This is a genomic window from Mycobacterium stomatepiae (assembly GCF_010731715.1).
Lineage (GTDB): Bacteria > Actinomycetota > Actinomycetes > Mycobacteriales > Mycobacteriaceae > Mycobacterium > Mycobacterium stomatepiae.
The window spans coordinates 1264055-1321595 of record NZ_AP022587.1; the positions used below are offsets into that span (position 1 = coordinate 1264055).

At 67.9% G+C, this 57541-nt stretch carries 55 protein-coding genes and 2 pseudogenes (2 of these 57 cut by a window edge); 20 read left to right on the forward strand and 37 right to left on the reverse strand.

The window, feature by feature from the left end; all coding sequences use genetic code 11:
- The 5 genes in view from G6N54_RS05935 to G6N54_RS05955 are tightly spaced (at most 45 nt apart) and all read right to left on the reverse strand, a layout consistent with a single transcriptional unit that may run on beyond the window.
- A protein-coding gene (locus tag G6N54_RS05935; RefSeq protein WP_163788971.1) for a cysteine desulfurase crosses the window boundary here: on the reverse strand, positions 1-1172 show its 5' portion. 82 nt of this gene lie to the left of the window's left edge; only the first 1172 of its 1254 coding nucleotides appear in the window; its start codon is at positions 1170-1172; its stop codon lies off the left edge, out of view.
- Between the two features lie 2 nt (positions 1173-1174).
- Positions 1175-1975 carry a Fe-S cluster assembly ATPase SufC gene (sufC, locus tag G6N54_RS05940; RefSeq protein ID WP_163788972.1) on the reverse strand — a complete coding sequence of 267 codons (801 nt, stop codon included), beginning with the start codon at positions 1973-1975 and terminating at the stop codon, positions 1175-1177.
- Positions 1975-3159, reverse strand: coding sequence for a Fe-S cluster assembly protein SufD (sufD, locus tag G6N54_RS05945; RefSeq protein WP_163788973.1), 1185 nt, complete (start codon positions 3157-3159; stop codon positions 1975-1977). The genes sufC and sufD overlap by 1 nt, the downstream gene beginning before the upstream one ends.
- Positions 3159-4604: a Fe-S cluster assembly protein SufB gene (gene sufB, locus G6N54_RS05950; RefSeq protein WP_163788974.1), complete on the reverse strand. Its 1446-nt coding sequence runs from the start codon at positions 4602-4604 to the stop codon at positions 3159-3161. The genes sufD and sufB overlap by 1 nt, the downstream gene beginning before the upstream one ends.
- 45 nt (positions 4605-4649) lie before the next feature.
- Entirely contained in the window at positions 4650-5399 is a 750-nt protein-coding gene (locus G6N54_RS05955) for a helix-turn-helix transcriptional regulator (protein WP_232073409.1), read from the reverse strand.
- 120 nt (positions 5400-5519) lie between these two features.
- Here G6N54_RS05955 and mptB point away from each other — a divergent pair, with 120 nt between their 5' ends.
- The 4 genes from mptB (at position 5520) to G6N54_RS05975 (ending at position 10012) form a co-directional block, all read left to right on the forward strand.
- The gene (gene mptB / locus G6N54_RS05960) at positions 5520-7208 is read left to right on the forward strand and encodes a polyprenol phosphomannose-dependent alpha 1,6 mannosyltransferase MptB (protein WP_163788975.1); all 1689 of its coding nucleotides are present in this window, start codon (positions 5520-5522) and stop codon (positions 7206-7208) included.
- A complete protein-coding gene (locus tag G6N54_RS05965) occupies positions 7205-8167 on the forward strand; it encodes an ABC transporter ATP-binding protein (protein WP_179969175.1) in 963 nt (320 codons plus the stop codon). The genes mptB and G6N54_RS05965 overlap by 4 nt, the downstream gene beginning before the upstream one ends.
- Entirely contained in the window at positions 8164-8943 is a 780-nt protein-coding gene (locus tag G6N54_RS05970; protein WP_163788976.1) for an ABC transporter permease, read from the forward strand. Before G6N54_RS05965 ends, G6N54_RS05970 begins: the two co-directional genes overlap by 4 nt.
- 109 nt (positions 8944-9052) lie before the next feature.
- Positions 9053-10012 (forward strand): COX15/CtaA family protein, encoded by a 960-nt coding sequence (locus tag G6N54_RS05975; RefSeq protein ID WP_372513245.1) that lies wholly within the window; start codon positions 9053-9055, stop codon positions 10010-10012.
- Here G6N54_RS05975 and G6N54_RS05980 read toward each other — a convergent pair.
- On the reverse strand, positions 9977-10651 hold the full coding sequence (locus tag G6N54_RS05980; RefSeq protein ID WP_163788978.1) for an ATP-grasp domain-containing protein: 675 nt from the start codon (positions 10649-10651) through the stop codon (positions 9977-9979). The genes G6N54_RS05975 and G6N54_RS05980 overlap by 36 nt on opposite strands.
- A 19-nt stretch (positions 10652-10670) precedes the next feature.
- Between G6N54_RS05980 and G6N54_RS05985 the strand changes: the two genes are divergently transcribed.
- Positions 10671-11645 (forward strand): quinone oxidoreductase family protein, encoded by a 975-nt coding sequence (locus G6N54_RS05985; protein ID WP_163788979.1) that lies wholly within the window; start codon positions 10671-10673, stop codon positions 11643-11645.
- 9 nt (positions 11646-11654) lie between these two features.
- Here the strand turns inward: G6N54_RS05985 and G6N54_RS05990 are convergent, their stop codons facing one another.
- Both G6N54_RS05990 and G6N54_RS05995 read right to left on the reverse strand, forming a co-directional pair.
- Positions 11655-12059, reverse strand: coding sequence for a hypothetical protein (locus G6N54_RS05990; RefSeq protein WP_163788980.1), 405 nt, complete (start codon positions 12057-12059; stop codon positions 11655-11657).
- Positions 12060-12214: 155 nt separating this feature from the next.
- Complete coding sequence (locus G6N54_RS05995) at positions 12215-13141, reverse strand: heme o synthase (RefSeq protein WP_163788981.1); 927 nt, start codon at positions 13139-13141, stop codon at positions 12215-12217.
- Positions 13142-13404: 263 nt separating this feature from the next.
- Here G6N54_RS05995 and tkt point away from each other — a divergent pair, with 263 nt between their 5' ends.
- The 5 genes from tkt to pgl are packed head-to-tail and all read left to right on the forward strand — an operon-like array spanning position 13405 to position 19855.
- Complete coding sequence (gene tkt / locus G6N54_RS06000; protein WP_163788982.1) at positions 13405-15495, forward strand: transketolase; 2091 nt, start codon at positions 13405-13407, stop codon at positions 15493-15495.
- Positions 15496-15510: 15 nt separating this feature from the next.
- Positions 15511-16629 (forward strand): transaldolase, encoded by a 1119-nt coding sequence (gene tal / locus G6N54_RS06005; RefSeq protein ID WP_163788983.1) that lies wholly within the window; start codon positions 15511-15513, stop codon positions 16627-16629.
- On the forward strand, positions 16626-18167 hold the full coding sequence (gene zwf, locus G6N54_RS06010; RefSeq protein WP_163788984.1) for a glucose-6-phosphate dehydrogenase: 1542 nt from the start codon (positions 16626-16628) through the stop codon (positions 18165-18167). The genes tal and zwf overlap by 4 nt, the downstream gene beginning before the upstream one ends.
- A 33-nt stretch (positions 18168-18200) precedes the next feature.
- Positions 18201-19112, forward strand: a complete 912-nt coding sequence (gene opcA / locus G6N54_RS06015) for a glucose-6-phosphate dehydrogenase assembly protein OpcA (RefSeq protein ID WP_163788985.1) — start codon at positions 18201-18203, stop codon at positions 19110-19112.
- Positions 19109-19855: a 6-phosphogluconolactonase gene (gene pgl / locus G6N54_RS06020; protein WP_163788986.1), complete on the forward strand. Its 747-nt coding sequence runs from the start codon at positions 19109-19111 to the stop codon at positions 19853-19855. Before opcA ends, pgl begins: the two co-directional genes overlap by 4 nt.
- Before the next feature lie 58 nt (positions 19856-19913).
- On the opposite strand, the gene G6N54_RS06025 is transcribed toward pgl, so the two are convergent.
- Entirely contained in the window at positions 19914-20237 is a 324-nt protein-coding gene (locus G6N54_RS06025) for a hypothetical protein (RefSeq protein ID WP_163788987.1), read from the reverse strand.
- Positions 20238-20481: 244 nt separating this feature from the next.
- A complete protein-coding gene (locus G6N54_RS06030) occupies positions 20482-20895 on the reverse strand; it encodes a hypothetical protein (protein ID WP_163788988.1) in 414 nt (137 codons plus the stop codon).
- Between the two features lie 46 nt (positions 20896-20941).
- Between G6N54_RS06030 and G6N54_RS06035 the strand changes: the two genes are divergently transcribed.
- Positions 20942-21340, forward strand: a complete 399-nt coding sequence (locus tag G6N54_RS06035) for an ATPase (RefSeq protein WP_163794544.1) — start codon at positions 20942-20944, stop codon at positions 21338-21340.
- 154 nt (positions 21341-21494) lie between these two features.
- Here the strand turns inward: G6N54_RS06035 and G6N54_RS06040 are convergent, their stop codons facing one another.
- The 8 genes from G6N54_RS06040 to G6N54_RS06075 all read right to left on the reverse strand — a co-directional run bounded on the left by G6N54_RS06040 (position 21495) and on the right by G6N54_RS06075 (position 29626).
- On the reverse strand, positions 21495-22328 hold the full coding sequence (locus tag G6N54_RS06040) for a DUF1206 domain-containing protein (RefSeq protein WP_163788989.1): 834 nt from the start codon (positions 22326-22328) through the stop codon (positions 21495-21497).
- Positions 22329-22345: 17 nt separating this feature from the next.
- On the reverse strand, positions 22346-25171 hold the full coding sequence (gene ppc / locus G6N54_RS06045; protein WP_163788990.1) for a phosphoenolpyruvate carboxylase: 2826 nt from the start codon (positions 25169-25171) through the stop codon (positions 22346-22348).
- A 73-nt stretch (positions 25172-25244) separates the two neighbouring features.
- Positions 25245-25478, reverse strand: a complete 234-nt coding sequence (gene secG / locus G6N54_RS06050; RefSeq protein WP_085221793.1) for a preprotein translocase subunit SecG — start codon at positions 25476-25478, stop codon at positions 25245-25247.
- 54 nt (positions 25479-25532) lie between these two features.
- Positions 25533-26318, reverse strand: a complete 786-nt coding sequence (tpiA, locus tag G6N54_RS06055; RefSeq protein ID WP_163788991.1) for a triose-phosphate isomerase — start codon at positions 26316-26318, stop codon at positions 25533-25535.
- Positions 26315-27565, reverse strand: coding sequence for a phosphoglycerate kinase (locus tag G6N54_RS06060; protein WP_163788992.1), 1251 nt, complete (start codon positions 27563-27565; stop codon positions 26315-26317). The genes tpiA and G6N54_RS06060 overlap by 4 nt, the downstream gene beginning before the upstream one ends.
- Before the next feature lie 2 nt (positions 27566-27567).
- Entirely contained in the window at positions 27568-28587 is a 1020-nt protein-coding gene (gene gap / locus G6N54_RS06065; protein ID WP_163788993.1) for a type I glyceraldehyde-3-phosphate dehydrogenase, read from the reverse strand.
- A 166-nt stretch (positions 28588-28753) separates the two neighbouring features.
- On the reverse strand, positions 28754-29131 hold the full coding sequence (locus G6N54_RS06070; protein WP_232073418.1) for a hypothetical protein: 378 nt from the start codon (positions 29129-29131) through the stop codon (positions 28754-28756).
- Between the two features lie 351 nt (positions 29132-29482).
- The gene (locus tag G6N54_RS06075) at positions 29483-29626 is read right to left on the reverse strand and encodes a hypothetical protein (RefSeq protein ID WP_163788995.1); all 144 of its coding nucleotides are present in this window, start codon (positions 29624-29626) and stop codon (positions 29483-29485) included.
- 237 nt (positions 29627-29863) lie between these two features.
- Here G6N54_RS06075 and G6N54_RS06080 point away from each other — a divergent pair, with 237 nt between their 5' ends.
- The 3 genes from G6N54_RS06080 to G6N54_RS06090 are packed head-to-tail and all read left to right on the forward strand — an operon-like array spanning position 29864 to position 33561.
- Positions 29864-30679, forward strand: coding sequence for a lysophospholipid acyltransferase family protein (locus tag G6N54_RS06080; RefSeq protein ID WP_372513173.1), 816 nt, complete (start codon positions 29864-29866; stop codon positions 30677-30679).
- Positions 30680-30694: 15 nt separating this feature from the next.
- The gene (gene fadD12, locus G6N54_RS06085; RefSeq protein WP_276056306.1) at positions 30695-32311 is read left to right on the forward strand and encodes an acyl-CoA ligase FadD12; all 1617 of its coding nucleotides are present in this window, start codon (positions 30695-30697) and stop codon (positions 32309-32311) included.
- Complete coding sequence (locus tag G6N54_RS06090) at positions 32311-33561, forward strand: alpha/beta hydrolase (RefSeq protein ID WP_163788997.1); 1251 nt, start codon at positions 32311-32313, stop codon at positions 33559-33561. Before fadD12 ends, G6N54_RS06090 begins: the two co-directional genes overlap by 1 nt.
- Positions 33562-33689: 128 nt before the next feature.
- Here the strand turns inward: G6N54_RS06090 and G6N54_RS06095 are convergent.
- From G6N54_RS06095 to uvrC, 5 genes and pseudogenes are all read right to left on the reverse strand, one after another.
- Positions 33690-35077, reverse strand: a pseudogene (locus G6N54_RS06095) (WS/DGAT/MGAT family O-acyltransferase).
- Between the two features lie 93 nt (positions 35078-35170).
- Positions 35171-36148, reverse strand: coding sequence for a DNA-binding protein WhiA (gene whiA, locus G6N54_RS06100; RefSeq protein ID WP_163788998.1), 978 nt, complete (start codon positions 36146-36148; stop codon positions 35171-35173).
- Positions 36145-37221, reverse strand: a complete 1077-nt coding sequence (locus G6N54_RS06105; RefSeq protein WP_163788999.1) for a YvcK family protein — start codon at positions 37219-37221, stop codon at positions 36145-36147. Before G6N54_RS06105 ends, whiA begins: the two co-directional genes overlap by 4 nt.
- Positions 37218-38147: an RNase adapter RapZ gene (rapZ, locus tag G6N54_RS06110; RefSeq protein ID WP_163789000.1), complete on the reverse strand. Its 930-nt coding sequence runs from the start codon at positions 38145-38147 to the stop codon at positions 37218-37220. The genes G6N54_RS06105 and rapZ overlap by 4 nt, the downstream gene beginning before the upstream one ends.
- Complete coding sequence (gene uvrC / locus G6N54_RS06115; RefSeq protein WP_163789001.1) at positions 38144-40096, reverse strand: excinuclease ABC subunit UvrC; 1953 nt, start codon at positions 40094-40096, stop codon at positions 38144-38146. Before uvrC ends, rapZ begins: the two co-directional genes overlap by 4 nt.
- 176 nt (positions 40097-40272) lie before the next feature.
- Here uvrC and G6N54_RS06120 point away from each other — a divergent pair, with 176 nt between their 5' ends.
- Positions 40273-40611, forward strand: coding sequence for a hemophore-related protein (locus G6N54_RS06120; RefSeq protein ID WP_163789002.1), 339 nt, complete (start codon positions 40273-40275; stop codon positions 40609-40611).
- Positions 40612-40618: 7 nt separating this feature from the next.
- On the opposite strand, the pseudogene G6N54_RS06125 reads toward G6N54_RS06120, so the two are convergent.
- From G6N54_RS06125 to G6N54_RS06155, 7 genes and pseudogenes are all read right to left on the reverse strand, one after another.
- Positions 40619-41299 (reverse strand): annotated as a pseudogene (locus tag G6N54_RS06125) (hypothetical protein).
- 36 nt (positions 41300-41335) lie between these two features.
- Positions 41336-41797: a PH domain-containing protein gene (locus G6N54_RS06130; protein ID WP_163794546.1), complete on the reverse strand. Its 462-nt coding sequence runs from the start codon at positions 41795-41797 to the stop codon at positions 41336-41338.
- A gap of 5 nt (positions 41798-41802) precedes the next feature.
- A complete protein-coding gene (ribH, locus tag G6N54_RS06135; protein ID WP_232073741.1) occupies positions 41803-42234 on the reverse strand; it encodes a 6,7-dimethyl-8-ribityllumazine synthase in 432 nt (143 codons plus the stop codon).
- Between the two features lie 44 nt (positions 42235-42278).
- Positions 42279-43556 (reverse strand): bifunctional 3,4-dihydroxy-2-butanone-4-phosphate synthase/GTP cyclohydrolase II, encoded by a 1278-nt coding sequence (locus G6N54_RS06140; RefSeq protein ID WP_163789004.1) that lies wholly within the window; start codon positions 43554-43556, stop codon positions 42279-42281.
- Between the two features lie 317 nt (positions 43557-43873).
- On the reverse strand, positions 43874-44236 hold the full coding sequence (locus G6N54_RS06145; protein ID WP_163789006.1) for a hypothetical protein: 363 nt from the start codon (positions 44234-44236) through the stop codon (positions 43874-43876).
- Between the two features lie 293 nt (positions 44237-44529).
- The gene (locus tag G6N54_RS06150; RefSeq protein WP_163789007.1) at positions 44530-44805 is read right to left on the reverse strand and encodes a hypothetical protein; all 276 of its coding nucleotides are present in this window, start codon (positions 44803-44805) and stop codon (positions 44530-44532) included.
- Positions 44802-45410, reverse strand: coding sequence for a riboflavin synthase (locus G6N54_RS06155; protein ID WP_163789009.1), 609 nt, complete (start codon positions 45408-45410; stop codon positions 44802-44804). The genes G6N54_RS06150 and G6N54_RS06155 overlap by 4 nt, the downstream gene beginning before the upstream one ends.
- 131 nt (positions 45411-45541) lie before the next feature.
- On the opposite strand from G6N54_RS06155, the gene G6N54_RS06160 reads away from it, so the two are divergent.
- Positions 45542-46246 (forward strand): LppX_LprAFG lipoprotein, encoded by a 705-nt coding sequence (locus tag G6N54_RS06160; protein ID WP_163789011.1) that lies wholly within the window; start codon positions 45542-45544, stop codon positions 46244-46246.
- Between the two features lie 5 nt (positions 46247-46251).
- Positions 46252-47799: an MFS transporter gene (locus G6N54_RS06165; RefSeq protein WP_163789012.1), complete on the forward strand. Its 1548-nt coding sequence runs from the start codon at positions 46252-46254 to the stop codon at positions 47797-47799.
- On the opposite strand, the gene ribD is transcribed toward G6N54_RS06165, so the two are convergent.
- The 4 genes from ribD to fmt are packed head-to-tail and all read right to left on the reverse strand — an operon-like array spanning position 47796 to position 51848.
- A complete protein-coding gene (ribD, locus tag G6N54_RS06170; RefSeq protein ID WP_163789014.1) occupies positions 47796-48821 on the reverse strand; it encodes a bifunctional diaminohydroxyphosphoribosylaminopyrimidine deaminase/5-amino-6-(5-phosphoribosylamino)uracil reductase RibD in 1026 nt (341 codons plus the stop codon). The two genes, G6N54_RS06165 and ribD, sit on opposite strands and share 4 nt — an antisense overlap.
- On the reverse strand, positions 48818-49516 hold the full coding sequence (rpe, locus tag G6N54_RS06175; RefSeq protein WP_163794547.1) for a ribulose-phosphate 3-epimerase: 699 nt from the start codon (positions 49514-49516) through the stop codon (positions 48818-48820). Before rpe ends, ribD begins: the two co-directional genes overlap by 4 nt.
- Positions 49517-49533: 17 nt before the next feature.
- Entirely contained in the window at positions 49534-50919 is a 1386-nt protein-coding gene (locus G6N54_RS06180; protein WP_163789016.1) for an RsmB/NOP family class I SAM-dependent RNA methyltransferase, read from the reverse strand.
- Complete coding sequence (fmt, locus tag G6N54_RS06185; RefSeq protein ID WP_163789018.1) at positions 50916-51848, reverse strand: methionyl-tRNA formyltransferase; 933 nt, start codon at positions 51846-51848, stop codon at positions 50916-50918. The genes G6N54_RS06180 and fmt overlap by 4 nt, the downstream gene beginning before the upstream one ends.
- 169 nt (positions 51849-52017) lie before the next feature.
- Here fmt and G6N54_RS06190 point away from each other — a divergent pair, with 169 nt between their 5' ends.
- On the forward strand, positions 52018-52836 hold the full coding sequence (locus G6N54_RS06190; RefSeq protein WP_163789020.1) for a class I SAM-dependent methyltransferase: 819 nt from the start codon (positions 52018-52020) through the stop codon (positions 52834-52836).
- A 7-nt stretch (positions 52837-52843) separates the two neighbouring features.
- Here the strand turns inward: G6N54_RS06190 and G6N54_RS06195 are convergent, their stop codons facing one another.
- The 3 genes from G6N54_RS06195 to G6N54_RS06205 all read right to left on the reverse strand — a co-directional run bounded on the left by G6N54_RS06195 (position 52844) and on the right by G6N54_RS06205 (position 56266).
- A complete protein-coding gene (locus G6N54_RS06195; RefSeq protein WP_232073420.1) occupies positions 52844-53326 on the reverse strand; it encodes a MarR family transcriptional regulator in 483 nt (160 codons plus the stop codon).
- Between the two features lie 182 nt (positions 53327-53508).
- The gene (locus G6N54_RS06200; RefSeq protein WP_179969222.1) at positions 53509-55545 is read right to left on the reverse strand and encodes a primosomal protein N'; all 2037 of its coding nucleotides are present in this window, start codon (positions 55543-55545) and stop codon (positions 53509-53511) included.
- A complete protein-coding gene (locus G6N54_RS06205; RefSeq protein ID WP_163789024.1) occupies positions 55520-56266 on the reverse strand; it encodes a lysoplasmalogenase in 747 nt (248 codons plus the stop codon). The genes G6N54_RS06200 and G6N54_RS06205 overlap by 26 nt, the downstream gene beginning before the upstream one ends.
- Here G6N54_RS06205 and G6N54_RS06210 point away from each other — a divergent pair.
- Entirely contained in the window at positions 56265-57224 is a 960-nt protein-coding gene (locus G6N54_RS06210) for an alpha/beta hydrolase (RefSeq protein ID WP_163789026.1), read from the forward strand. The genes G6N54_RS06205 and G6N54_RS06210 overlap by 2 nt on opposite strands.
- A gap of 22 nt (positions 57225-57246) precedes the next feature.
- Positions 57247-57541, forward strand: partial view of an alpha/beta hydrolase gene (locus tag G6N54_RS06215; RefSeq protein WP_163789028.1) — the beginning only. The gene runs 668 nt beyond the window's last position; the window shows 295 of its 963 coding nt (coding positions 1-295); it begins with the start codon at positions 57247-57249; its stop codon lies off the right edge, out of view.

The window sequence follows — 57541 nt, forward strand, 5'->3', positions numbered from 1 at the left end:
AACGACGCCCGCGCCGTGGCTGCCACCCCGAACCGGCGGTGCAACGGTAACGCGCAGTGATGACCGACCCGCACAGCGACGCCCTCGTCGTCGAGCACCTGCCCGACATCATGTGCGTGCACGCCGTCGACGACGAATGCGACCGGGGAGCCACGGTTTTCCATCGACGCCGGCCCGATGATGCGCACGGCGTCGATGCCGGACAGGCCCTCCAGCGCCGCGGCCACCAGCTCACGCTCGTGAGCTTCTACGGCCTCCATTCCGATCGCACCGAGATAGCGTGCGGCCGCGGCCAGGCCGACGACCTGAGAGGTCATCGGGGTGCCGGCCTCGAACCGCTGCGGGGGCGCGGCATACGTCGTGCCTTCCATCGTGACGGTCTCGATCATCGAGCCGCCGGTGAGGAACGGCGGCAGCGCCTCGAGCAACTCGCGGCTGCTGTAGAGCACCCCGATTCCGTTGGGGCCCAGCATCTTGTGGCCGGAGAACGCACCGAAGTCTACGTCGAGGGCGCGGAAGTCGACCGGCTGGTGCGGCACCGACTGGCAGGCGTCGAGCACGGTCAGCGCGCCCACCGCCTTGGCTCGCTCGACGAGCTCGTGCACCGGCGCCACCGCGCCGGTCACGTTCGAGTGATGGCTGAACGCAACCACTTTGACGCGCTCGTCGAGTTCCAGCGAGTCCAGGTCGATACGTCCGTCGTCGGTCAGGCCGTACCACTTGACGGTCGCCCCGGTGCGCCGGGCCAGTTCCTGCCAAGGGACCAGGTTCGCGTGGTGCTCGAGCTCGCTGATCACGATGACGTCGCCCGGACCGACCGCGCCGTTGAAACGCTGGTCGCCCAGCACATAGGACACCAGGTTGAGCGCTTCGGTCGCGTTCTTGGTGAAGACCAGCTCGTCGCTGTCGGCGCCGACGAACGCCGCGATGTCTGCCCTACCCTGCTCGTAGGCGTCGGTGGCTTCTTCCATCAGCTGATGCGCACCGCGGTGCACGGCGCCGTTGGACGTCAGCAGGAATTCGCGTTCGGCGTCGAGCACCTGCAGCGGCCGCTGGGACGTCGCGCCGGAATCCAGGTACGCCAACTGTTTTCCGCTGCGCATGATGCGCTTGAGGATCGGGAAATCGGCACGGATCGCCGCGAGATCCAATGGAGTCACGGAGGCCGTCATCGTTACGCCCCCGTGGCAGCCGCTTGGGTGAAGCGCTCGTAGCCATGCTCTTCGAGCTCGTCGGCCAGTTCGGGCCCGGCGGATTCGACGATGCGGCCGCCGACGAACACGTGCACGAACTGCGGCTGGATGTAACGCAGAATCCGAGTGTAGTGCGTGATCAGCAGGACGCCGCCACGCACCGGCTGGCCGGTGCCATCGTCCCAGCCGGCTTCGGCGTAGCGGTTCACACCCTCGCTGACCACCCGCAATGCGTCGACGTCGAGCCCGGAGTCGGTCTCGTCGAGGATCGCGATCTTGGGCTTGAGCAGCGCGAGCTGCAGGATCTCGTGGCGCTTCTTCTCACCGCCGGAAAAGCCTTCGTTCACACTGCGTTCGGAGAACGCCGGATCGATCCCGAGATCGTCCATCGCGCCCTTGACTTCCTTGACCCAGTGCCGCAGCTTCGGCGCCTCGCCGCGCACGGCCGCGGCGGCGGTGCGCAGGAAGTTCGACATCGACACCCCCGGCACCTCGATCGGGTATTGCATGGCCAGGAACAAGCCGGCCCGCGCCCGCTCGTCGACGCTCATCGCCAGCACGTCCTCGCCGTCCAGCGTGATCGAACCGGACGTCACCTCGTACTTCGGGTGCCCGGCGATCGCATAGGACAGGGTGGACTTGCCGGACCCGTTCGGGCCCATCAGCGCGTGCGTCTCCCCCGACTTCACGGTGAGGTCAACACCTTTGAGGATTCCAATGGCGTCGGATTCGTTGGTGCGCGCGACGCTGACGTGCAGATCCGTGATTTCGAGAGCGGTCATCAGTTCTTGATTCCTTCGGTTAACTCAAGTTCGTGCTCGATGGCCTCGGTCAGCCGGTCACGCACGGCGGCCACGGCGATCTTCTGGATGATCTCGCCGAAGAAGCCACGCACGATCAGCCGGCGGGCCTGGTCTTCCGGGATACCGCGAGCTTGCAGGCAGAACACTTGCTCGTCGTCGAATCTTCCGGTGGCACTTGCGTGTCCGGCGCCGACGATCTCACCCGTCTCGATTTCGAGGTTGGGCACCGAATCGGCGCGGGCGCCGTCGGTGAGCAGCAGGTTGCGGTTGGTCTCGAAGGTGTCCGTGCCGGTGGCCTCCGCGCGGATCAGCACGTCGCCCACCCAGACGGTGTGCGCGTCGGGACGGCTGGATTCCGGATCGGCTTGCAGCGCACCCTTGTACAACACGTCCGACTTGCAGTTCGGGAAAGCGTGGTCGACGAGCAGCCGGGACTCGAAGTGCTGGCCGTCGTCGGCGAAGTAGGTGCCGAGCAGTTGCGCGTCACCGCCGGCCGCGGTGAACCGCACCGTCGTCGACGTGCGAACCAGGTCGCCGCCGAGCGTCACGTTGACGTGGCCGAGCACCGAATCCTTGCCCAGGCGTGCGTGATGCGCACTGACGTGGACGGTGTCGTCGGCCCAGTCCGCGATCCAGATCACCCCGACGGCCGCCGAGTCGGCGACGATGATCTCGACGTTGTCGGCGTAGGTCCCGCTGCCGCGCAGGTCGATGACGAAGATCGCCCGCGCGAGCTCCTCGACGCGGATCTGCAGATGCCCGTAGGCGACCGCGCCCTCGCCGGGCCCGGTGATCACGATCTCGATCGGCGTGGCGACCTCAGTGTCGCGCGCCACGGTCACCACCGTCGCGGAGTTGAACGACGAGAATGCCTGGGCCGCAACACGATCCGCAGGAACGCCGCCCTGGCCCAGCCGCTCGTCGCCGCGACGGACGGTCTCCACCGTCACACCGGGCTGTTCGCCGACACTGATCTGCGCCTTGCCGTTCGCGACGGCCGAGCCGTCGTGCAGGCCGCGCAGCCGGCGCAGCGGGGTGAACCGCCAGATCTCGTCGCGGCCGCTGGGCACCTCGAAGGCGCCCACGCCGAACGACGCGAACAGCTCACCCTTGTTGGCAGCGGTGAGGGCCGAACCCTCAACCGCTTCAGTCAGTCCCGTCACTAGCCGACCGCACCTTCCATCTGCAGCTCGATCAGCCGGTTGAGCTCCAGCGCGTACTCCATCGGCAGTTCCTTGGCGATCGGCTCGACGAAGCCGCGCACCACCATCGCCATCGCCTCGTCCTCGGTCATGCCGCGGCTCATCAGGTAGAACAGCTGGTCCTCGCTGACCTTGGACACGGTCGCCTCGTGACCCATCGTGACGTCGTCCTCGCGGATGTCGACGTACGGGTAGGTGTCGCTGCGGCTGATCGTATCGACAAGTAGCGCATCGCATTTCACGCTGGAGCGCGATCCGTGGGCACCCTTGTTCACCTGCACCAGGCCGCGGTAGGACGCGCGGCCACCGCCGCGGGCCACCGACTTGGAGACGATGTTGCTCGACGTGTTGGGCGCCAGGTGCAGCATCTTGGCGCCGGTGTCCTGGTGCTGGCCCTCGCCGGCGAACGCCACCGAGAGCACCTCACCCTTGGCGTACTCACCGGTCATCCAAACCGCCGGGTACTTCATCGTCACTTTCGAGCCGATGTTGCCGTCGACCCATTCCATCGTGGCGCCGGCTTCGGCCCGGGCCCGCTTGGTGACCAGGTTGTAGACGTTGTTCGACCAGTTCTGGATCGTCGTGTAACGGCAACGGCCACCGGGTTTCACGATGATCTCGACCACCGCGGAGTGCAGCGAGTCGCTCTTGTAGATCGGCGCGGTACAGCCTTCGACGTAGTGCACGTAGGCGCCCTCGTCGACGATGATCAACGTCCGCTCGAACTGGCCCATGTTCTCGGTGTTGATCCGGAAGTAGGCCTGCAGCGGGATGTCGACGTGCACACCCGGCGGCACGTAGATGAACGAACCACCCGACCACACCGCGGTATTCAGCGCGGAGAACTTGTTGTCGCCGGCCGGGATCACGCTGCCGAAGTACTGCTTGAAGATCTCCGGGTGTTCCCGCAGGCCGGAATCGGTGTCGAGGAAGATGACGCCCTGAGCTTCCAGGTCCTCACGGATCTGGTGGTAGACCACCTCGGACTCGTACTGAGCCGCAACGCCCGAGACCAGGCGTTGCTTCTCCGCCTCGGGGATCCCGAGCTTGTCGTAGGTGTTCTTGATGTCGGCGGGCAGGTCGTCCCACGTGGCGGCCTGCTTCTCGGTGGAGCGCACGAAGTACTTGATGTTGTCGAAGTGGATGCCCCCGAGGTTCGAGCCCCAGTTCGGCATCGGCTTCTTGTCGAAGGTGCGCAGCGCCTTGAGCCGGATGTTGAGCATCCACTCCGGCTCGCTCTTCTTCGCCGAGATGTCACGCACGACTGCCTCGGAAAGGCCGCGCTGTGCGCTGGCACCCGCGACGTCGGAGTCCGACCAGCCATAGCCGTACTTGCCCAGGGATGCGATCGCCTGCTCCTGGGTTAACGGCGCTGCGGGCGTGGTTGCCTCTGGCGTGAGTGTCATTCGGACGCTCCTTTGGTGCCGGCGCGGGCTGGGCGCCGCTTGATGCTAGGTCTTGCTTGCTGCCTTACTCGCCACGGGAGCGAGCGGCACGTGGGTGGTACAGGCGCAATCGCCGTTGACGATCGTCGCCAGCCGCTGCACGTGGGTGCCGAGCACCTCGGCCATGGCTTCCCGCTCGGCCTCGCATAGCTCCGGGAATTCCTCGGCGACATGCGATACCGGGCAGTGGTGCTGGCAGATCTGCACGCCGTGCAGCGGCAGGCCCACCCGGGTCGTGGTGGCGACGTAGCCGGCCTTGGTCAGCGCGCCGGCCACCCGTTCGGCGGCGGCCTCGACGTCGGCGTCGTCTGTGCTGTCGGCGGGCTCGACGTCGGCCAGGATCGTATCGATGCGGCGCCGGGCGAACGTCTGCAGCGCGCCCTGGCCGCCGATCTCGCGCAGCTGGCGCATCGCCGCGACCGCCAGGTCGTCGTAGGCGTGGTCGAGCTTGGCCCGGCCCGCCGGCGTCAACCGGAAACGTTTGGCGGGGCGCCCGCGTCCGGCCTGCTGCCATGCCGCGGCAGCTGCCGATTCCGCGTCGCCCGCCTCGATCAGCGCGTCGAGATGACGCCGCACGCCGGCGGCCGCCAGACCCAGCCGGTCACAGATCTCACTGACGGTGATCGTCCCGGATTCCAGCAGCAGCCGCACGATGGCGCGGCGGGTGTGACCATCAGGCATCACCGCGGGAACCGCGGCACCGGTTGCGGGCACCGCAACGGCTTCCCGCGCTTCCTCGGTGGTCCGGATTTTCACAACACCAGTGTGACGCAATTCCGGAATTCGGTCTAGCAAGGCTGCCCTCAGTACCGCGTCGTGCCGATCACCCGGCGAGCACCGGGCCGGGGCTGGTCGACATGCCGCTACGCTGCACTGATGGCAGTGCGCCACCACACCCTGAGCTCATCGATCGCCGCGTTGCACGGCGACGAGAAGCCCGTGGGCTCACCGCTGAATGAGACCGAACTCACCGCGCTTCGGCGCACCCGCCTGTTCGGCGCCACCGGAACGGTGCTGATGGGGATCGGCGCGCTGGGCGCCGGGGCCCGGCCGGTCGTCCAGGACCCCACCTTCGGCGTTCGGCTGCTGAACCTGCCATCCCGGATTCAGACGGTGTCGTTGACGATGACCACGGTCGGGGCGGTGATGATGGCGCTGGCCTGGCTGATGCTGGGCCGATTCGCGCTGGGCAAGCGGCAGATGTCGCGCGGCGAGCTGGATCGCACGCTGGTGCTGTGGATGCTGCCGCTGCTGATCGCGCCGCCGATGTACAGCAAGGACGTCTACTCCTACCTGGCCCAGAGCCAGATTTCGCTGGAGGGACTCGACCCCTACAAGGTCGGTCCCGCGTCCGGGCTCGGTCTCGGCCATGTGTTCACCCTGTCGGTGCCCAGCGTGTGGCGGGAGACGCCGGCGCCCTACGGTCCGTTGTTCTTGTGGATCGGACGCGGCATCTCGGCGCTGACCGGCGAGAACATCGTCGCCGCGGTGCTCTGCCACCGGTTGGTGGTGCTGGCCGGTGTGGCGATGATCGTGTGGGCGGTGCCGCGGCTGGCCCGGCGCTGCGGCGTCGCCGAAGTCAGCGCGCTGTGGCTGGGCGTCGCCAATCCGCTGCTGCTGATGCATCTGGTCGCCGGCATCCACAACGAGGCGCTGATGCTGGGCTTGATGCTGATCGGCGCCCAATTCGCGCTGCGCGGTATCGCTTCGCCGCGGCTCTGGCCCACCTCGTGGCGCCGGCTCGGCCCCGACTGGGAACCGTTGGGGATGCTGCTGGCCGGCTCGATCCTGATCACGCTGTCCTCGCAGGTGAAGCTGCCCTCGCTGCTGGCGCTGGGATTCGTCACGATGGCGCTGGCCCACCGCTGCGGCGGCAACCTGCGGGCGCTGCTGCTGGCCGGCGGCGGGATCGGATCGTTGGCCCTGGCGGTGATGGGCCTGGTGGGCTGGGCGAGCGGACTCGGGTTCGGCTGGATTTTCACCCTCGGCACCGCCAACGTGGTGCGCAGCTGGATGTCGCCGCCGACGCTGCTGGCCCTGGCGACCGGGCAGGTGGGGATTCTGCTGGGCCTGGGCGATCACACCACCGCCGTACTGGCCCTGACCCGCTTTATCGGCGTGCTGATCATCATGGTGCTGGTCAGTTGGCTGCTGTACGCGGTGTTCCGCGGCCGGCTGCATCCGATCGGCGGCCTCGGCGTCGCACTGGGCATCTGCGTGCTGCTGTTCCCCGTCGTGCAGCCCTGGTATCTGTTGTGGGCGATCATCCCGCTGGCGTGTTGGGCGACCCGCACCGGATTCCGCGAGACGGTCATCGTGGTCACCCTCGTCGTCGGCATCTTCGGGCCGACGGCCAACGGCGACCGGTTCGCGCTTTTCCAGATCCTGGATGCCACCCTGGCCAGCGCCGCCGTGATGGCCGTGCTGGTCGCGCTGACGTACACCCGACTGCCCTGGCGACCGCTGCTGTCCGCGCCGGCCGACAACGGGGAAACGAACGAGTCGCCCAGCGCCCAGACCCCGCGACCGGCGTCGGCACCCGACGCCTACGCTGACTCGACGTGAGTTCGGCCCCGCAGGTCCATTTAGATGTCCCCCCAGCCGCCGAGATAGTGGTGCGGCTGCGCGGGGTGAGTAAGCGGTACGGCTCGACGACAGCTGTGTCCAATCTCGATCTCGACGTGCACGCCGCCGAGGTGCTGGCCCTGTTGGGCCCCAACGGCGCCGGCAAGACGACGACGGTCGAGATGTGCGAGGGCTTCGTGCGCCCGGACGCCGGCACGATCGAGGTGCTGGGGCTGAACCCGGTCGCCGACAACGCCCGGCTGCGCGCGCGCATCGGGGTGATGCTGCAGGGCGGCGGCGGTTATCCGGCGGCCCGCGCCGGCGAGATGCTGAATCTGGTGGCCGCCTACGCCGCCGACCCGCTGGACCCACAGTGGCTGCTGGCCACCCTGGGCCTGACCGATGCGGCCCGCACCACCTACCGGCGGCTGTCGGGCGGCCAGCAGCAGCGGCTCGCGCTGGCCTGCGCGCTGGTCGGGCGTCCCGAGCTGGTGTTCCTCGACGAGCCCACCGCGGGCATGGATGCGCACGCCCGACTGCTGGTATGGGAGCTGATAGACGCGCTGCGCCGCGACGGCGTGACGGTGGTGCTCACCACGCATCAGCTCAAGGAAGCCGAGGAGCTCGCGGACCGGATCGTCATCATCGACCGCGGGTCGACCGTCGCGGAGGGCACCCCGGCAGAGCTGATGCGCTCCGGCGCGAAAGACCAGTTGCGGTTCACCGTACCGCCGCGACTTGACTTGTCGCTCTTGGCTTCTGCGTTACCGGAGGACTACAAGGCCACCGAAGTGACGCCGGGCGAGTACCTGGTCGAAGGCCCGGTCGACCCGCAGGTGCTGGCGACGGTTACGGCCTGGTGCGCCCAAATCGACGTGCTGGCAACCGATATGCGCGTCGAGCAACGCAGTCTCGAGGATGTGTTCCTGGAGCTGACCGGCAGGAAGTTGCGATCGTGACCGACACTCCACTGTTCCCGCCGGGCACCTTCACCCCCGATCCGCGACCCAGCGCCGTGCCGAAAATGCTTGCCGCCCAATTCGGCCTGGAGCTGAAGCTGTTGCTGCGCAACGGCGAACAGCTGCTGCTGACCATGTTCATCCCGATCACGCTGCTGGTCGGACTGACGCTGCTGCCATTCGGCTCGTTCGGCCACAACCGCGCCGCGACGTTCGTGCCGGCCATCATGGCGCTGGCGCTGATCTCGACGGCGTTCACCGGCCAGGCGATCGCCATCGCGTTCGACCGGCGTTACGGTGCACTGAAACGCCTTGGGGCCACCCCACTTCCAGTCTGGGGCATCATCGCCGGCAAGTCCCTTGCCGTGATTACCGTCGTGTTCTTGCAGGCAATCATCTTGGGCGCCATCGGTTTTTCATTGGGCTGGCGGCCAGCTCCGCTGGCTCTGGCACTAGGCGCGGCGGTGATCGCGCTGGGCACCGCCGCCTTCACGGCACTCGGCCTGCTGCTCGGTGGCACGTTGCGCGCCGAGATCGTCCTCGCGGTCGCCAACCTGATGTGGTTTGTCTTCGCCGGGCTGGGCGCGCTCACCCTCGAGACGAACATGATCCCCACGGCCGTCAAGTGGGCGGCCCGGCTCACCCCGTCCGGCGCGCTGACCGAGGCGCTGTCGCAGGCGATGACGCTGTCGGTCGACTGGTTCGGCGTCGTCGTCCTAGCGGTGTGGGGCGCGGTGGCCGCGCTGGCCGCGCTGCGCTGGTTCCGCTTCACCTGACGATCGATCGCCCGCGACACTGTAACCACGCAGCCGACACGCCGGCCCAGGCCTGCGAAATTACAGTGTCGGCGCAAACCCGATCCCGTACTACGGGCGGTAGTTTTCGCTGGCCTACGATCGGGCGATGGCTGTCGGACGTGTGCTGATGCGGTTGGTGGACCTGCTCCCCGACGCCAGCCTGCGCGTCCAGCGGATCATCGCCGCCACCGTGATCGTCTCCCAGGGCGGCATCGCCGTCACCGGCTCGATCGTGCGGGTCACCGCGTCGGGACTGGGCTGCCCCACCTGGCCGCAGTGTTTCCCGGGCAGCTTCGTCCCGGTCGCCGTCGCCGAGGTCCCGCGGGTGCATCAGGCCGTCGAGTTCGGCAACCGGATGTTCAGCCTCGCGGTGGTGGTCACCGCGGCGCTGGCCGTGCTCGCCGTATACCGGGCCCGCCGCCGGGCCGAGGTGCTGGCCTACGCGTGGCTGATGCCGGTCTCGACGGTGGTGCAGGCGGTGATCGGCGGCATCACGGTGCGCACCGGGTTGCTGTGGTGGACGGTGGCGATTCACCTGCTGGTGTCGATGACGATGGTGTGGCTCTCGGTGCTGCTGTACGTGAAGGTCGGCGAGCCGGACGACGGGGTGGTGCACGAGCGGGTGGCCCGGCCGTTGCACCTGCTCACCGCGCTGACCGGGGTGAACCTGGCGGTGGTGCTGGTCACCGGCACGCTGGTGACCGCGGCCGGTCCGCACGCCGGAGACCGCAGCCCGAGCCGGACAGTGCCGCGGCTGAAGGTCGAGATCACCACGCTGGTGCACATGCATTCGTCGCTGCTGGAGATCTATCTCGCACTGTTGGTCGGGCTGGGCTTCGGCCTGTGGGCGGTCCGCGCGCCGCGGGCGATCCTGCAGCGGCTGGGCGTGCTGCTGGCCCTGGTCTGCGCCCAGGCCGCGGTCGGCGCCACGCAGTACTTCACCGGCGTGCCCGCCGCGCTGGTTGCCGTCCACGTGGCGGGCGCCGCGGCGTGCACCGCCGCGACCGCTGCGCTATGGGCCTCGATGCGAGAACGGGCCGAGCCCTAGCCGCTCGCAGGCTGATTCCACGGCCAGGGCGAACTCGCGCTGGGCCAGATCTCGGGCGCCGGATTCCAGCCGCCGCCAGCCCAGTGGCGGCGCCACCAGATCGACCCCGGCGACCCGCTCCGCGTCGACGTCGACGTCGACGTCGACCCGGGCATACAGCAGCTCGCCGGGGCCGACACCGGCCCGCTCGGCGGCCGCCGCGATAGCGGCGTAGCCCAGGTCCCACACCTCGAAGTCGGGCTCGACCGGCCAAGCGTGCGACTGCTGCCCGCCGAGAAAGATCAACACCGACTGCGCCGTCGCACCCGGCAGCGTTGGCACACCGGCCTTCTCGAGGTCGTCGAAGTAGCGCGCGCTGAGATTCCAGGCCACCACCGCGGGCGGATTCAGCAGGTTCTTGACGCGGGCGGTCCACGCCAGGAACTCGTCGAGCCGGGCGGCGACGTCGTCGATGGTGCGCAGGAGCACCAGATCCGCATCGCGGGTGTCGGGGTCGTCCCAGGACAGCCAGCGCGCGTGCAGACCGCGCCGCCGCAGCGCCACGATCAGCCCCGCATCGTCGCCCTGGCCGCGGGGATGCTGGGGACATCCGGCCAGCACAATGCGGGGGTGAAAGACGTCCGGACGGGCAAGCTTCATGCCCGAGCATGATAGCCATATGCACGCAATCGAAGTCAGTGAAACTGGCGGCCCCGAGGTCCTGCGCTACGTCGACACGTCACAACCCTCGCCGGGCCACGGCGAGCTGCTGATCAAGGCCGAGGCCATCGGTGTCAACTTCATTGATACGCATTTCCGATCCGGGCAATACCCGCGCGAGGTGCCGTTCGTCCTCGGTTCCGAGGTGTGCGGCACCGTCGCGGCCCTCGGCGAGGGGGCCGAAGGCTTCCAGGTCGGCGACCGGGTGGTTTGCGCCGCGGCGTCCGGCGCCTATGCCGAATTCGCGACGGCACCAGCGCATTTGACCGCCAAAGTGCCCGACGATGTCAGCGCCGACGTGGCCGCCTCGGTGCTGTTGAAGGGCCTGACCGCGCACTACCTGCTGAAGTCGGTGTATCCGGCGCAAGCCGGTGACGCGGTGCTGGTGCACGCCGGGGCGGGCGGCGTCGGGCTGATCCTGAGCCAATGGGCGCACCTGCTCGGCGTCCGGGTCATCACCACAGTCTCCACACCCGAGAAGGCCGCGTTGTCCAAGCGGGCCGGCGCCGACGAGGTGCTGTCCTACCCGGACGACGCCGCGCAGTTCGGTCAGCAGATTCGCGAACTCACCGCAGGTGTCGGTGTCGCCGCGGTGTACGACGGCGTCGGCGCAACCACGTTCGACGCCAGCCTCGCCAGCCTCGCGGTCCGCGGCACGCTGGCGTTGTTCGGAGCCGCCAGCGGACCCGTACCGCCGGTGGACCCGCAGCGGCTCAACGCCGCCGGCTCGGTGTTCCTGACCCGCCCGACGCTGGCTCACTTCATGCGCACCGGCCAGGAATTCAGCTGGCGCGCCGACGAATTGTTCGAGGCGGTGGCCTCCGGTGCGATCAACATCGAAGTCGGACACCGCTATCCGCTGGCCGAAGCGACCCGCGCCCATCAGGACCTGCAGGGCCGCAAGACCGCCGGCTCAATTGTGTTGCTGCCCTAGGCGAATACGTCAGGCCTTGGGACAGAAGATTCCGAGGATCTGCTGGCAGTTGTCTTTGTTGATCAGACCCGGCGGCGGCGGTGGAGGTGGCGGCGGCGGATTCTCGCCGTCCCAAATGTTCTGGGCCGCATTGCCTTGCCCGAAGTAGACGTAGTAGTAGTAGGTGTGGCAAATGTTGTTGTCCCACACGACCGGGTTGGTGACGTGGTTACCGGTCGGCGGCAAGGGTTGCCCGGGACACCAGTGGCACGGCCCCGATGGGTGGTCGTTGGGGCACCCGGGCCAGGCGTCCAGCGGCCTGGGCGCGGGCTGTGCCCCGGCGATGGCCACGCTCAGGCCGAAATCCGACAGCGCAAGACCGCCCGACAGCAATGCTGCGGCGATCACCTTCTTGACGGTGCGATGGTGTGACATGGCGTCGAGTCCTATTCCGCAGGCTTTGCTGCTGAAAGTCAGTATTGAGCCGCGACCTTTGCGTTGCATAGCTTTTGGCTATGCGAATCGGTCCCGCCCAGTACACCCGCGTCGATTTGCTACCGATCCCAACAAAGGGAATTACGGCAGCCGGGTCAGAGCAGCGTCGGCAGCGCGATCACCGAGTCGACCGCCAGCGCGCAGAACACCACCGCGAGGTAGTTGTTCGATTGCAGGAACAGCCGCAGCGGCTTGACCGGCTCGCCGGCCCGGACGCCCGCGTACAGCTGGTGGGCCATCGCCAGGAACCACACCCCGGCCACCACGGCGACCGCCGTGTACAGCCAGCCGGCGGCCAGCGCCAGCACCATGGTCGCCAGCACGGTCAGCCAGGTGTAGATCAGGATCTGCTTGGTGACCTGGCGCTCGGTCGCCACCGCGGGGAGCATCGGGACGCCCGCCGCCTTGTAGTCGTCCTTGTACCGCATGGCCAGCGCCCAGGTGTGCGGCGGCGTCCAGAAGAAGATGATCGCGAACATCGCCAGCGCCGGCCAGCCGATCGTGCCGGTGACGGCCGACCAGCCGATCATCACCGGCATGCACCCGGCCGCTCCGCCCCAGACGACGTTTTGCGAGGTGCGCCGCTTGAGCAGCAACGTGTACACGAACACGTAGAACGCGATCGTGGCGACCGCAAGCAGCCCTGACAGCAGGTTCGTCGTCCCCCAGAGCCAGCAGAACGAGCCCACGGTGAGCACCAGCCCGAGGATCAGGGCATTGCGGGTGGGCACGGCGGCCCGGGCCAACGGCCGGCGCGCGGTCCGTTTCATCAACTTGTCGATGTCCGCGTCGGCCACGCAGTTCAGCGTGTTGGCCCCGCCCGCGGCCAGCATCCCGCCGACCAGCGTGTTGAGGATCAGCAACGGGTCGACGTGGCCACGGTGGGCCAGCAGCATCGCGGGAATCGCGGTGACCAGCAGCAGCTCAATGACGCGCGGCTTCGTCAGCGCTAGGTAGGCCAGCACCGTGCCGCGTATTCGGCTCGCCGCTCGGGTTGGCTCTAGGCGCCCGCGAACGCTCACGCAATAACTCCTCGGGGTCGCAGCAGGGCGCAGGATCTACTACGCGCGATGGTAGGCCGCGTTGGCACCGCGGCCTGCCTCCAGGGTCTATTCACACAGAATTTCCCGACGGCGGCACCGATCGCAAGCTTTGAGACGTCGGGGCGTCATATCCGGGGAAGCGCCCGGGACTACCCCCAATCCCGCACTGCAAACGCTGGCACTCCCGCACTAGGGTGAAGATTGATCTGCGCTACGACTTACGGCCACCCAAGGATGAGTCTGTGACCACTCTCGAAGAGATCTCCACGCTGACCAGTCCGCACCACCCCGACGACTGGACCGAAATCGACTCGGCCGCCGTCGACACCGTGCGAGTGCTGGCCGCCGACGCGGTGCAGAAGGTCGGCAACGGCCACCCCGGGACCGCGATGAGCCTGGCGCCGCTGGCCTACACCCTGTTCCAGCGCGCGATGACCCACGACCCCAGCGACCAGCACTGGTTGGGCCGCGACCGGTTCGTCCTCTCTGCCGGGCACAGCAGCCTGACCCTGTACCTGCAGCTCTACCTGGGTGGTTTCGGTCTGGAACTGTCCGACATCGAGGCGCTGCGCACCTGGGGCTCCAAGACTCCCGGCCACCCGGAGTTCCGGCACACCAAGGGCGTTGAGATCACCACCGGTCCGCTGGGCCAGGGCTTGGCGTCGTCGGTCGGGATGGCGATGGCAGCCCGCTACGAGCGGGGCCTGTTCGACCCCGACGCCGCGCCGGGGGAAAGCCCGTTCGATCACTTCATCTACGTGATCGCCTCCGACGGCGACATCGAGGAGGGCGTGACGTCCGAGGCGTCCTCGCTGGCGGCCGTCCAGCAGCTGGGCAACCTGATCGTGTTCTACGACCACAACCAGATCTCGATCGAGGACGACACCAACATCGCGTTGTGCGAGGACACCGCCGCGCGGTATCGCGCCTACGGCTGGCACGTGCAACAGGTGGAAGGCGGCGAGAATGTCGTCGGCATCGAGGAGGCCATCGCCAACGCGAAGGCCGTCACCGACAAGCCGTCGTTCATCTCGCTGCGCACCATCATCGGCTACCCGGCGCCGACGTTGATGAACACCGGCAAGGCGCACGGTGCCGCTCTCGGGGATGAAGAGATCGCGGCCGTCAAGAACATCCTCGGATTCGACCCCGACAAGACCTTCGAGGTGCGCGACGAGGTCATCGCCCACACCCGCAAGCTCGTGGACCGGGGCAAGGAAGCCCACGAGAAGTGGCAAGCGGAGTTCGATGCCTGGGCCCAGCGCGAACCCGAACGCAAGGCGCTGCTGGACCGGGTGACGGCCGAGCAGTTGCCGGACGGCTGGGACGCCGACGTCCCGTACTGGGAACCCGGATCCAAAGAGCTGGCCACCCGCGCCGCCTCCGGCAAGGTGCTGACCGCGCTGGGCGCCAAACTCCCCGAGCTGTGGGGCGGCTCGGCCGACCTTGCGGGCAGTAACAACACCACCATGGACGGCGTCAAATCGTTTGGACCGCCGTCGATTTCGACGGATGACTACACCGCCGACTGGTACGGTCGCACCCTGCACTTCGGGATCCGCGAGCATGCCATGGGCGCCATCCTGTCCGGCATCGTGCTGCACGGGCCCACCCGCGCCTACGGCGGCACCTTCCTGCAGTTCTCGGACTACATGCGCCCGGCGGTGCGACTCGCCTCGCTGATGGACATCGACACCATCTACGTCTGGACGCACGATTCCATCGGGCTGGGCGAGGACGGCCCCACCCACCAACCGATCGAGCACCTCGCCGCGTTGCGGGCCATCCCGAACCTCTCGGTAGTGCGCCCCGCGGACGCCAACGAGACCGCCTACGCATGGCGCACGGTCATCGCCCGCGGAGCCGGCAGCGGCCCGGTCGGGCTGATCCTCACCCGTCAGGGTGTGCCGGTGCTCGACGGCACGAACATCGAAGGTGTCGCCCGCGGAGGCTATATCCTGGGCGATGCCGGAGGCGAGGAGCCCGACGTCGTTCTGATCGGCACCGGCTCCGAGGTCCAGCTCGCCGTGGAGGCCGCAAAGCTGTTGGCGGACAAGGACATCATCGCGCGGGTGGTCTCGATGCCCTGCGTGGAATGGTTCGAGTCGCAGCCGGCCGAATACCGCGACAGCGTGCTGCCGCCGTCGGTCTCGGCGCGGGTGGCCGTCGAGGCGGGCATCGCGCAACCGTGGCACAAGCTCGTCGGCGACACCGGAAAGATCGTTTCGATCGAGCACTACGGCGAATCCGCCGACGCCAAGACATTGTTCCGTGAGTTCGGCTTCACCGCGGAGGCCGTCGCTGCCGCTGCGGAAGAAGTAGTCGATAACTGAGAAAGGCTGATTGACATGACCCAGAACCCCAACCTCGCCGCGCTGAGCGCCGCGGGTGTATCCGCGTGGCTTGACGACTTGTCGCGGGACCGGCTGCAGTCCGGCAACCTGCAGGAGCTGATCGACACCAAGAGCGTCGTGGGCGTGACCACCAACCCGTCGATCTTCCAGAAGGCGTTTGCCGACGGCGACTCCTACGACGGCCAGATCGCCGAATTGGCCGAGCGCGGTGCCGACGTGGATGCCACCATCCGCACCGTCACCACCGACGACGTGCGCACCGCATGCGATGTGCTTGCGCCGCAATGGGAATCCTCGGACGGAATCGACGGCCGGGTGTCCATCGAGGTGGACCCCAGGCTCGCCGGCGAGACCGACAAGACCTCAGCGCAGGCCGTCGAGCTGTGGAAAATCGTCGACCGGCCGAACCTGCTGATCAAGATCCCGGCCACCAAGGCCGGCCTGCCGGCCATCACCGCGACTCTGGCGGAAGGGATTTCGGTCAACGTCACGCTGATTTTCTCCGTCGAACGGCACCGCGAGGTGATGGACGCCTACCTGGCCGGCCTGGAGAAGGCCCGCGAGGCCGGACACGACCTGTCCAAGATCCATTCGGTGGCATCGTTTTTCGTCTCCCGGGTGGACACCGAGATCGACAAGCGACTGGAAAAGATCGGTTCGTCCGAGGCCCTCGACCTACGTGGGCAGGCCGGTGTCGCCAACGCCCGACTGGCGTACGCGGCTTACCAGGAGGTCTTCGAGGGCGGCGCGCGTTTCGAGGCCCTCAAGGCCGACAGAGCCCGGGTGCAGCGCCCGCTGTGGGCCTCGACCGGCGTGAAGAACCCGGACTACTCCGACACCCTTTACGTCACCGAGTTGGTCGCCGCCAACACGGTGAACACCATGCCGGAGAAGACGCTTGACGCCGTCGCTGACCACGGTGTCATTACGGGTGACACCATCCGCGGCACCGCCGAGGAGGCCAAGGGCGTGTTCGACAAGCTGTCTGCGATCGGCATCGACGTGACCGACGTGTTCCTGGTCTTGGAGAACGAAGGCGTGGAGAAGTTCGTCGAATCGTGGACCGAGTTGCTCGACGAGACACAGAAACAGCTGAGCTCTCTTTCCAAATGACGGCGGGCGCTGATGGCGCGCAATGGCGTAATCCATTGCGGGACGAGGACGATAAGCGGCTCCCCAGGATCGCCGGCCCGTGCGCCATGGTGCTGTTCGGCGTCACCGGCGACCTGGCGCACAAGAAGGTGGTGCCCGCGGTCTACGACCTGGCCAACCGCGGGTTGCTGCCACCGACCTTCTCGCTGGTCGGCTTCGGCCGCCGCGACTGGGATCACGATGCGTTCGCCCAGGTAATCCACGACGACGTCAAGCAGTACTGCCGCACCCCCTTTCGGCAGGCCATTTGGGAGCGGCTGGCCGAGGGACTGCGGTTCGTGTCGGGCGCCTTCGATGACGACGCCGCGTTCGGGCGGCTGGCCGAGACGCTCGACAAGCTCGACGCCGAGCGCGGTATCGGCGGCAATCACGCTTTCTACCTGGCGATTCCGCCGAAGTCGTTCCCGGTGGTGTGCGAACAACTGCACTCCTCCGGGCTGGCCCGCCCGCAAGAGGACCGATGGAGCCGGGTCGTGATCGAGAAGCCGTTCGGCCACGACCTGAAGAGCGCGTGCGACCTCAACCACGTGGTGAACTCGGTGTTCCCGGAGGAGTCGGTGTTCCGCATCGACCACTATCTCGGCAAGGAGACGGTCCAGAACATCCTGGCGCTGCGGTTCGCCAATCAATTCTGGGACCCGATCTGGAACGCGCACTATGTCGACCACGTGCAGATCACGATGGCCGAGGACATCGGGCTGGGCGGGCGCGCCGGCTATTACGACGGCATCGGCGCGGCCCGCGACGTCATCCAGAACCACCTGATGCAGCTGCTGGCGCTCACCGCGATGGAGGAGCCGGTCAGCTTCAACGCGAAAGCGTTGCAAGCCGAGAAGATTAAGGTGCTCTCGGCCGTACAACTCGCCCAGCCGCTCGACGAGACGACCAGCCGCGGCCAATACGCGGCCGGCTGGCAGGGCGGCGAGCAGGTGGTGGGGCTGCTGGACGAGGACGGTTTCTCCAAGGAGTCCACCACCGAGACCTTCGCGGCCATCACGCTCGAGGTGGACACCCGCCGCTGGGCCGGCGTGCCGTTCTACCTGCGCACCGGAAAACGCTTGGGCCGCAGGGTGACGGAGATCGCGCTGGTCTTCAAACGTGCCCCGCATCTGCCGTTCGATGCCACCATGACCGACGAGCTGGGCGAGAACGCCCTGGTGATCCGGGTGCAGCCCGACGAGGGCATCACGCTGCGGTTCGGTTCCAAGGTCCCGGGCGCGATGGAGGTCCGCGACGTCAACATGGACTTCTCCTACGGCTCGGCGTTCGCCGAAGACTCCCCTGAAGCCTACGAACGGCTGATCCTGGACGTGCTGCTGGGTGAGCCGTCGCTGTTCCCGGTGAACGAGGAGGTCGAATTGGCTTGGCAGATACTCGATCCCGTCCTCGATCATTGGGCAGCGGGCGGGAAGCCCGATCCGTACGAGGCGGGCACCTGGGGTCCTGCCTCGGCGGATGAAATGCTGCGGCGGACCGTCCGCGAATGGCGGCGGCCGTGATCCGCGCGACGCTGATGCAAAGGAGCGCCGCAGATGATCGTTGATCTGCTCGACACCACCACCACCGCGGTCAACAAGAAGCTCGACGCACTGCGCGAAGAGGCCGGCGTGGTCATGATGGGCCGGGTCGGGACGCTGATCATCAAGTCCGACAACGACACTCTGCTCGAAGAGGCCATCGAGGCGGCCAACGCCGCCAGCCACGAGCACCCGAGCCGGGTGCTGGTCGTGGCGGCCGGAGACACCGACGGCCGCGACGCGCGCCTGGACGCCCAGGTCCGGGTCGGCGGCGACGCCGGCGCCGGGGAGGTCGTGGTGCTGCGGCTGTCCGGCCCGCTATCCGGTCACTCGGCCAGCGTCGTCATCCCCTTCCTGCTTCCCGACATCCCGGTCGTGGTGTGGTGGCCCGACGTCGCCCCCTTGGTTCCCGCACAGGATCCGTTGGGCAAGTTGGCGATTCGGCGCATCACCGATGCGACCAACACCGAAGACCCGCTGTCGGTGATCAAGGGCAGGCTGCCCGGATACACCGCCGGGGACACCGATCTGGCCTGGGCACGCATCACGTACTGGCGGGCGTTGCTCACCTCCGCGGTCGACCAGAAGCCGCACGAGAAAATCGAGTCGGCGCTGGTGTCCGGGCTGCGCACCGAACCCTCGCTCGACGTGCTGGCGGGCTGGCTGGCCAGCCGGATCGACGGGCCGGTGCGCCGGGAGGTCGGCGAACTCAAGGTCGAACTGGTGCGCAAGAGCGAAACCATCACCCTGAGCAGGCCGCAGGAGGGGACGACCGCCACGCTGAGCCGGACCGGGCGACCGGACGCGCTGGTTCCGTTGGCGCGCAGGGAAACCCGCGAATGCCTGGCCGAAGACATGCGCCGCTTGGACCCCGACGAGGTCTACTTCAGTGCGCTCGAAGGAATCGATAAGGTGCAATACGCGTGAGCACAACAGTTGAAGTCTTCCCGGACAGCGAAAGCCTGGTCGAGGCTGCGGGCCGCCGGCTGGTCGAGACCATCGCGGCCGCCGTGGCGGCGCGCGGGCGCGCCCAGATCGTGCTGACCGGCGGCGGCAACGGCATCGGGCTGCTGAAGTATCTGCGCGCCCACGCCGACCAGGTCGACTGGTCGAAGGTCCACCTCTTCTGGGGTGACGAGCGTTATGTCCCTTTAGCCGACGGCGAGCGCAACGAGAAGCAGGCCCGAGAAGCCCTGATCGATCACATCGACATCCCGTCGAGCAACGTGCACCCGATGGCCGCCAGCGACGGCGAATTCGGCAGCGACCTCGCCGCCGCGGCACTGGCCTACGAGCAACTGCTGGCGGCCAACGCCGAACCCGGCGCGCAGGTACCGAATTTCGACGTCCACCTGCTGGGCATGGGTCCCGAGGGCCACATCAACTCGCTGTTCCCCGACACCGCGGCGGTGCGCGAGACCACCCGGATGGTGGTGCCCGTCGACGACTCCCCCAAGCCGCCGCCACAACGAATCACGTTGACGATCCCGGCCATCCGGCGTTCCCGCGAGGTCTGGCTGCTGGTCTCCGGCGCAGCCAAGGGCGAGGCGGCCGCCGCGGCCATCGGCGGCGCCCAGCCAGTCGACGTCCCGGCCGCGGGTGCCGTCGGGCTCGAGACGACGCTCTGGCTGCTCGACGAGGACGCCGCCGCCAAGCTGCCCGCCGGGTAGTGAGCAGGGTTTCTCGGACCGAGTTCCGGTCAAAACTGCGGTAGCGCAGGCAATTCGGCTATGACGTGTTGTGCCACGCCGGGTCGGCCGCTTGCGATATGACGACCTGACCGGTGATGCCGGTGGGCCCGTAAGTGCCACCGGTGGAGACAGTGACGACTTCGCTACTCCCGATGCTGAGGATGCCCCCCGAGGAGACGGGCACGCTGCCCCCGGAATCGACTGTGAGCGTACCGGTGTCGATGATGAAGGTGCCGCTGGAGGTAACTTGGAAGGTGCCGCCCGAGTCGACGGTGACGGTGCCGGCGTCGGTGAAGATGCCGGAGTCGGTCACGGTGGCGCCGGATTCGACCAGGACGGCGCCACCCGAGTTGACGGTCACCGTGCCGGCATCGGTGAAGGTGGTATTGACGTCGAGGAAACCGCTCTCGGACCGTGAGGGCGCTGCTGTCGTAAAGGGTTATGCTGCCGCCAGTCTGGTCGGAGAGGGTGCCACCGGACTCGACAATGTAGGACCCGTTGCCCAAGCCGTACAAGTTGCCGCCGGACTGGATGTTGATGGTGCCGTAGTCTGCGACGCCGCCGTAGCAGTTGAACGTGCCGGCGTTCTCGACGGTGATGCCGCCTTAGTTGGCGAGGGTGGCACCGTCCTCGGTGGTGAAATAGGCGCCCACCTGGATGTCGACGGTTCCGCCGGAGTTGACGGTCATGGTGCCGGCGTTGGTGATGTTGCCACCGTAGGCCTCGATGGTGATGTGACCGGAGTCGATCAAGGTGCCCTCGGGTCTGATGGCCAGGTAGCCGCCGGAGTCGACGTTCAAGGTGCCGCCGTTGGTCAGCGTGCCACCGTCGAGGGACAGATAGCCGCTGGGGCTGATCTCTAGGGTTCCGCCGGGGTCGACGGTGAGGGTGCCGCCAGATTGGACGGTGATGGTACCGCCGGCGTTGAGGGTGACCGTTCCGCCGGAGTCGATGGAACCGAATTCGCTGTTGTCGATCGTGAGAGCGCCGTAGTCGGTGATGGTCCCGGAGTCGGTCAAAGGCCAGCAGGCTCTAGTGGTTTTCTTCCCCCGAGTTCTGGTCATAATTACCGTCATGGCAGACAGAACGGTGCGCAACGGGCCTGAGCGAAACCGGATCAAGACGCTCACTCAGGCGGCTCTGAACGCCGACAAGACGGTCGAGCAGGTCGAGGACGTCCTCGACAGCCTCGGCAAGACCATGAACGAGCTGAGCAGCTCCCTGACCCGGTTGAACGGCACGGTCGAGCGCTTGGAGGGCGGCCTGGACCACCTAGAAGGAACCCTGGAAAGCCTCGACGAGCTCGCCAAGCGGCTGATCGCGGTGGTCGAGCCGGTGGAGTCGATCGTCAAGCGCATCGACTACATCGTGAGCGTGGGCGAGACGGTCATGTCACCGCTGTCGATGACCGAGCACGCGGTCCGCGGCGTGGTGGACCGGCTGCGGATCCGGGCGCCGCGGTAGACGGCCGTGACGGCGGCGATGACTCAGCTGCTGGGCACCTACCGGATGACGCCCCACTGCAGGATGCATCCGCAACCCGTTCCAGCCCAGATCGGCGGCGTCGCGCGGGCGGCCGGACCGTGCCGGGTCGACTACGTGAAAGTCTGCTGAGCCGCTACATCTTGGTGAGCCGGGCCATCGCGAAGCTGTACAAGCCATAGGTGACGATCCCCAAACCGGCGACGATCAGCAGCACCCGTCCGTACGGTTGGGCGCCCAACGTCTTGAGTGCCCCATCCAGCCCGGTCGCCTTCTCCGGCTCGGAGCGAAGCGCTGCGAGGATCACCAACGCGCCGGCGCCGGCAATCACCACTCCTTTCCCGATATAGCCGACAACGCCCAAGCGCCGCACCACGTTGCCCGACTTTCCTTTCAGATCGTCGACGAAACTGCGGCTGGCGCCCTTGTAGACGTGGTAGCCGCCCACCGCAACGACGATTACGCCGCAAAGCACCAGCACAACGGTGCCGGCCACGCTCTGCATCAGGCGCGCACTGAGCGTCGAATTCTGCTGGCCGGCAGACTTTCCGGCGCCCCGGGCGAAACCGAATGCGGAGTATGCGAGTGCGAGGTAAACCACCGCGAGCGCGAAGGCTTTCACCCGATCCGTCGGGCTCGACCCGTCGTCATTCCGCTGGTCGCTGGATCGGCCGAGGGCGGTTTCGACCAGCCGCCACAAGCCCAGCACCAGAAGCGCGGCGGCGGCGAACCACAGCGCGACGGGGCCGCCTGGCTTGCTCGCCAGCGTGGCCAGCGCCCCGGTTTGGTCGGCGGTACCGCTCTCGCCGAAGGCCATGCGGATAGCGAGGTAGCCGACGAGCAGGTGCAGTAGCCCGCTCACGACGAACCCGGCGCGTGCCAGCCGCTCGAAGACCTCGTTCTGGGCTACCCGGGTCGGGGTGACAGCCCACGTTTCCTCGGATGACGTCGAGTCGGAGTGGGCGCCCACCCCCTGACCTATGCCCGTTATCCGCTGTTACGTAACGCGCTTGCCAATCCGTTCATCGTCAGCAGAATCCCCCGCTGCACCAATTCGTCGTCGTCGCCCGAGCGGTGGCGCCGCAGCAGCTCCACCTGTAAATGGTTCAGCGGCTCCAGGTAGGGGAAGCGGTTGAATACCGAACGCGCCAGCGCCGCGTTGTCGGCCAACAGGTCATCGTGACCGGTGATCAGCTTGTGCATCGCGATGGTTCGCTGGTGCTCGTCGGCGATCTTGTCGAACACCCTGTGGCGCAACGATTCGTCCGCGACCAGCTCCGCGTACCGCGCCGCCAGGCCCAGGTCGCTCTTGGCCAGCACCTGTGCCATGTTGGACAACACGCTGCGGAAGAACGGCCATCGCTCGTACAGGTCGTGCAAGATGGCTACCCGCTCATCCTCCTCGCCGGCCGCGATCCATTGCGCAAAGGCCGATCCCGTGCCGTACCAGCCGGGCAGCATGACCCGCGACTGGCTCCAAGCCAGCACCCACGGGATCGCGCGCAGATCCGATATCGACTCGGTGGGCTTGCGCGAGCTCGGCCGACTGCCGATGTTCAACGACCCGATCTCGCTGACCGGTGTGGAGGCCTTGAAATACTCGACGAAACCAGGGGTTTCGTGCACCAATTCGGAGTAGGCGTCGCGGGCCAGCGCGGCGATCTCTTCGAGCACCGCGTAGGCCGGCTCGGCCGTGGCGCCGAGACCCTCCATGTCCAGCAACGTCGACTCCAACGTCGCCGCCACCAGGCTTTCCAGATTCCGTTGCGCCAGAATCGGTTCGGCGTACTTGGCCGCGATCACCTCGCCCTGCTCGGTCAGGCGCAGCGAACCGTTCACGGCGCCGGGCGGCTGGGCGAGGATGGCCTGATAGCTGGGTCCGCCGCCCCGGCCGACGGTACCGCCGCGACCGTGGAAGAGCCGCAACCGAATTCCGGTCTTGCGGGCCACCTCGGCCAGCGCCAGCTCGGCTCGGTACACCGCCCAGTTGGCGGTCAGATAACCGCCGTCCTTGTTCGAGTCGGAGTAGCCAAGCATCACCTCCTGGCTGTCGCCACGGGCGGCCACCAGCGCCCGGTAGATCGGGAGCTCCAGCATCGCGTGCAGAATCTCGGCGCCGTTGTGCAGGTCGTCGATCGTCTCGAACAGCGGGGAAATGCCGACCGGACAATAGGGTTCGGGCCCGGAGACATCCAGCAGTCCGGTTTCCTTGAGCAGCAGCGCGGCTTCCAGGACGTCGGAGACGGACTGACACATCGAGATGACGTAGTTGGGCACCGCCGCCGGACCGTACCGCTTGACGGCGTACGCGGCGGCCTCGACCACACTCAATTCCTGGTGGGCCAGCTCGGATAGCCGCGCCCGGTCGCTGAGCAGTGGGCGCCGGGTGGTCAGTTCGCCGGCCAACAGCTCGACGCGCTCGTCTTCCGGCAGTGATCGATAGTCGGGGTGCACCCCGGCCCAGGCCAACAGCTCGGCGACCACTTCCTCGTGCACCTCCGAGTTTTGTCGCATGTCCAGACCGCTCAGGTGAAACCCGAAGACATGCACGCCCTCTCGCAACAACGCCAGTCGATCCTCGGCCAGCAGCGCGCTGCCGTGGGTGCGCAGCGAAACGTCGACGATGTCGAGGTCGGCGCGCAGTTCGTCCGGCGTGGCATAGGGCGCAAGGCCCAGGTCGAGCAGGTACTGCGGTTCGTCGTCCAGGATCTGGGCGGCGGTTGCGCTGAGCCGGCCGCGGATCACCCGCACGGCGCGCCGGTACGGCTCGTCGCCCCTGGCCTCCTCCGGGCAGCTCTGCTCCAGCGTGGTCAATTCGGTTGTGACACTGATCAATCGCGCCGACATCGAGAGCTCCTGCTCGAGGTCGGTGAGCTCGGACAGGTAGTGCGCCAACGCGGTGAACGCGGCGCTGCCGGTGGCCAGCCGCACCACCGCGGCGGTCACGTTCGGGTTGCCGTCACGGTCGCCCCCGATCCACGAGCCGGGCCGCAGGATGGGCGCGGTAAGCAGTTCGGCATCGGGCCAGCGGGCCCGCAGCGCGTCCCGAACGTCGGCGTTGACCTGCGGGATCACCTCGAACAGCGCGGCCTGGTAGTACCGCAGGCCGACTTCGATCTCGTCGGTGATCTGCAGCCGGTGCAACCGGATCAGTGCGGTCTGCCAGAGCGTGAGGACCTGACGGCGCAGTTCGCGCTCGATACTGCGGCCGTCGCTGGTCTCGCGGCGACCGTCGGCGTGCAGGCGCATCAGCTCGGTGATCCGGTGCTGAGCGACGAAGACGGTGCGCCGGCGGGTCTCGGTGGGGTGGGCGGTGATTACCGGGGAAACCAGCGCGCCCTTGAGCGCCTCGGCGAGAGTGGCCGAATCCAGTTCTGCGGAGTCCAGTTTCGCGTAAGTGGCGGCCAGACTACTGTCCTGCGGCGGTTCGCCGGCGTCGACGTGAACATGGCGGCGACGTTCGCGGTGGATGTCTTCGGCGACGTTGGCAAGCAGCGCGAAGTGGCTGAACGCCCGGATGATTGGGATCGCCAAATGAATGTCGATGCCGTCGAACATGTGCGAGATCTCGGCCCGGTCGATCTCGGAGCGGCGTACCCGGAAGGATTCCACCCGGGCGCGTTCGACCAAGTCAAACACGTCGTCGCCGTTCTGCTCACGCACGGTGTCGCCGAGGATGGTGCCGAGCATTCTGATATCGGCGCGCATCGGTTCGGTCGCCTCGCGACCCACCCGGGTCCGCTGCACGGCACCGATCGGCGCCAGCGCGGCTTCAGAAACGGGCTCGGAAACATGCTCGGAGACCTCAACCATGCGTTCCAGTATCGGTGCGGATCGTGTGGTGCGCCCGCCGAGCGGTCAACGGGTGACTGCTACTTGAGCAACGTCACTTGTATTTGATCTGCAGGGCCATGCCGATGATGCACACCAGCCAGATGCCAACCACGAACACCGTCAGCCGGTCCAGGTTCTTTTCCACTACCGTGGACCCGGACAGGCTGGACTGCACGCCGCCACCGAACAGCGTGGACAGGCCGCCTCCCTTGGCGCGGTGCAGCAGCACCAGCAGCACCACCAGGATGCTGGTGACCACCAGGGTGATCTGTAGGCCCAAAACCATGAGCGACAGCTTACCGGCTACCGCTGCACCGGCCGCAACCGGCGCTCGGAGCGCTCAGGGCAGCGGGCCACCGGCGGCGATGGCCGCCAGGGTCGCGAACTGCTCGCCGTCGAGCGACGCTCCCCCGACCAGCCCGCCGTCGACGTCGTCCTGCGCGACGATCTCGCCGACGTTCTTCGCGTTCACCGAACCGCCGTAGAGCACCCGCACGGTGTCGGCGACCTTCGGTGAAGCCAGTTCACCCAGCTGCTGGCGGATCGCCCCGCAGACCTCCTGGGCATCCCCGGAACTGGCCACCCGCCCGGTGCCGATCGCCCAGACCGGCTCGTAGGCGATCACGACCTGGCCGATCTGCTCGGCCGAGAGCCCGGCCAGGGATTCGCGGACTTGCTTCTCGCAGTGGCTGACGTGCTCGCCGGCCTCCCGGACATCGAGGTGTTCGCCGACGCACACGATCGGGGTCAGGCCGTTCTTCAGCGCGGCGGCGGCCTTCGCGGCCACCAGCGCGTCGTCCTCGTTGTGGTAGGTGCGCCGCTCCGAGTGACCAACGACGACGAAGCTGCAGCCCAGCTTGGCCAGGAACGTGCCGCTGATGTCGCCGGTGTAGGCGCCGGACTCGTGCGGTGAGAGGTCCTGGGCGCCGTAGGTCAGCCGCAGCTTGTCGCCGTCGACCAGGGTCTGCACGCTGCGCAGGTCGGTGAACGGCGGCAGCACGGTGACGTCGACCTTGTCGAAGTACTTGTCCGGCAACGCGAATGCGATCTTCTGCACCAGCGCGATGGCCTCGAAGTGATTGAGGTTCATCTTCCAGTTGCCGGCGATCAGTGGCTTACGGCTCAAGAGTCCTCACTCCCCTTGTCTTGGTGGGCTGGGGCCGCTCCCAGCACCTCAATGCCGGGCAGCTCCTTGCCTTCCAGATATTCCAGCGATGCGCCGCCGCCGGTCGAGATGTGCGAGAAGGCGTCCTCGGGGATCCCGAGCGCCCGCACGGCGGCCGCGGAATCACCACCGCCCACCACGCTGAAGGCGCCCTTGCCGGTCGCCGCGACGATCGCCTCGGCGATACCTCGGGTGCCGGCCGCGTAGGCCGGAAATTCGAAGACGCCCATCGGGCCGTTCCAGAACACCGTCTGGGCGTTGGACAGCAACGCGGCGAACCGCTTGACCGAACCCGGGCCGATGTCGAGACCCATCAGGTCGTCCGGAATCGCATTGGCGGCCACGAACTGTGGTGGCGAGTTTGCGCTGAACTGCTCGGTCACCACGATGTCGCCGGGCAATCGCAACACGTCGACGTAGGTTTCCAGCAGGTTCCGACAGGTCTCGATCATGTGCTCTTCGAGCAGCGACTTGCCGACCGGATACCCCTGCGCGGCAAGGAAGGTGAAGCACATGCCGCCGCCGATCACGATGCTGTCGGCCTTGGTGGCCAGCGATTCGATCACGCCCAGCTTGTCGGATACCTTCGATCCGCCGAGCACCACCGCGTAGGGGCGCTTCGTCGAACTGGTCAGCTGTTCGAGCACCTTGATCTCGTCGGCCACCAACTTGCCGGCGTAGTGTGGCAGCAGCGTGGCGACGTCGTACACCGAGGCCTGCTTGCGGTGCACCACACCGAAGCCGTCGGAGACGAAAGCCCCTCCCGGCCAAACCAATTCGACCAGTTGCTTGGCCAACGCCAGACGCTCGCCGTCGTCCTTGCTGGTCTCGCGAGGGTCGAAGCGGATGTTCTCCAGCAGCAGGATGTCACCGTCGGTCAGGCCCTCGGCGCGCGCCAGCGCGTCGGTACCGACAACGTCACCCGCCAGCTGTACGTGCCGGCCCAGCTGCTCGCCCAGCGCGGCCGCGACCGGCGCCAGCGACAGCTTCGGGTCGGGCCCGCCCTTGGGGCGACCCAGATGCGCGGTCACCACCACCTTGGCGCCGGCGTCCAACAGTGCCTTCAGCGTCGGGACCGACGCGGTGATCCGGCCCGCGTCGGTGATCTCACCGGCATCGTTGAGCGGGACGTTGAGATCGCAGCGCACCAGCACGGCGCGACCCGAAACACCTTCGGACAGCAGATCTTCGAGGTTTGGGACGGCCACGGTTAGGGCGACTTGCCGACCAGTGCGACCAGGTCGACGAGCCGGTTGGAGTAGCCCCACTCGTTGTCGTACCAGGAGACGACTTTGGCCTGGTTGTCGATCACCTTGGTCAGGCCGGAGTCGAAGATCGAGCTGTGCGGGTCGGTGACGATGTCACTGGACACGATCGGCGCGTCGTAGTACTTCAAGACGCCCTTCATCGGGCCCTCGGCGGCGGCTTTCATCGCGGCGTTGATCTCGTCGGCGGTGGCCGCCTTGCGCAGCTCGGCGGTCAAGTCGGTGACCGAGCCGGTGGGAATCGGCACCCGCAGCGCATACCCGTCGAGCTTGCCCTTGAGCTCGGGCAACACCAAACCGATCGCCTTGGCCGCCCCGGTCGAGGTCGGCACGATGTTCAACGCGGCAGCACGCGCGCGACGCAGGTCCTTATGCGGGCCGTCTTGCAGGTTCTGATCCTGGGTGTAGGCGTGAATCGTGGTCATCAGCCCCTTGACGATGCCGAATTCATCATTGATCACCTTGGCCAGCGGCCCCAGACAGTTCGTCGTGCACGACGCGTTGGAAATGATGTTCTGAGTGCCGTCGTACTTGTCGTCGTTGACCCCCAGCACGATCGTGATGTCCTCATCGCTGGCCGGCGCGGAGATGATCACCTTCTTCGCACCGGCATCCAGGTGGCCCTGCGCCTTGGCGCGCGCGGTGAACAGGCCCGTCGATTCGACCACCACGTCAACACCTAGCTCACCCCACGGCAACGCGGCCGGACCCTCGCGCACCGCCAGCGCCTTGATCTTGGCCGGCCCCACCACGATCGTGTCCTCGCCCTCGAGGCTGACATCGTGGGCCAGCCGCCCCAGGATGGAGTCGAACTTCAACAGATGCGCCAGCGTGCTGTTGTCGGTGATGTCGTTGACCGCGATCACCTCGATATCCGCGCCACCCTGCTCCTGCTGAGCCAACAACGCACGATAAAAATTGCGTCCGATCCGACCGAAACCGTTAATCCCTACTCGGACAGTCACGTGTATCTCCCTCTTGAAGCCCGGCGATTAATCCTGGCCGTCAGCCTAGATCAGTAATGGCAACGGTTGCTGGGCCGGTAACAGTCCCGAAACCGGGAGAACCAAACTTCGAGCTAGACGGCGCCCGCCGAGGCGGGCGGCGCGATTGCGGTAGATCGTCGCGGCCCTAGCGGACCACGAGGTGCGGCCCCCGCGGGCCGTCGGATGTGGGCTGAACCACAAATCGGCGCTGCAGGTTTTCGATCAGGCCGTCGAGCGCCTTGCGCTCCTGTTCCTCTACGCGCGCGGTGCGCCGGAAGACGCAGGCGCTTTCGGCGTCGCCTCTGGCCTCGGCCACCGCAATCGCCTTGTAGTAACCGTCGATCCGCTGGTCGATCAGGCGGCGGTTCTGAGAGAGCAGACGCAGAAAGTAGTCGGCCTGGCGCTGATCCGCCGTCTCCGCGGCCGCCCCGTGATCAAAAGCTTCCGCGGAACGATTCGTGGACAGCGATCCCGATTGGTGAGCATGGCCCGCGCCGGGTCGGACCGCGGCGCCGTGAGACACACGCCCGCGTCGGTCACGGGCACCATTCGATCTGTGCGACGCGAGCGGGCGTGCATGCGGCTCGTCGGACCAACCAGCGAAGTCCATCGTTTCTCTCTCACCTGACATTTCGATGTGGAGCGGGCTAACAATAACTCCCGGAATGTGGCGCGCGCCATATGCTTCGGCGGGAAGCCTAGGTCGCGCTTGCTAATACGGATCAGGCCCCAGGTCAGCCGCTCGGCGCTAATGACCAACTCGGATGCTGAGAGGCCCTGGCTAAATAGGACATTGGCGGCCGTGCCCCGCAGCACCGGCTCCGGACGACCCGACGGCTTCCGCCACACTGCCACGAACTATATTGGCGGGCAATCACATTACGTCGAGCGCGGCAAATGTGACCGACTTCACCCGTTCCGAGCGCTCCCACGATGCCGGGAAGCCGCGTTGCCCGTATACGACCCGACCGGGCGCCAGACCGGCCAGGATGCCTGCGGGCGCGAAATCGGCGCGCACCCGCTGAAGCCAAGTCCCGTTTGCTAGACATATCTAGCGCAAACGGCAACCGGCGACGCGAGCGGCGACGTCGACCATGCCGGCCGCCTTCCGTCCCGTCGTCCCCCACTGAATTACTGCGCGCGACCGGGCCCGGCGAGGTACGAGTGTTTGCCTGTTAGCCATTCAATCCAAAGCCCTAGCTACCATCTAGGGACTCCACGCGGGAACTCTCGAGCGACGCCAAAGGGGGCATCGGTGAGCGAAGTGAGCGATACCGGCAGTGACGATCCCGAGCTCGGCAAGTTCGACCCCGGCCTGACCCAGCGACTGATCGGGGTGCTGCGCCCGGTCTTGAAGCGATATTTCCGCTCCGAGGTGCACGGCCTGGAGTCCTTCCCGCCCGGCGGCGCGCTGGTGGTCGGCAACCACTCCGGCGGCATGTTGCCGATGGACGTCCCGATCTTCACCGTCGACTTCTACGAGAAGTTCGGCTACGACCGCCCGGTCTACACGCTCAGTCACGACATCTTGTTCATGGGGGTCACCGGTGGGCTGTTCCGGCGGCTCGGCTACATCCGGGCCAACCGGGAGAACGCGGCCAGCGCCCTGCGATCCGGCGGCGTGGTGGTGGTGTTTCCCGGCGGCGACTACGACGCCTACCGGCCGACCGCCTCGGAGAACGTGATCGACTTCAACGGCCGCAAGGGATACGTCCGCACCGCGATCGAAGCCGGCGTGCCGATCGTTCCCGCGGTATCCGTCGGCGGCCAGCAGACGCAGCTCTATCTGACCCGCGGCACCTGGCTGGCCGAGCGACTGGGCATCAAGCGGCTGCTGCGCAGCTCGATCCTGCCCGTCTCGTTCGGGTTCCCGTTCGGGTTCAGCGCGGTCGTCCCGCCTAACGTGCCGCTGCCCACCAAGATCGTCACGCAGGTGCTGGAACCGATCGACATCGCCGCGCAGTTCGGCGAGGACCCCGACATCGACGAGGTCGACGAGCACGTGCGCTCGGTGATGCAGGAAGCCCTCAAAGACCTCGCCGCCAAGCGCCGCTTCCCGATTCTGGGCTGAACCGTGCCGTCTCCCCTGGACCAAGTTCGCGACGTGTTCGGCGTCGTGGCCACGCTGCAACGGGCCGGAATGATCGCCCCGATGCGGCCCGACCGCTACCTGAAGATCGCCGCGGCGATGCGCCGCGAGGGCATGGGCATGACGGTGGGTTTCGCCGGCGCCGCACAGCGCTGCCCGGACCGCCCCGCCCTGATCGACGAACTCGGCACCCTGACCTGGCGCCAGCTCGACGAGCGGATCAACGCGCTGGCGGCCGCGCTGCAAGCCCTGCCCACGGGCCAGCCGCAGGTCATCGGGATCATGTGTCGCAATCACCGCGGCTTCGTCGAGGCGCTGGTCGCCGCCAACCGGATCGGCTCCGACGTCGTGCTGCTCAACATGTCGTTCGCCGGGCCGGCGATGGCCGAGGTGGTCAACCGCGAGGGCGTCGACGCCGCCGTCTACGACGAGGAGTTCACCGCGACGGTGGACCGCGCGCTGGCCGACAAGCCGGACGCCACCCGCATCGTGGCCTGGGCTGACGGACCGCATGACCTGACCGTCGAGAAGCTGATCACCGATCACCTCGGCGAACAACCCGAGCGCATCGACCGCAAGGGCAAGATGATCCTGCTGACCTCCGGAACCACCGGAAGTCCCAAGGGCGCCAAGCAATCTGGCGGGGGCGCCGGCATCGGCACGCTCAAGGCGATCCTGGACCGCACGCCGTGGCGTGCGGAGGAGACGGTTGTGATCGTGGCGCCGATGTTCCACGCGTGGGGTTTCTCGCAGCTGATCTTCGGGGCGTCGATGGCGTGCACGATCGTCACCCGGCGCAAGTTCGACCCGGAGGCCACGCTGGACCTCGTCGACCGCCATCAGGCGACCGGCCTGGCCGTCGTCCCGGTGATGTTCGACCGGATCATGGAACTGCCCGATGACGTCCGCAACCGCTACAGCGGCCGGTCCCTGCGCTTCGCCGCGGCATCGGGTTCGCGGATGCGGCCCGACGTGGTCACCGCGTTCATGGATCAGTTCGGCGATGTGATCTACAACAACTACAACGCGACCGAGGCGGGCATGATCGCGACGGCCACGCCGGAGGATCTGCGCGCCGCGCCCGACACCGCGGGGAAGCCGGCCGGCGGGACCGAGATCCGGATCTTGGACCCGGAATTCAACGAAATGCCCACCGGCGCGGTCGGCGCCATCTACGTGCGCAACGACACCCAGTTCGATGGCTACACCTCCGGCACCACCAAAGACTTCCACGCCGGGTTCATGTCGTCGGGCGACGTCGGCTATCTCGACGAGGCCGGACGGCTGTTCGTGGTCGGGCGCGACGACGAGATGATCGTCTCCGGCGGCGAGAACATCTGCCCGATCGAGGTAGAGAAGACGCTTGCCGCGCACCCAGAGGTGGCCGAGGCCGCGGTGATCGGCGTGGACGACGAACAGTACGGTCAGCGGCTGGCGGCGTTCGTGGTGCTCGGGCCGGGCTCGGCAGTCACGCCCGAAACCCTCAAACAACACGTCCGCGACAACCTCGCCAATTACAAGGTGCCACGCGAGATTTCGATTCTCGACGAACTGCCCCGCGGCAGCACCGGCAAGATCCTGCGCGCCGAACTGCAAGCCCGGGTGAGCGGCTGATGCGCCGGCGTAGACCGCTGCTGCGCGCGGCGACCGAACTCCTCAACGCCGCCAACGGATTACGGCCGGTCACCCGCAATCCCTACGCTTCGATCGCGGTGTTCTGGTTCGGCTGGCCGACCTCGGAAGTGCCAGGCCTGTACGCCGGCGTCTCGATGCTGGATGCCGCACGCCGCGCCCGGCGCGGGGACTTCGCCGGGCCGAAAGGCAAAGCGGCGCTGGCGCTGACGGCCGCGTCCTGGGCGATCCTCGGGGTGATCGGCTACCGGGGCGCCACGACCCCGGGCCCGGTGCTGGAATGCGGCCTGACCGAACAGCTGGGCCCCGACTACGCCGAAGAACTCAAGGCGCTGCCCGCCGAGCCGACCCGCCGGGGCCGGCGAAACCCGCCCCTGCGCACCACCGTGGCCCGCCGCCGCTTTGTCGAGAAGGAGAACATCGTGCGGTACGGTCCGCACGGGCGGTCCAACCTCGCTGACATCTGGCGCCGCCGCGACCTGCCGCGCGACGGCAAGGCGCCGGTGCTGCTGCAGGTTCCCGGCGGCGCATGGATGATCGGCTGGCGCCGACCGCAGGCGTATCCCTTGATGGCGCATCTGGTTTCGCGCGGCTGGATCTGCGTGTCGATGAACTACCGGGTCTCGCCCGTGCACACCTGGCCCGACCACATCGTCGACGTCAAGCGCGCGCTGGCATGGGTGAAGGAGAACATCGCGGACTACGGCGGAGACCCGAATTTCGTTGCCATCAGCGGCGGTTCGGCCGGTGGCCACCTGTCCGCGCTGGCGGCCCTGACCCCGAACGACCCGCAGTTCCAGCCCGGCTTCGAGGAGGCCGATACCTCGGTGGTGGCGGCCGTCCCGTTCTACGGCCGCTACGACTGGTTCTCCACCGAGGCCAGCGGCCGCGCCCAGTTCGTCGAGGTGCTGGAAAAGCTGGTCGTCAAGCAGAAACTCAGCGCCAACCGGGAGCTCTATCTGGACGCATCGCCGATCCGGCACGTACGGGCCGATGCGCCACCGTTTTTCGTGCTGCACGGCACCGACGACTCGCTGATCCCGGTCGTCGAGGCGCGCGAGTTCGTCGAGGAACTGCGTTCGGTGTCGAAGTCGCCGGTCGCCTACGCCGAATTGCCGAACGCGCAGCACGCGTTCGACATCTTCGGTTCCCCCCGCGCGCACAAATCCGCCGAGGCCGTGGCGCGGTTCTTGTCCTGGGTGTACGCGACGACCTACCTACCCCGCGACTAGCGGCCGCGTTTTCGCCGAACCTGTAAGTCCGCAGCCAAAGTGCGAGTGACGGCCTGCGGATTTACCGGCTCGGCAGGGGCGAGCCGACTTGCTCGAGAACTGAGCCGGGCGGCAGCCGGCCGGGCCGACTAGCCCAGATCGATCGCCTTCTCGAGCTCGGTCAGCGCCGGCTCGATCAGGTCGGCCATGTCGTCGATGTCGTTGGCCACTTCCGGGGTCGTCACGAAACCGAAGTCCAGCGAGTCCTGGTAGGAGAAGCCGGTGATGTTCAGCGCGATGTCCATCACCGGCGGGCCCAGCGGCACCAGCGATTCCAGCTTCGCCCCGGCCATGTACAGCGGCATGGGCGGACCGGGAACGTTCGACACGACCAGGTTGAGCGGGGGCCAGGTTTCGGGACAGGCCGGTGGCGGTGTACGCGCGCGGCCAGCTGCAGCAGCCCGGGCGGGGTCGTCTCGGTGAGTCCCATAATCTGATGCGCCGACAGCGCCTCGGCCATCACCTTGGCGCTTTGCGTGCTCTCGTGGATGGCCCGCAACCGCTCGGCGGGATCGTCGATGTCGGTGGCAAGCGACGCCGTCATCGAGCTGATCTTGTTGCCGATGTCGTCCTTGTCCGCGCCGGTGCGGGTGGACACCGGGATCTGCGCGATCAGCGGTTTGGCCGGCAGTTCGCCGCGTTTCTGCAGATATTCGCGGGCGGCGCCGGCCACCAGCGCCAGCACGACGTCGTTGAGCTTGACACCGTAGGCGTCCTTGACGGCCTTGACTCGGGCCAGCTCGACGCGGCAGCCGGTGACCCGCCGATGCGGCGAAACCGGTGCGTTGAAGCGGGTTTTGGGCGCCTCGAAGAAACGCGGCGGCCTGCTGGTGAGACCCAGCGCGGCGATCTGCTGGCGCACCGTCTGCTCGACCAGCCGGGCAATCCGGAACGGCGTCTTGACGCCGACGTTGATCAGCGCGCCCACCGCACGCCGCTCGATCCCCGGAACCTTGACTCCGACCAGCGATCCCACCGTCTCCTGTTGCGGCGGGCGGGGTTCCGGCGTGACGTCCAACAGAATTTCACCCAGCCCGGCGCCGGAGACACCGTCGACGATCGCGTGGTGCATCTTGGTCAGCGTCGCGACCCGGCCGCCCTCGACGCCTTCGATCACCCAGAGCTCCCACAGCGGCCGGGTGCGGTCCAGCTTGTAGGACATCAGCCGGCCGACCAGCTCCTCCAGCTCGCGACGGCCCCCGGGCGCCGGCACCCCGATGCGGCGGATGTGGAAGTCGACGTCGAGTTCTTCGTCCTCGACGAACCACGGCCGGTCCAGCCCGAGCGGCGCTCCGCTGACCCGCCAGCGCAGCTGCGGCAACTCCGGCAGCCGCTCGATCAGCAGCTCGCGAAGTCGCTGAAAGCTGTACTCGGGCGCACCGCTGGGATCGCACAGCGCCAGCGCACCGACATGCATATGCCAGCCCGCAGTTTCCGCAGACCAAAACGCCGCATCAACACTCGAAAGCCGCTTCATGCGATGACCGTAGTCCTCGCCAGCAAATGAAGTCGAGCAATCCACAACAAACCCGCCACGCGCCCCCCATTTCCCCCGTCGCGCCGTGGCTAGTTAAGCATCCTCCAGCAAGTCCGGCGTCACGGCCGACTCGGTATCAGGGATGCCTTCGACCTTCGCCTTGCGATCGGCCATCGACAGCAACCGCCGAATACGGCCAGCCACGGCGTCTTTCGTCATCGGCGGGTCGGCGAGCCGGCCGAGCTCCTCCAGCGAAGCCTGCCGATGCTCGACCCGCAGCTTGCCGGCCGAGGCCAGATGGTCGGGGACGGTGTCGCCGAGGATCTCGAGCGCCCGCTCCACCCTTGCCGCCGCGGCCACCGCGGCCCGTGCCGAGCGGCGCAGGTTGGCGTCGTCGAAATTGGCCAGCCGGTTGGCCGTCGCCCGCACCTCGCGACGCATCCGGCGCTCCTCCCAGATCAGCCGGGTGTCCTGGGCGCCCATCCGGGTCAGCAACGCGCCGATCGCCTCGCCGTCGCGCACCACCACGCGATCGGCGCCCCGCACCTCACGGGCCTTGGCACTGACCCCGAGCCGCCGCGCCGCGCCCACCAGCGCCAGTGCCGCCTCCGGGCCGGGGCAGCTGACCTCCAGCGCCGACGAACGCCCGGGCTCGGTCAGCGACCCGTGCGCCAAAAAGGCACCCCGCCACGCGGCCTCGGCATCCCCGACGCTGCCGCCTACCACCTGGGCGGGCAGGCCGCGCACCGGGCGCCCGCGCATGTCGAGCAGCCCGGTCTGGCGGGCCAGCGCCTCGCCGTCGTTGGCCACCCGCAGCACGTAGCGGGTGCTCTTGCGAATCCCACTGGCCGACAACACATGCACGACGGCGTTGTAGCCGTACAGGTCGAAGATGTCCTTGCGCAGCCGGCGCGCGATGTTGCCCAGGTCCACCTCGGCCTCGACGACCACCCGGCCGCCCACGATGTGCAATCCGCCGGCGAAGCGCAGCAACGAGGTGACCTCGGCTCGACGCGCGCTGACCGATTTCACTACCAAGCGGCTCAGCTCGTCCTTGACTTCGGTCGTCATCGCCACGCGTCGTCACCCCTTGGTCCGCTGCCAGCCGGTCCGTTCACGCCCGTCGTTGAGCTTTCACCGTCAACCCGAATCTCTGCGGTGGCCTTCGCCGAAGGCGCTGCCGGACCCGTGCGGCCCGTTCGGACCCCGTCCAGGGCCGCCGCAAGCTTGCCCGGATCATGTAAAGGTGTACCAGGTCGGGACACATCCGCGAAGTGGACCTCGGCCTTTAGCAGGGTCGCGGTGCGGCGCAGTTGATCGCGTTCGCGCTCACTCGGCACCCGATCCGCGTCGATGATGATGTCGTTGACGGTGAATCCGGGCGCATGCTGGGCCAGTACGTGCAGATGCCGCTCGACCGAGAACCCGGCCGTCTCCCCGGGTTCGGCCACCAGGTTGAGCACCAGGGCGCGACGGGCCGAGGTGGCCCGCAGCGCGGCGACCAGCTCCGGAACCAGCACGTGCGGGATCACGCTGGTGAACCAGGAGCCGGGCCCCAGCACCACCAGGTCGGCGGCCATGATCGCGTCCACGGCTTGGCGGGTCGCCGGCGGATCCGGCGGCAGCAGCCGCACCCGGCGCACCTTGCCCGGTGTGGTCGCGATTGCGACCTGACCGCGAATCAGCCGGAACATCCGCGGGTCGGCCTCGAGGCCGGAGACGTCGGCCTCGATCTGCAGCGCGATCGGGCACATCGGCAGCACCCGGCCCTTGACGCCGAGGATGCGCCCCAGCTCGTCGAGAGCGGCAACCGGATCGGCCAGCACCTCGGACAGGCCGGCCAGCAGCAGGTTGCCGATCGGATGCCCGGCCAGCGCCCCGCTACCGCCGAAGCGGTGCTGCAGGATGGTCGCCCACAGTCGCCCGTACGGACTGTCAGATGCCAATGCCGCCAACGCCATTCGTAGATCGCCCGGCGGCACCACGTCCAATTCGCTGCGCAGCCGGCCCGACGAGCCGCCGTCGTCGGCGACGGTCACCACGGCGGTGACGTAGGGCGTCAACCGGCGTGCCGCGGACAGCGTCGCATACAGGCCGTGCCCACCGCCCAGCGCGACGATGCCCTCGCTCTGTGGTGGACTCATTCGCGGCCCAGATCCCGGTGCAGCACCCGCACCGACAGTTGTCCTTCGGTGTTCGCGCCCCGCAGCAACTGCATCAACGCCTCCGCGATCGCGACGCTGCGGTGTTTGCCGCCGGTGCAGCCGATCGCGACCGTCATGTAGCGCTTGCCCTCCCGGCGGTAGCCGTCGACAACCAGAGATAGCAGTCGATGGTAGGCGTCGAGGAACTCCGCCGCCCCCGGTTGGCCCAACACGTAGTCGCGCACCGCGGGGTGCTGGCCGGTGTGCGGCCGCAGCTCGTCGACCCAGTGCGGGTTCGGCAGAAATCGGACATCCATCACCATGTCGGCGTCCATCGGCAGCCCGTACTTGAAGCCGAACGACTCGACGGTGACGCTCGTCGACAGGCTCGCGTCGCCACCGAAGGCGCGCTCGATGCTTTCCCGCAGACCCCGCACCGACAGCGTGGAGGTGTCGATGATCAGGTCCGCGGTCGCGCGCACCGGCGCCAGCATCCGGCGCTCGGCCGCGATGCCCTCGGCCAGCGTCTGCTGGCCCTGCAGCGGGTGGCTGCGCCGGTTGTTTTCGTAGCGGCGCACCAGCATGTCGTCGGACGCCTCCATGAACACCACCCGCGGGTTGATGTTGCGGGTGGCCAACTCGTTGCGGACCTCGTCGAGGTCACCGGTGAAACCGCGCGACCGCACATCCATCACGACCGCAAGCTGGGTGATCCGCGACCCGGCCGCCAGCCCGAAATCCACCATCCGGGTGATCAGCTGCGGCGGAAGGTTATCGGCCACATACCAGCCGAGGTCCTCGAGCACCTTGGCCGCGGTACCGCGCCCGGCCCCGGACAGTCCGGTGACCAGAACGACGTCGATCCCGGCGGCGTCACCCGGTCGGCCGCCCGCGGGCGCGGACCGCTGCTCGCTGTCGTGAGTCATGCCGAGGCCCCGGGTTGTTCGGGCGGCTCGGGTCGTAGCGCCTCGAGGACGGCCGTGGCCGTTGCCACGCCGATGCCCGGCACGGCGGTGATCTGGTCGACGGTGGCCTCCTTGAGGCGGGCTATCGATCCGAAATGAGTGACCAGCGCCTTGCGGCGATGTTCTCCCAATCCTGGCACCGAATCCAACGCTGAGGCGGTCATTCGCTTGGATCGCTTGCTGCGATGGTAAGTGATCGCGAACCGGTGCGCCTCGTCACGCACCCGCTGCAGCAAATAAAGTCCCTCGCTATTGCGCGGCATGATGATGGGATCCGGCTCCGAGGGTACCCACACCTCTTCCAGCCGCTTGGCCAGCCCGATCACCGCGACGTCGGTGATGCCGAGTTCCTCGAGTACGGCGCTGGCCGCATTGACTTGGGGCGCGCCGCCGTCGACGACGTACAGGTTGGGTGGATAGGCGAACCTGCGTGATTTGCCTTCCGGGGAAAGCATATTCGGGTCGCTCTGATCGCTCAGGTGGCGCAGGAACCGGCGCCGGGTCACCTCGGCGATGGACGCGACGTCGTCGGATCGGCCCTGCCCGGCGGCCTCCCGGATGCCGAAGTGCCGGTAGTCCGACTTGCGGGGCAGCCCGTCCTCGAACACCACCAGCGAGCCCACCACATCGGTGCCCTGGACATGGCTGATGTCGACGCACTCGATCCGTAGCGGCGCATCGGCCAGTCCAAGCGCGTCCTGAATGTTCTGCAGCGCAGCGGATCTGGCGTTGAAGTCACCGGCCCGCTTCAGCTTGTGCTGCTGCAGCGCCTCTTTCGCGTTGCGCTGCACGGTCTCGGCCAGCGCCCGCTTGTCGCCGCGCCGCGGCACCCACAGCGCGACCCGGGATCCGCGCAGCCCGGACAGCCAGCTCGCCAACTCGTCGGCATTCGACGGCAGACACGGCACCAGCACCTCACGCGGAACGGGGTTGGCCGCTTCGTCGGCCGCACCGCCCAGCTCCGCCTGGTCGCCGTAGAACTGCGTCAGGAACTGCTCGACCAACTGCTCTTCACCGGAATCGCCTGGGTCAGCCGACTTTTCGACGATCCAGCCGCGTTGACCTCGGACCCGGCCGCCGCGGACGTGAAACACTTGCACCGCCGCCTCGAGCTCGTCGTCGGCGAACGCGACCACGTCGGCGTCGGTACCGTCGCCCAGCACGACGGCCTGCTTCTCCATCGCCCGCTTGACCGCGCCGAGATCGTCGCGAAGCCGGGCCGCCCGTTCGAAGTCGAGTTCATCCGATGCCGCGTGCATCTGCTGTTCCAGCTCGCGGGCGAACCGGTCGGTCCGGCCGGACAGGAAGTCGCAGAAGTCGTCGACGATTTGGCGATGCTGCTCGGCGCTGACCCTGCCGATGCAGGGCGCCGAGCACTTGTCGATGTAGCCCAGCAGACACGGGCGATCAATCTGCTTGTGCCGCTTGAACACTCCGCCGGAACACGTGCGCGCGGGGAACACCCGGGTGAGCAGATCCAGCGTCTCCCGGATCGCCCATGCGTGCGAATAGGGGCCGAAGTAGCGCACGCCTTTTCGGCGCGGGCCGCGATAGACCATCAGCCGGGGAAACTCCTCGTTGAGGGTGACGGCCAGCACCGGGTAGGACTTGTCGTCGCGGTAACGCACATTGAAACGTGGATCGAATTCCTTGATCCAGTTGTATTCCAGCTGCAGCGCCTCGACTTCGGTGTTGACCACCGTCCACTCGACCTTGGCCGCGGTGGTCACCATCTGCCGGGTGCGCGGGTGCAGATTGGCGACGTCGGCGAAATATGACGTCAGCCGGCTGCGCAGGCTCTTGGCCTTGCCGACGTAGATCACCCGCCCGTGCGTGTCCCGGAATCGGTACACCCCCGGCTCGACCGGAATGGATCCGGGAGCGGGTCGATAGGTGGCGGGATCTGGCACGTACCCAGGCTAGTAGCCGGGAAACGGGCGCCGGCCGATCGGGATGGCGTGGTGCGAAATTGTCTGCTTTTCGCCCGACGTGAACACCCCGGACGGTTTGGCGGGGCCCGGTTCGGGCTAAGCACCGGGTTAGCTGTGACGCTACAGTGGGTGGCAATAGCTGGAGGGAGCTACAAATGAGCAAACGACCGTTGGCCGGGCTGGCCATGGGGGTTGGGTGTCTGGCAGTGTCGCTAAGCGCGGGAACGGGGATCGCATCCGCTACCCCCGACATCGGCCCGATGGTGAACACAACCTGCACGTATGACCAGGCGATGCGGGCCGTGCACGCGGAAAACCCGATGGCCGCCCAGTACCTGGACCAATCACCGCCGAACCAGCAGTTCCTGCAGCAGTTCATGGCTTCGACTCCGGATCAGCGGGTGAACCTGCTCAAGGCGATCCAGAACAACCCGGGAGCCGACCAGGCGTTCCCGATCTTCCGGCAGATGATGATCAGCTGCAAGAACTACTGAGCAAACTTCAGGCAGGCCGACTGTCCAGCTGCGCTCGGCGTTTTGCCGCCCACTCGGCCATCGGAAATCCTGGTTTGACGTCGCACGCCGACAGCATCAGTGCGGTGCGCGGGACCACGACCAGCCCCTAATCGCAGGTCCAATCCGGGCGGGTCATGGTCCACACCAGGACACCGTTGGACGGGGTGCCGAAGGAAGACAGCCGCATGGGCCGGAAGTCTCCCTGGGACGAATGGCCGATCGCGTCGCCGTGGCACTTCGATACGGCGCCAAAACCCTTCCACACCACTTCGTGGGCGTCCAGCTTCTTGTCGTAGACGTCGGCCGATTCGGCATATAGGGCCGGGCCGCCGAACTTGTATTCGGATTCGGCGTGGTCGGCTGAGCGGGCCGGTGGCAGCGGCGAACCCTTGAACAGCAGCGCCGCGGAGCACTCGGTGGGCTGCACGCTGGTGAAGTAGGTGGCGCCGACCGGAGCCGCCGTCGCCACGCCGAGCGGAGTGGTGTCGCCGTCGGCCAGCAGCAGGTCGCGCGCCGGAATCAGGCCGGGCGGCACGGCGGACGTCGGACCGCCGGGTGGGGATTGCTCGGGTGCCCGGATCGCACGCCCGCTGACCGAAGTGGTGCAGGCGCACGTTGTCACGGCGATCAGGAACGCCGCGACGGCCCCCCTGAGTTGCCGTGCCATCGGGCGATCCTACGACAATGTCGCCGGTCTCGTTGTTCAGCGCGCGCGCAGGTCAGGCCGATAGCGGGCCAGCGCCGACCGCACCGAATCCATCGCGTCGACGGCCCGGTCCTTGTCGACGGCCTGGATCGCCATCACCGGGATGTATTCGTCGTCGGGCAGATCGATGTGTGCCCAGCGGCTGCCGGCCGGAAACGACACACCGACCAACTCCGACCATGGAACTAGCCTGTCTCCCAGCAAGTTTCGCACCGAAAGCCCGGCGGGCCCGGCGCGCAACCGGGGCCGGGCGAACAACAGGACGAGCCCGGCGATGACCAGCCCCAAACCGCCCATCGCCACCTGGTCGCCGGTTTGAAAGATCACCCCGCTGGAGCTGATCTTCAGCAGCAGCCCGACGGCAATATGGGCCACGGCGATCAGAAATGCCGCACCATAGGCAAATATCGGCGTCCAATGCGGACGCAGTTCGACATCCCACTCGGCGCGGGACGACAGTCCCGTCACGACCGAGCGCGCAGGTCACGCAATGTCAGCGCGGCGGTCAGCGCGGCGCCGGCCGCCTGAGCTCCCTTGTCCTCGGCGGACGTCGGCAGCCCGGCCCGATCCAGGGCCTGCTCCTCGGTGTTGGTGGTCAGCACCCCGTTGCCGACCGGCGTGGCGGCGTCCAGCGAAACCCGAGTGAGGCCCTGGGTCACCGCGTCGCACACGTACTCGAAATGCGGTGTGGCACCACGGATCACCACGCCGAGCGCGATGACGGCGTCGTGGTTGCGGGCCAGCTCCTGGGCCACCACCGGAATCTCGATCGCGCCGTGCACGCGGACCACCGTCGGGCTGTCGATGCCGGACTCCGCTGCCACTTTCCGCGCACCGGCCAACAGCGCTTCGCAGATCGTGCTGTGCCAGGTGCTGGCGACGATGCCGAGCCGCATGCCGGACGCGTCGAGCTCCCCCACCTCCGGAACGCCGACTCCACTCACAAAGCACCACCGAACTCGCCCGGCAGATGGACGGATTCGTGGAAGTCGTCCAGCCCGGCCAAATCGTGTCCCATCCTGTCTCGTTTGGTCATCAGATAGCGGATGTTCTCCGCGTTGGCCCGTACCGGAAGGGAGACGCGCTCGATGATGTGCAGCCCGTACCCGTCCAGCCCGACCCGTTTGGCCGGGTTGTTGGTCAGCAGCCGCATCGACCGCACGCCCAGGTCCGACAGGATCTGCGCGCCGATTCCGTAATCCCTTGCATCGGCCGGTAATCCGAGCTTGAGGTTGGCGTCGACGGTGTCGTCACCGGCATCCTGCAGCTGATAGGCCTGCAGTTTGTGCATCAGGCCGATGCCGCGGCCCTCGTGACCGCGCATGTAGAGCACCACGCCGCGACCCTCCCGAGCGACCATGGCCATCGCCGCGTCGAGCTGGGGGCCGCAGTCGCAGCGCCTCGAACCGAACACATCGCCGGTCAGGCATTCTGAGTGCACCCGCACCAGCACGTCGTCGCCCTCACCGCTGGGCCCGGCGATGTCGCCGCGCACCAGCGCCACGTGCTCGACTTCCTCGTAGATGCTCGCGTAGCCAATCGCGCGAAACTCGCCGTGCCGGGTCGGGATACGCGCCTCGACGATCCGCTCGATGTGCTTTTCGTGCTTGCGCCGCCATTCGATGATGTCGGCGATGGTGATCAGCGCGAGGTCGTGTTCGTCGGCGAACACCCGCAGCTCATCGGTCTGGGCCATCGAGCCCTCGTCCTTTTGGCTGACAATCTCGCAGATCGCGCCCGCGGGCTGCAGGCCCGCCATCCGGGCCAGGTCGACGGCGGCCTCGGTGTGGCCGGGCCGGCGCAGCACCCCGCCGTCCTTGGCGCGCAACGGAACCACGTGGCCGGGGCGGGTGAAATCGTCGGCAACGCTGGCGGGGTCGGCCAACAGCCGCATCGTGGTGGCGCGGTCGGACGCCGAAATCCCGGTACCGATGCCGTTTCTCGCATCGACGGTGACCGTGTAGGCGGTCCCATGCTTGTCCTGGTTGAGCGCGTACATCGGCAGCAGGCCCAGCTTGTCGCAGATCGCGCCGTCCAGCGGGACGCACAGGTAGCCCGAGGTGTAGCGCACCATGAATGCCACCATCTCCGGCGTCGCCTTCTCGGCGGCGAAGATCAGGTCGCCCTCGTTCTCACGTTCCTCGTCATCGATCACGACGACAGCTTTGCCGGCCGCAATGTCGGCAACCGCCCTCTCGACGGAGTCCAACCTCGTCATCTGTGCTGCCTTGCTGTCGTGCCGAGCAACACGCGAAGCCCGCGCATTGCTTCAAGTATGAACCACGCGGGACGCAGGGTTATTGCCCATTCTTTGGGACCACATAGGTCGTGACGTCGCGGATTCGCATGAGGTTCATGCCCGCTGCAGGGGGCATGCGCCGTCGTGCCAGCGTGTAGCGGTGTTCGGCGCCGTTACTTTCCCACCCTGACCAGGGGCGACCGCGCCGCCACGAGCCCGCGGGACAAGGCGAGTTGTGACGATTCTTACCCGCCGGTTGGGGCCGCAGCAGCGGCGGCCCGGTTGGCTGGGTGCCGCTAGACGGTTCGCCTCATCGGCATCTGGATCACCACGCCGCCGCCACAGTCGGCCGCGTAGTGGGCAAGCCACCTGCCGACCGAGCCACCGGCTTCGATGAAATGTGTCCACTTGCTGACCGCGGCGGTGGCGGCGGGGTAACTGGAAAACCGCCCGAGCGACACGTCGCGCCCGTCGTCGCCGACCAACTCGTAACTGGTGTAGTCGCGGACCCGGTGCTCGACGATCGTCAGGGTGGTGTCGTTGACTTCCCTGCTCCACACCGCTCGTGATTGCGCTTCGGCCTTACGGCCGGCCAGTGTCGCTACCGCTTCGAATGCGAGGTCTTCGTAGACGGCCTCGGCCAACCTTTCGACGGACATCTGCAGCTCCTTCGCGTCGTCCTGCTCGTAAACAAAGGCGGCCGGCCAATGCGTTTGAGTATGGACCCGCGAAGGGCTGCGTGGGGATTTAGAACAGGCGTGTCGCCATGGTGTAGTGGGATCGTGACTATTGTTACCAAAATGAAATCTTTTGCCCGGCCCGATATCGCGGCCGGGGGTCACCCGAAAAGGGCATGAGGCGACCGGGGGGCGACGCCCTAATTGCAGCTCGACGGTCGACCGCGCGCACCCCAGAAGTCACTGATTTGCTTGCGGCAGAACAGGTTTCGCTTCTAACGCCAGCTGGCCGGTAAGTCCATGACGTGGTTGGGGCAAAAGTCCTGCGTCGCCAGAGCGATTACGTTTCGGGCGTCAACGGCCGTCATCGTGCCGCGCAACACCATGAAGGCATATTCGGCGGGCTGATAGCCCAAATCATGTCCGGCGGGATCGTCCATGAGCTGACACGCCTGTTGTTCCTGATTCGCGTTGGCATACGCGCTGCCACTGCCCCACAGCGACATCGTGCACAGCAGGGCGGCGACGGAAATTGCGGCGACGACCCTCATTGGTTTCTTGCGGTCATCAGTCGCTCGACATATTTGGCGATCACGTCGACTTCGAGGTTCACCTGGGTGCCGACCGCAGCAGCACCGAGGGTGGTCAGCTCCCGGGTAGTTGGGATCAGCGAGACCTCGAACCAGTCCCGCGGCTCGGCACCGAGCCCGGAGACGGTCAGCGAGATCCCGTCGACGGTGATCGATCCCTTCTCCACGACATACCGCGCGACCGCCGCGGGGATCTCGATGCGCACCACTTCCCAATGCTCGGAGGGAGTCCGGGCCACCACCTGGCCGGTGCCGTCGACGTGCCCCTGCACGATGTGCCCGCCGAGCCGGCTGTTGACCGCGGCGGCCCGCTCGAGATTGACCCGCTTGCCGACCTGCAGCCCGCCCAGGTTGGACCGGTCCAGGGTCTCGGCCATCACGTCGGCGGTGAATTGGCCGTCGGCGAGCAATTCGACGACCGTCAGGCAGACGCCGTTGACGGCGATCGAATCCCCGTGGCCGGCGTCGGCGGTGACAACGGGACCGCGGATGGTCAGGCGGGCGGCGTCGGCGAGCACATCGCGGCCGGTGACCTCGCCGAGTTCCTCGACAATTCCGGTGAACATGCCATCAGGCTAATTCGCCGATGCTTTGCGTGGTGAACGGCCACGACCGACACACGAAACGCCCTCGTCGCGGGGCCGGGCAGACCCTGCGTCCCGAAGTCCGGTCATCGTGCTCCTCTACGATGCACGGTATGCAGACACGCCGCCGACTCACGGCCGTCCTCGCTTCCCTGACTGTCGCCACCGCCCTGATCGCGGGCTGCTCGTCGGGTTCGAAGCCGAGCGGCGGCCCGTTGCCCGACGCCACAAACTTGGTCAAGCAGTCCGCCGACGTCACCAAAACCGTCAAGAGCGTTCACCTGGTGCTGTCGACGCAGGGCAAGATTCCCGGACTGCCGATCAAGCAGCTGACCGGCGACCTGACCACCGTCCCGAGCACCGCCGCGTCGGGCAATGCGCAGCTGTCGATGGCGGGCTCCGACATCGACGCCAACTTCGTCGTCTACGACTCGGTGCTGTACGCCACGCTGACCCCGAACAAGTGGAGCGACTTCGGTAAGGCCTCCGACGTCTACGACGTCTCGGTGCTGCTCAGCCAGGACGCCGGACTGGCCAACGTGCTGACGAACTTCACCAACGCCAAGGCCGAGGACCGCGAAACGATCAACGGCCAGACCACGATCAAGATCAGCGGAAACGTCGCCGCCGATGCGGTCAACAAGATCATCCCGAGCATGAGCGCGAGCCAGCCGTTGCCGGCCACCGTCTGGATTCAGGAGAGCGGCGACCACCAGCTGGTCCAGGCCAACCTGCAGAAGAGCGAAGGCAATTCCGTCCAGATCACGCTGTCGGACTGGGGCAAGCCGGTCACCGTCACCAAGCCCCCGGTGAGCTGATCAGCATGCGAGCAGGACGCGGAATAGCGATCAGCGCGGGCAGCCTCGCCGTACTGCTGGGCGCCCTGGACGCCTACGTCGTCGTCACGATCATGCGCGACATCATGAGCGACGTTCACATCCCGATCAACCAACTGCAGCGCATCACCTGGATCATCACGATGTACCTGCTGGGCTACATCGCCGCGATGCCGCTGCTGGGCCGGGCGTCGGACCGCTTCGGCCGCAAGCTGGTGCTGCAGATCAGCCTGGCCCTGTTCATCGTCGGCTCGGTGGTCACCGCGCTGGCCGGGCATTGGGGCGATTTCCATCTGCTGATCGCCGGCCGCACCGTCCAGGGCATCGCCAGCGGCGCGTTGTTGCCGGTCACGCTGGCGCTGGGCGCCGACCTGTGGGCGCAACGCAACCGCGCCAGCGTGCTCGGCGGCATCGGTGCCGCGCAGGAGCTCGGCAGCGTGCTCGGTCCGCTGTACGGGATCTTCATCGTCTGGTTGTTCCACGACTGGCGCTACGTGTTCTGGATCAACGTGCCGCTGACCCTGATCGCCATGGTGATGATCCAGTTCAGCCTGCCGTCGCACCAGCACGCGGACCAGCCCGAGAAGGTCGACGTCGTCGGGGGCGTGCTGCTGGCCGTCGCGCTGGGACTGGCGGTCATCGGCCTGTACAACCCGGCGCCCGACGGCAAGACGATCCTGCCCAGCTACGGATTGCCGCTGGTGATCGGCGCCGTCGTGGTCGCGGTGCTGTTCATCCTCTGGGAGCGTTTCTCCCGCACCCGCCTCATCGAACCCACCGGGGTGCACTTCCGGCCGTTCCTGGCCGCGCTGGGTGCATCGGTGGCCGCGGGCGCGGCGCTAATGGTGACCCTGGTCAACGTCGAGCTGTTCGGCCAGGGCGTGCTGCAGATGTCCCAGACGCAGGCCGCCGGCTTGCTGCTGTGGTTCCTGATCGCGCTGCCGATCGGCGCGGTGCTGGGCGGTTTCATCGCGACCCGGATCGGCGACCGCGCGATGACGTTCCTCGGGCTGCTGATCGCGGCGTATGGGTACTGGCTGATCCACTACTGGCGGATGGACGTGATGACCCAGCATCACGACGTGTTCGGGGTGAACCTGCCGCTGGTCCACACCGACCTGCTGGTGGCCGGCCTGGGACTCGGCCTGGTGATCGGACCGCTGACCTCGGCCGCCCTGCGGGTGGTACCGTCGGCCCAGCACGGCATCGCCTCCGCGGCGGTGGTGGTGGCCCGGATGACGGGCATGCTGATCGGCGTCGCGGCGCTGAGCGCCTGGGGGTTGTACCGGTTCAACCAGATCATCGCGGGGCTGTCGGCGAAGATCCCCGCCGACGCGACGCTGCTGGAACGCATCGCCGCCCAGGCCACCCTGTACCTGAAGGCTTTCGCCCTGATGTACGGCGACATCTTCGCGGCCACCGTCGTCATCTGCGTGGTGGGCGCACTGCTGGGTCTGCTGCTCGGCGGCCGCAAGGAGCATGCCGAGGAGCCGGAACTCGCCGAGCAGGAAGCGGTCTCCCTGGGTGAGCGCTAGCCGCGCTGCGGCACCAGGCTGAGCAACAGGTCCGGGCCGACCCGGTCGGAGCCGTCGAAGCGCCACCGCAGGGCCCGCGTGATCGTGGGCACGCCGACGTCGCCGACCGCGGTGACGGGTCCACCCAACAGGATCGGCGCGACGTAGGTCAGGATCCGGTCGATCGCGTCCTCGCGCAGGAAGGCGCTCGCCAGGGTCGGCCCGCCCTCCAGCAGGACGTCGGTGCGGTCGGCTAGCGCCTTGAGCACCTCCAGGGGATCGCGGGTGCGAATCACCATGGTGCGCGAATCGTCGTTGAGAACCTTTGCCTCGGAATGTATTTCGCGCATGCCGACCACGACGCGCAGCGGTTGCCGGTCCGCCAGCGAGCCGTCGGGCAACCGGGCGGTCAGCGCCGGATCGTCGGCCAGGACGGTGCCGGTCCCGACGATGATCGCGTCGGCGGCGGTGCGGCGCCCGTGCAGGTCCAACCGCGCCGCTTCGCTGGAGATCCACCGGCTGGTGCCGTCGGCGGCCGCGCTGCGACCGTCCAGGCTGCTGGCGTATTTCCATGTCACGTGCGGCAATCCGGTGCGCTGCTTGTGCAGCCACTCTCGCAGCGGGCCGCCGGCGACCTCGTCGGCCAGCACACCGGACTGCACCTGGACACCCGCTTCCGCCAACCGGTCCGCGCCGCCCGCCGCGACCTCGTTGGGATCGGTGACGGCGTAGACGACCGTCCGCACCCCGGCGTCGATCAGCGCATTCACGCACGGCGGAGTCTTGCCGTAGTGGTTGCACGGCTCCAGCGTGACCACCGCGGTGCCTCCGGCCGCCAGGCCGCCGGCCCGGCGCAGCGCCAGCACCTCGGCGTGGTCGCCGCCGGTCGGTTCGGTGCCGCCGACGCCGGCGACTCGACCGTCGGCGTCCAGGATCACCGCGCCCACCGGCGGGTTCGGATAGGTGCCGCCCTTGACCAGATTGGACTGCTCGATGGCCAAACGCATTGCGGCGTCGAGGTTCTCGACGGGCCGGACGCTCACAGCCGTAGATGCGGCGACGCGGCGGCGGCCTGGCGACGCAGCGCCTCGATCGCGGCTTCGGGGTCTTGCGCGCCGTAGACCGCGGAGCCGGCGACGAAGCAATCGACCCCCGCCTCGGCTGCCTCCTCGATGGTGTCCGCGTTGATACCGCCGTCGATCTCGACCAAGATCGTCAACTCCCCCGCGTCGACCATCTTGCGCACGATGCGGACCTTGCTCAGCACCTCGGGGATGAAGCTCTGGCCGCCGAAGCCCGGCTCGACCGACATGATCAGCAGGGTGTCGAACTGCGGCAGGATCTCCAGATACGGCTCCAGTGGGGTGCCCGGCTTGACGCTGATCCCGGCCTTGGCGCCGGCGGCCCGGATGTCGCGGGCCACCCCGATCGGGTTCTCGGTGGCCTCGGCGTGAAAGGTGACGTTGTAGGCGCCCGCCTCGGCATACGGGGGCGCCCACCGGTCGGGATTGTCGATCATCAAATGGCAATCCATCGGAATGCGCGTGGCGGCCAGCAGGCTCTCCACCACCGGCAGGCCGATCGTCAGGTTGGGCACGAAGTGGCCGTCCATCACGTCGACGTGTAGCCAGTCGGCGCCGTCCACCGCCGCCGCCTCGTCGGCGAGCCGGGCGAAATCCGCGGCCAGGATCGACGGAGCTATCAGGGGTCCACCGCTGCTGCCAGCCATGTGCGACAGCGTACTGAGCCCGGCAGTCACTCGCTCACGCGCAGCGCGGCGGCGAACATCGCGTCGGTGCCGTGCCGGTGCGGCCACAGCTGCACATAGTTCCCCTCGCCCAGCTCCGCTGGCTCGAACAGCGGCCGAGTGTCCAAGGCCTGCACGGGATGGCGGCGCACGGCGTCGGCCACCACCCCCACCGTTTCGGCGAGGTGCGGCGAACAGGTCGAGTAGAGCACCACGCCGCCGGGGCGGGTCAGCGCGATCGCGGCGGCGAGCAGCTCGCGCTGCAGCTTGGCCAGTGCCGGGACGTCGGACGGCTGACGACGCCACCGCGCCTCCGGCCGGCGGCGCAGGGCGCCCAGCCCGGTGCAGGGCACGTCGACGAGCACCCGGTCGAAACCCGGCTCGAGGCCGGTCTCGCGCCCGTCGACTCGCCGCACGTCGACGTCGAGCCCGCGGGTGTTCTCGACGACCAGGTCCGCGCGGCCCGACGACGGCTCGACCGCGGTGCCCCGGGCGCCGTGCTCGACGGCCAGGGCGGCCAGCAACGCGGTCTTGCCGCCCGGGCCGGCGCACAGGTCCAGCCAGCGTCCGGCGTCGCCGTCGACCGGCGCCAGCGTCAGCGCGCGGGCCACCAGCTGGCTGCCCTCGTCCTGAACCAGCGCCCGGGCATCGCGCACCGGTGCCAGCGCTCCGGGGTCACCCCCCGGCAGATACACCGCGTACGGCGAGTAGCGCCCGACGGTGCCGCCGACCGCCTCCGCGAGCTCCGCCGCGCTCAGTACGCCCGGGCGCGCGGCCAGGTGCACCTGGGGCCGTTCGTCGTCGCTGGCCAGCACCGCGTCGAGTTCGCCGGCGTCCGCGCCCAGCGCATCGGCGAAGGCCTGGGCGATCCAGCGCGGATGGGCGTGCACGAACGCGGCGTGCCCGATCGGATCGCGCGCCGGGTCCGGGGCCAGTTCGTCCACCCAGGACTTCTCGTCGCGCCCGGAGATGGTCCGCAGTACGCCGTTGACGAAACCGGCTCGCGCCGAATCGAATTCGATCCCGGCCTGTTCGACGGTGGTCGACACAGCGGCGTGCGCGTCGACTCGGGTGCGCAGCAGTTGATAGGTGCCCATCCGCAGCAGATCAAGCAGCACCGGGTTGATCGCCTCGGGCGGACGTTGGGCGACCGCGCCGATGATCGCGTCGAGCAGACCACGGGTGCGGCAGGTGCCGTAGGTCAGTTCGGTGGCGAACGCGGCGTCGCGCCCGGTGATGCCTCGCTCGCGCAGCAGAGCGGGCAGGGCCAGGTTCGCGTACGCGTCGCGCTCGCTGACGGCGCGCAGCACCGCAAAGGTGGCGGCCCGGGCCGGATCCAGCGGCTTGCGCCGTTTGGGCGGTGCCGGCCGGCGCTGTTTCGGGGCCGGGCTCATGACGCCCGCGCGGTGGCGTCGAGCCGGGCGCCGCGCGCCCAGTCGATGGCGTTCATGAGCTTCTTGCCGGGCGGCTGAATCTGGTCCAGCCGCACCGGTTCCGAGCCGGTGCCGATCCGCACGTTCTTGCGATCTACCTGAATTACGCCGGGCGGCAACGACTCTGGAGCGTCGGCGTCGATCCGCACCGGTCCCAGTTTGATCCGCAGGTCGTCGATCATCGTCCAGGCCCCCGGGTTGGGTGTGACGGCGCGGATCCGCCGCGCTACCACCGCCGCCGGCAGATCCCAGCGCACCCGGGCCTCCTCGACGGTGATCTTCGGCGCGAAGCTGACGCCGTCGGACGGTTGGGGTCGCGGCGTCAGGGTTCCGTCGGCGATGCCGTCCAGCGTGGCCGACAGCAGCGCCGCACCCGAAATAGCCAGTCGTCCAAGGAGGTCACCCGAGGTATCGGTCGGCTGGATCGTCTCGGTCACGACGCCGTAGACCGGTCCGGAGTCCAGGCTGGGCTCGATCTGAAACGTCGTCGCTCCGGTGATCGTGTCTCCGGACGCGATGGCGGCCTGCACGGGCGCCGCCCCCCGCCAGGCCGGCAGCAGCGAGAAATGCAGGTTGACCCAGCCGCGCGGGGGCACCGCGAGCAGGCCGTCGCGCAGCAACGCGCCGTAGGCCACCACCGGGCAGCAGTCCGGCGCCAACTCCGCCAGTTCGGCGACGAACTCCGCCGAGTTCGGGCGGGTGGGCCGCAACACCGGAAGGCCGCGGTCGAGCGCCTCGCGGGCCACCGGCGACGGCTCGGGTTTGCCGCGGCGCCCGGACGCGGCATCGGGCCGGGTCAACACGGCGACAACCTCGTGACCAGGTGAGTCGATAAGGCGGCGCAGCGCGGGCAGCGCGGGTTCAGGGGTTCCGGCGAAGACGAGACGCACCGGGACAGTGTAGGAAGCGCCGGATCCGGCTCGACCGCGCGAGTGGCTTCACAGCAGACATTCAGTTGCGTATGCATATTATTTTTAGTGGACACATTATTGTGGCCGCTAAGCCGCTGACGACAACGACGTCGAGTACGCAGCTCTTTCCCACCGCCCAGGAGGACTGATGACTCTCGACGTGACGATTCCCGAAGACCTTGCGGCCACCCATCGCGCCATGTGGGCGCTGGGCGACTACGCGCTGATGGCCGAGGAGGTGATGGCCCCGCTGGGCCCGGTCCTGGTCGCTGCCACCGGCATCGGCCCCGGTGTCCGGGTACTCGACGTGGCCGCCGGCTCGGGCAATATCTCGCTGCCCGCCGCCGAAACGGGCGCCACGGTCGTTTCGACCGACCTCACCCCGGAGCTGCTGCAGCGATCGCAGGCGCGGGCCGCCGCGCAAGGATTGACGCTGGACTACCAGGAAGCCAACGCGCATGCGCTGCCGTTCGACGACGGCGAATTCGACGTCGTGATGTCGGCGATCGGCGTGCAGTTCGCGCCCGACCATCGGCGCGCGGCCGGCGAACTGGCCCGGGTCTGCCGGCCCGGCGGGACGATCGGCGTGATCAGCTGGACCCCGGAAGGATTCTTCGGCCGGATGCTGGCGACGATCAGGCCCTACCGGCCCAGCCTGTCGCCGGCGGCGCCACCCGCGGCGCTCTGGGGACGCAAGGGCTATGTCACGGGGCTGCTCGGCGACCGCGTCGGACGCGTCACAGCGCTGCGGAGCATGTTGGAGGTCAACCGATTCGACTGTGCCACAGCGGTTCACGAGTACTTCAAGAATCACTACGGTCCGACGATCGAGGCCTACGCGAACATCGGCGACAATCGGGTGCTGGCCGCCGAGCTCGACGCGCAACTCATCGAACTCGCCGAGGAGTATCTGACCGGCGCCACGATGCGATGGGAGTACCTGCTCTTCACCGCCGAAAAGCGCTGAGGCCCAACTACAGATCGATGTCCAGGTTGGCGTCGGGCTCGCCGCCGGCCGCGGCGAAGGCCGTCAGGGCGCGTACCAGCCCGTGACGTTCGGCCTCCGGCATCTTTTCTACGATGGCGGCGATCTCGGCGCGACGGTGGGCGGTGACCCGCCGCACCACCTCGCGCCCCCGCTTGGTCAGGGCGGCGATCAGCTCGCGCCGCGACGTCGGGTGCGGCAGGCGGTCGATTAGCCCTGCGGCGACCAGCCGGTCCACCATCCGTCCGGTGGCCGACGGTTGCACACCCAGCAGATTGGCCAGCGTGGCCAGGTTGACCGGCCCCCGGTTGGACAGGATCACCAGGGTGCGGAACTGCGCCATCGTGATGTTCTCGTCGACCTGCGCGATCGACCGGGCCGATATGCCGACCAGCAGACGCGAAGCGGTGAGCAACGCATCGGTGATGACATCCAGCGACTCGCCGGCTTCCGTCGTGTTTTCCGTCGTCACTCCTGGCCCCCGTTCCCGGGTCCCGCCTACGAATCCCGTAGGAAAGGACTGTTGCTTATGCATACTATCGCTGCGGGCGGGCATCCGTGCGGGCGCCCGCAAATTGCTGCCCGGCCGACGCATGTTTGCTGGGTAGCCGATGTGCGGCGCGGACAGTTTGCTGGGACGCGGATGTGCGCGGTCTAACCAATTTGCAGCGGGTCGATCTGCACCCGTGCGGGTTCGTGAGATTGCCGGGCGCTGAGCACGCCGACACCGCGGCGCAGGCTCGCCGCCAATTCCAGACCCTGCTCGCGGCGGACCCGCACCAGCATCCTGACCACCGGCACACCGGCCGGGGTGCCGGGCGGGCGGCGCACCCCCGGCGGCAGGTCAACCGGGCCCAACAACTCGGCGCCGTCGGGCAACTGAGCCTCGTCGAGCAATGCCGTCACCGCGTCGGTGCTGCCGTCGATGGCCGCCAGGTGCACACTGGGCGGCAGCCCCACTTCGGCGCGCGCCGTCAGGTCGGCCTCGGCGTGACCCACGGGATCCCATCGGATCAGCGATTGCACTGTGGGAATGGAGGATTCGGCGATCACCGTCACCACACCGCCGTCGCCGCGGGCCCGCACCAGCGCCCCGGCGCTCATCCAGCGCCACAACGCGTCCTCGGCGGCGCGCAGATCCTGGCGGCCCAGCAGTGCCCAGATATCCAGCAACAGCGCCGCGCCGTATCCGCCGTCCGCGCGGGGTTCGGCGCCCGGCGTGGCGACCACCAGGGCCGGGTGGGCGGCGACCTCGGCCACGATCGCATCGCCCGACGAGGTGATGACCTGCGTGCCGGCAAAGGCGCGGCCCAGCTCCTCCGCGGTGCGCCGGGCGCCGACGACCACCGCACGTACCGCATCCGACCCGCACCGCGTGCACCGCAGCGCCGGCTCGGCACGTCCGCACCACCGGCAAACCGCCCCGGGGCCGTGCTCCTGCAACGACTCGGCTAGCGAGAGGGGGCCGGTGCAATGCCGGCACCTGGCGATCGCGCGGCAGCGCCCGCAGGCCAGCGACGGCACGTAGCCACGCCGGGGCACCTGCACCAGCACCGGCGCCCCGGCCTCCAGCGACGAGCGGGCGGCGCGCAGCGCGATGGACGGGATCCGCGCGGAACGCGCCGCCGGGTCGCGTTCGTCGGCGTAGCCGGTGTCGTCCAGGGCGACCACCCGCGGCGTGCGGGCCCGCACCACCGGCCGGGTCGCGACGATGTCGTGCGCCCAGCCGCTGCGCACCAGGGCGTGGGCCTCGGCGGTGCGGGCGTAGCCACCGATCAACGCGGCGCAGCGCGCCTGATGCGCGCGCAGCATCGCCACCTCGCGGGCATGCGGGTAGGGCGCCCGCGGCTCGGCCAGGCTGTCGTCGGCATCCGACCAGACCATCACGAGCCCCAGATCGTTCAGCGGCGCGAAAACCGCGCTGCGCGTGCCGATCACCAGCCGTGCCGTGCCCCGCAGTGCCGCCAGCCAGCGCCGGTAGCGGGCGGCCGGCCCCAGGCCCGCCGACAGTGCGACCACACTGCCCTCGTCGATACGCGCGGTCGCGGCCAGCCACAGCGTGTCCAGGTCCCGCTGATCGGGCACGATCGCCAGCACCGCGCGCCCGGCGCGCACCGTTTGCGCGGCGGCCTCGGCGAACCGGTCCGCCCACTGCTCGCCCGGCAGCGCCTGCCACACGGCGCGCGCGGCCCGCGATTCGGCCAGCGCGGTCAGGAATTGCCCGCCACGGCCGTACACCTCCCAGCAGGACGGGTCGACGGGCGCGGGCGCCGGCGGCGCCGGGATCGCGACGGCTTCCCGTTCCACCCGGGCGTGCCGGGCCGGGATGGCCAGCCGCAACACGTCCGGGCGGGTCCCGGCGTAACGCGCCGCGACGGCGTCGACGAGACGGCGGATTTCGGGGGTGAGCACCGGTTCGGCGGAAACGACGCGATCGAGCCAGCCCAGCTTGCCGACGTGGTCAGTGTCGTTGCGGCGCTCCAGCACGAACCCGTCGACGAGCCGGCCGTGGAACCGGACCCGCACCCGAACCCCGGGCTGGGCGTCGTCGGATTGCTCGGCCGACACCAGATAATCGAACTCACGGTCCAGGTGCGGCACCGACAGCATCGGCAGCACGCGAGCGATCGGTTCCACTTCGACGGGGATGCGCGCGCCCGCACGGTCAGCCTTCGACGGGCTCGGGTTCATCGTCACCGGTGGCGGCGTCGTCTCGGCCGAAGAAGAATCCCGCCGTGATCAGGATCATCGCGGCCGCATACAGCCACCAGATCGGTACCGCCAGCGCCTCATTGCCCAGGATGAACCGGCTGATCGCGATCATCGCATCCGAGGTCATGAAGCACACCGCCCCGACCGGCACCCAGATCGTCGGCAACCGGGCCGCCAGCGCCGTGCACGCCATCGCGGTCAGCACGACGACGTATCCGGTTACCGGCAGCGTCAAGTTGTCCTGACCGAGGTGCGGCCAGAACCACACCAGCAACCCGACCGCGGCCACACAGAGCGCCGCCATCAGGGCGATCCGGACGGGCGAGAGTGCCTCCTTGACCACCAACGGCGCCAAGGCGCCCAGGAAGCACAGGTGGGCGCAGAGAAATGCCGCCAGCCCCAAGACAAATGACATGGTCCACCACGGGATCGCCAGCAGCCAGTCGCCGGTCGCCGACAGCAGCAGCGCGGGCATCAGCCAGCGCCGCTCGCTGACGATGGGATGCGCGAATGCGGCCACGGTCAGCAGCAACGCCATCAACGCCTTGAACGGCGGTTGCAGAATCCAATGCCCGGTGAGCTCGGTTCCCGGCGCGGATTGCACCGCGATCACGGTCAAGAAGAGGCCGTAGCCGATGCCCGCCCAGCAGGCCGCCACCCAGCCTAAGGCCATTACGCGGGGTGCGTACGGTACCTCCATGCCCAGCTTTGACAAAGCCGACGAGAAACCTCCTATCGACCCCATCTTGCTGAAGGTACTCGACGCGGTTCCGTTCCGGCTATCCACCGACGATGGCATCGACGCTGCGCGCCAGCAGTTCCGCGACCGGCCACGCCGAACGGTGCACCCCGAGCTGCGCGTCGAGAACCGCACCATCGACGGCCCGGGCGGCGCCATCCCGATCAGGATCTATTGGCCATCAACGAATTCCAGACATAGCGCGTTGCCTCTCGTTGTTTACTTCCACGGTGGCGCATTCGCTCTGGGCGATCTCGACACACACGACGGCATCGCCCGACAGCACGCGGTAGGGGCTGAGGCGATCGTGGTGTCGGTCGATTACCGGTTGGCGCCCGAGCATCCGTACCCCGCAGCGGCCGACGATGCTTGGGCCGCAACACTGTGGGTAGCCGCGCGCGGCGCCGAGCTGGGTGGCGACACAGCCCGGATGGCTGTCGCCGGGGATTCGGCGGGCGGCAATATCGCCGCGGCGGTCGCCCAGCAAGCTCGTGACGAGGACGGCCCGCCAATTGCCTTCCAGCTGTTGTGGTATCCCTCCACGCTGTGGGATCAGTCGCTGCCGTCCTTCGCCGAGAACGCGACCGCGCCGATTCTGGGCACCAGGGCGATCGCGCAGTTCTCTCGTTGGTACGCAGGCGATCTCGATTTGAGCAACCCGCCGGTGCGCATGGCGCCGGGGCGCGCGACGGACCTGACCGGCCTGCCGGCCGCCTACATCGGCGTCGCCGGCTACGATCCGCTGCGCGACGACGGCATCCGCTACGGCAAACTGCTGGCCGCCGCGGGCGTGCCCGCCGAGGTGCACAACGCCGAGACGATGGTGCACGGCTATCTCGGCTATGCGGGTGTGGTTCCCGCCGCCACGGAGGGGTTGGACCGAGGGCTCGCGGCGTTGAGGAATGCGCTGTATCGGTAAACACCAGGCGTACGGTGGACGAATGATCGAGCCCACCGCCCGACCCGAGATCGACCCGACGTTCAAAGCGTTACTCGATCTGTTCCCGACGACGTTCAACGCGGACGGCGGAGTCGAGCTTGTCCGCGAGCGGCTCAAGATGCTCAAGATGCCGCCGGACTTGTTGCCGGACCTGCGGATTGAAGACCGGACTATCGGTCATGGCGACCTCATCGACATTCCCGTTCGGATCTACTGGCCGCCCACCCCGGCCGAGATCTCACCCGTCGTCGTCTTCTTCCACGGCGGCGGCTTTTGTCTGGGCGATCTAGACACCC

Excerpts from the sequence above, each read along its gene's own strand:
- whiA (WP_163788998.1), bottom strand. The coding sequence starts at position 36,148 with ATGACGACCGAAGTCAAGGACGAGCTGAGCCGCTTGGTAGTGAAATCG.
- G6N54_RS06155 (WP_163789009.1), bottom strand. The coding sequence starts at position 45,410 with ATGTTCACCGGAATTGTCGAGGAACTCGGCGAGGTCACCGGCCGCGAT.
- G6N54_RS06160 (WP_163789011.1), top strand. The coding sequence starts at position 45,542 with ATGCAGACACGCCGCCGACTCACGGCCGTCCTCGCTTCCCTGACTGTC.
- G6N54_RS06145 (WP_163789006.1), bottom strand. The coding sequence starts at position 44,236 with ATGTCCGTCGAAAGGTTGGCCGAGGCCGTCTACGAAGACCTCGCATTC.
- G6N54_RS06210 (WP_163789026.1), top strand. The coding sequence starts at position 56,265 with ATGCCCAGCTTTGACAAAGCCGACGAGAAACCTCCTATCGACCCCATC.
- G6N54_RS06200 (WP_179969222.1), bottom strand. The coding sequence starts at position 55,545 with ATGAACCCGAGCCCGTCGAAGGCTGACCGTGCGGGCGCGCGCATCCCC.
- ppc (WP_163788990.1), bottom strand. The coding sequence starts at position 25,171 with ATGGTTGAGGTCTCCGAGCATGTTTCCGAGCCCGTTTCTGAAGCCGCG.
- sufB (WP_163788974.1), bottom strand. The coding sequence starts at position 4,604 with ATGACACTCACGCCAGAGGCAACCACGCCCGCAGCGCCGTTAACCCAG.
- G6N54_RS06140 (WP_163789004.1), bottom strand. The coding sequence starts at position 43,556 with ATGACGAGGTTGGACTCCGTCGAGAGGGCGGTTGCCGACATTGCGGCC.
- G6N54_RS06205 (WP_163789024.1), bottom strand. The coding sequence starts at position 56,266 with ATGGAGGTACCGTACGCACCCCGCGTAATGGCCTTAGGCTGGGTGGCG.
- G6N54_RS05985 (WP_163788979.1), top strand. The coding sequence starts at position 10,671 with ATGCACGCAATCGAAGTCAGTGAAACTGGCGGCCCCGAGGTCCTGCGC.
- G6N54_RS05990 (WP_163788980.1), bottom strand. The coding sequence starts at position 12,059 with ATGTCACACCATCGCACCGTCAAGAAGGTGATCGCCGCAGCATTGCTG.
- sufC (WP_163788972.1), bottom strand. The coding sequence starts at position 1,975 with ATGACCGCTCTCGAAATCACGGATCTGCACGTCAGCGTCGCGCGCACC.
- rapZ (WP_163789000.1), bottom strand. The coding sequence starts at position 38,147 with ATGACTCACGACAGCGAGCAGCGGTCCGCGCCCGCGGGCGGCCGACCG.
- G6N54_RS06090 (WP_163788997.1), top strand. The coding sequence starts at position 32,311 with ATGCGCCGGCGTAGACCGCTGCTGCGCGCGGCGACCGAACTCCTCAAC.
- G6N54_RS05980 (WP_163788978.1), bottom strand. The coding sequence starts at position 10,651 with ATGAAGCTTGCCCGTCCGGACGTCTTTCACCCCCGCATTGTGCTGGCC.
- ribH (WP_232073741.1), bottom strand. The coding sequence starts at position 42,234 with ATGCGGCTCGGCATCGTCGCCAGCACCTGGCACAGCACGATCTGCGAA.
- zwf (WP_163788984.1), top strand. The coding sequence starts at position 16,626 with ATGACGGCGGGCGCTGATGGCGCGCAATGGCGTAATCCATTGCGGGAC.
- G6N54_RS06120 (WP_163789002.1), top strand. The coding sequence starts at position 40,273 with ATGAGCAAACGACCGTTGGCCGGGCTGGCCATGGGGGTTGGGTGTCTG.
- tal (WP_163788983.1), top strand. The coding sequence starts at position 15,511 with ATGACCCAGAACCCCAACCTCGCCGCGCTGAGCGCCGCGGGTGTATCC.
- G6N54_RS06190 (WP_163789020.1), top strand. The coding sequence starts at position 52,018 with ATGACTCTCGACGTGACGATTCCCGAAGACCTTGCGGCCACCCATCGC.
- G6N54_RS06165 (WP_163789012.1), top strand. The coding sequence starts at position 46,252 with ATGCGAGCAGGACGCGGAATAGCGATCAGCGCGGGCAGCCTCGCCGTA.
- mptB (WP_163788975.1), top strand. The coding sequence starts at position 5,520 with ATGGCAGTGCGCCACCACACCCTGAGCTCATCGATCGCCGCGTTGCAC.
- opcA (WP_163788985.1), top strand. The coding sequence starts at position 18,201 with ATGATCGTTGATCTGCTCGACACCACCACCACCGCGGTCAACAAGAAG.
- G6N54_RS06105 (WP_163788999.1), bottom strand. The coding sequence starts at position 37,221 with ATGAGTCCACCACAGAGCGAGGGCATCGTCGCGCTGGGCGGTGGGCAC.
- secG (WP_085221793.1), bottom strand. The coding sequence starts at position 25,478 with ATGGTTTTGGGCCTACAGATCACCCTGGTGGTCACCAGCATCCTGGTG.
- G6N54_RS06180 (WP_163789016.1), bottom strand. The coding sequence starts at position 50,919 with ATGAGCCCGGCCCCGAAACAGCGCCGGCCGGCACCGCCCAAACGGCGC.
- G6N54_RS06150 (WP_163789007.1), bottom strand. The coding sequence starts at position 44,805 with ATGAGGGTCGTCGCCGCAATTTCCGTCGCCGCCCTGCTGTGCACGATG.